This is a genomic window from Calidithermus chliarophilus DSM 9957 (assembly GCF_000430045.1).
Taxonomy (GTDB): Bacteria; Deinococcota; Deinococci; order Deinococcales; family Thermaceae; genus Calidithermus; species Calidithermus chliarophilus.
The window spans coordinates 69397-125468 of record NZ_KE387026.1 but is presented as its reverse complement, the minus strand read 5'-3'; the positions used below and the strand labels follow the sequence as shown (position 1 = coordinate 125468).

Below are 56072 nucleotides of genomic sequence, written 5' to 3'. Positions count from 1 at the left end.
CGCACCAGTACAGGGCGTGAAAAACCGGGGTCGCCATGCCCCGGTTCGCTCGTTGTGGCGGGGTTGCTCCCCGCTCAGGCCGTGGGCACCGGGATTCCGTGCGCCAGGGCCGCGTGCTCGTCAGCTTCCTGCTCGAGCACGCAGGCGCAGATCACCAAGTTGCCGCGAAAGGCGGTAGCCGACACAGCATAAGTCGTTGGGCTGAGGGTGGCTGTCTCTGAACCCTCGTCGTGCCTGCCAGCGGTTACGATTTAGATAGGCTTTAGAAGCCGCAAAGGAGCATAGGGAGATGATCAAGCGTGGATTGCTGTGCCTGATGGTCGTGCTGGGCACTGCTTTTGCCTTCGACCTGCAACAGATCAACCGCAGCCGGTCGGCGCTGGTAGGGGCGATCAACGGGGTGCTCGAGGGCGGCGAAGGGAGCTGGCAGTACGTCCCGGGCGTCGGGCTGGTGATCGCCTCGAGGAACACCGGCGACGCCCGCAAGGCCGACGCCCTGGTCCCGATCCTGCGGCAGGTGTTGTTGGGCCTGGGCACGACGGTGCAGGGCCTCGACCCCGAGGACTGGATCGTCCTGGCCTACCGCAACGACGCCCTCGAGCTCGTGATCCGGGTCAAGCCCGGCCGCGCCGACAGCCTCGAGGTCTTCATCGACGGAAAGAAGCAGTGAGGGCAGTTCCTACAAGCGCCCCGCACGGCCGCCCCGGGTAATACCCGATTCGGTTAGTTCGTCACCGAAGGGTGACGCCGCCCCGCCTTGGCGGGGCGGCCGACCGAAGTTATCCGCGTGGCGGAGGGCGGTAGCGCCCCTTGGAAGGGAGACGCTTTCTTCGCCGACCGTCAGGGAGGGGTGTGCTCTGGGGTTCAAAAAGATAGCCTCCGGGGCTCTTCGGATCGGATGACTATCTTTTTGAATCCGGTATAACCAGGGCGGTTGCTTTTGGGGGACTACTTGGGAAAGAACCGCTGGGTGCGGTTGGTCGCGGTCCGGATGGCCTCCTCCAGCGACACGTCCCCGTGGAAGGCGCGCTCGAGGTCCTCCGAGACCAACGTCTCGATGTCGGCCCAGGTCTCCATCAGGGGGACCGCCCGGATGTAGGGGATGGTGTCGAGGAAGACCCGGCTGTTGCGGGGCTTGTTGTTGGGGTCGAGGAAGGCGGGCGACTGGGCCACGCTCTTGAGCGAGGGGACGGTGCGACCGGACTGGGCCAGGATGGTCTGGCCCTCCCTCGAGTTGGCGAACTCGATGAAGGCCCAGGCCGCGGGCTTGTTGCGGCTGGCGGCGGCCATGAAGAAGGCGTCGGCGTGGAGGATGCCGGCCTGCTCCTTGCCCCGGGGCAGCGGGGCCACATCCCAGTCGAAGTCCTTGATGTCGCGGTAGGTGGGCACGCCGCGGCGGCTGTTGAGGAACATCGCCAGCGTGCCGTCGAGGAAGCGGTCCTCGCTGGGGCGGGCCTTTTCCAGCAGCTTGTTGGGCACCACCTTGTGCTTCACCTGCAGGTCCATGAACCACTGCAGGGCCTCCTTGGTGGCGGGGGCGTCGAGGGTGAGCCGCTTGGGGTTCTCGGGGTCGTCCACCAAGTCGCCCCGGTTCTGCCAGATGAAAGGGGCCACGCGGAAGATGCTGGCCTCGGTGCCCAGGCCGAACTGGTCGGGGGTGCCGTCGCCGTCGGTGTCCTTGGTGAGGGCCTTGGCGGTCTGGAGGAAGTCGTTCCAGGTCCAGCCCGGCTTGGGGTAGGGCACTTTGGCCTTGTCGAAGAGGTTCTTGTTGTAGTAGACCACCAGGCTCGAGAGGTTCTGCGGGATGCCCATCAACCGCTTGTTGTAGTAGAACGGCTGCACCGCCTCGGGGTAGAAGTCGGCGAGCTTGATCACCTTGCTCTGGGCCACGTAGGCGTCGAGGGGCTCGAGGACGCCCCGCGCGGCGAACTGGGCGTAGCGGCGGTAGTTGAGCAAGAACACGTCGGCGGGGGTGCCGGCGGCGAGGTCGGCGGCAAGGCGGGTGCGGTAGGAGGTCTGGCTGGGGATGTAGAGGACCTCGACCTTGACCTGGGGGTAGCGCTGGGAGAATGCGGCTATCAGCTTGTCGTAGGCTTCCTTCTCGGCGGGCTCGCCGAAGATCATGAAAGTGAAGCTCCCGCTGGGCGCGGCCTGCTGGGCGGTGGCCTGCCCCCCCACCCCCCGTACCAGCAACCCCCCCGCGACCAACACCAGGCCGATGTAGAGCAGTTTCCGCAGCATCGCTTTCCTCCTGATCAGTATGGGCCCTTGCTGCTCCCGCCCAGCCGTGCCGTCCAGTCACGGAAGAGCTGCCCGTCGAAGCCCAAAAAGCGCTGAAGGATCAAAAACAGCAACAGGACAGGCAACAGCATAACCACTGCCGCCGCCATCAGCAGCGACCAGTTGGTGGAGTCCATCTGCTGGAGCACCTGCAGGCCCACCGGGAGGGTGTAGTTGGCCTCCGAGCGCAGGTAGAGCAGGGGAGAGGTGAGGTCGCTCCAGTAGTAGCCGAAGGCCAGGACGGCCACGGTGAGGCTCGTGGGCCGCGCCAGCGGCATGGCCACGCGGGCCCAGAGGGTGAACGCCCCGGCCCCGTCGAGGCGGGCGGCCTCGAGCATCTCCCGCGGCAGGCGGCGGAAGGTCCAGAAGTACAGCAGCACGTAGAAGGAACTGGTCCCGGCCACGGCGGGCAGGATCAGGGCCCAGGGGGTGTCGATGAGGCCGAGGTTCTTGAACAGCAGGAAGCGCGTGAGCCACAGTGCGGTGGTGGGCACCATCATCAGCAGCACCGCCAGGATCACCAGCCGCCGCTGCAGGGGGGGCCTCGAGAGGGCCATGGCGAAGCCCGCCCAGGAGGCGGTGAGCACGGTCAGGGGCACCGCGAACAGCTCCACGAACAGCGAGTTGCGGAGCTGGTTGGCGAGGGGGACTGTCTCGAACAGCCGCGCGTAGTTGCGCCAGCCCTCGAGGTCGGGGAGCCACTCGAGGGTGGGGGAGGGCGGCAGCCCCAGGGGCCGCAGGGAGGCCACCAGCACCCACCACAACGGCAGCAGGAACAGCCCGGCCACCGCCAGCCGCAGCAGGAAGCGCAGCGCTCGAGCCAGCCCGCGCAAAGCCCGGTGCTGCTCACTGCTCATCGCTGTACCCCCAGCCCCGCACCACGCGGTAGACCAGCAGCAGCAACAGCCCCACGCCCAGCAGCAAAAGCAGCATCATCGCGGCGGCCGTGCCGAAGCGGAAGGAGTCGAAAGCTTCCTGGTACATGCGGAGGGGAAGAAAGAGCGTGGCGTAGTAGGGCCCGCCCCCCGTCATCAAGAACGCGGGCGTGAAGGTGTTCTGCGCGCTCAGGATGACGTCGCGCAGCGTCAGCAGCAGCAGCCAGGGGGCCAGCAGCGGGAGGGTGATGAAGCGGAACTGCTGCCAGCGCCGGGCGCCGTCCAGCGCCGCCGACTGGTAGTACTCCTCGGGCACGTTCTGCAGCCCGGCCAGCAGCACCACGAAGCCCTCGCCGATCTGGAAAGCCGCCATGATCACGATGGCGAGCAGCGCCGTGCTGCCCTCGGCCAGCCACGGCGAGACGGGCAGGCCCAAAGCCTCGAGCGCCAGGTTGAGCGGCCCGTAGACGGGGTTGAAGATCCACAGCCAGATCAGGGCGTAGGCTACGTCGGGGACGACGGTGGGAAAGAACACCGCCATGCGGAAGAGCCCGACCCCGCGCCCCGGCCTCTGCAGCAGCAGCGCCAGCGCGAGCGCCCCCAGGACGCGCAGGGGCACCGCCAGCAGCACGAACACCAGCGAGTTCCGCACCGCCGTCCAGAACAGCGAGTCCTCCCCCAGGGCCCGGAAGTTGTCCAGCCCCACCCACACCGGAGCCCCCAGCGCGTCGTAGCGGGTGAAGGCGATGACCAGCGACAGCAGCGCAGGCACCACCACGAGCACGGCGGTCCCGATCAGGTAGGGTGCGAGCATCACCAGCAGCGCGGCGCGGTCTTTGGCCCCCTGCCGCGCCAGCCAAGCGGCGCCCCGCCTGGGGTGGGGGAGGCTCGAGCGGGCCGGAGGTTCGCGCTCCATACCCTACTCAGCACCCCTGCAGAAGCCGAGGGCAACGCCGGGAAGACGGCAGGGCACTAGGCATGAATTGGCTCGCATTCGTTTTTCATACCGGATTTGTCTCCGGGTGAATGCCCGAGCGAGCACATTTGGGGTGTCGATGGTCGATAGCTGATAGCCAAACGCAAGACGCAAGACGCAAGACGCCAAACGCCAAACGCCAAACGCCAAACGCCATGTTCCCCTCCTTAGCAAGGGGGGTTAGGGGGGATAAACCCTCCCCACGGGAGGGGTTTCACCACGGGCCACGAGCTGATAGGTGACGGCTGAGGGCTGACAGCTTAAAGCTCATCGCTTTGCTACACTTGAGAACGTTGGCGGCCCTGCCGCTCCTTTTTCGCGGCCCCGGAATCCCTCCGGCAAGCCCCTGAGGTTTACATGATCAAGCGTGACTACCCTAGAGTACACATAATCACCTACGGATGCCAGATGAACGAGTACGACACCCATCTGGTCAAGTCGGAACTCGCTTCCATCGGGGCGCAGTTCGTGGATTCCATCCCCGAGGCCGACTTCGTGCTGGTCAACACCTGTGCGGTGCGCGGGAAGCCGGTCGAGAAGGTTCGTTCGCTGCTGGGTGAGCTTCGCAAGGAGAAGGAGAAGCGCGACCTGATGGTGGGCATGATGGGCTGTTTGGCGCAGCTCGAGGAGGGCCAGCAGATCGCGCGCAAGTTCGCCGTGGACGTGCTGCTCGGCCCGGGCGCGCTCACCGAGATCGGAAAGGCTATCGAGGCCAAGAACCGCTTCTGGGACCTCTCCTTCCGCGAAGAGCTCACCCACCACCTGCCTCCGGCGCCGCAGGGCCAGCTTTCGGCCTTTGTCAGCATCATCCGTGGGTGCAACCACCACTGCACCTACTGCATCGTGCCCACCACCCGCGGGCCCGAGGTCTCCCGCCACCCCGACCTGATCCTGCGCGAGATCGAGCAGCTCAAGGCGGCGGGCGTGCTCGAGGTGACCCTGCTGGGCCAGAACGTCAACTCCTACGGCAACGACCAGCCGGGCTTCCCCAAGTTCGGGGAGCTGCTGCGCCTGGTGGGCCAGATCGGCATTCCCCGCGTCAAGTTCACCACCTCCCACCCGGTCAACTTCACCGACGAGGTGATCGCCGCGATGGCCGAGACGCCGCAGGTGTGCAACTACATCCACCTGCCGGTGCAGTCGGGCTCCAACCGGGTGCTGCGCCGCATGGCCCGTGAGTACCGCCGCGAGTGGTACCTAGACCGCATCCGCGCCATCAAGGAGGCCATCCCCGACGTGGTGCTCTCCACCGACATCATCGTGGGCTTCCCCGGCGAGAGCGAGGAGGACTTCGAGCAGACCCTCACCCTCTACGACGAGGTGCAGTACGACTCGGCCTACATGTTCATCTACTCGCCGCGCCCCGGCACGCCGAGCTACAAGCACTTCCAGGACCTGCCCCGCGAGGTCAAGATCGAGCGCCTCCAGCGCCTGATCGAGAAGCAGAAGGAGTGGAGCTACAAGAAGAACCAGCAGTGGGTGGGCCGCACCGTCGAGGTGCTCGTGCGCGGCAGCGCCAAGGACGAGGGCTACGCCGAAGGCCACGACCGGGGCAACCACCCGGTGCTGATCCCCGCCGCCCAGGCCCCCCGGCCCGGGCTCTACCGGGTCGAGGTCAAGCAGGCCACGCCGCACATGCTCTTCGGGGAAGTGGTGGGGTCGCAGGAGGCCGCCACCATCCCGCTGATGATGGCGTAGGTCGAACACCAGACGCAAAACCTTGTAGGGGCAGGCCCCCGTGCCTGCCCTTTTCCCCCTAGCGCCTGCCCTTTTTCCCCTAGCCTTAGGGGCCTCCTGGCGGTATGTTGAACCCATGCAACCGCGTTTCCTCATCGCCGGGCTTGTTGGGGCGGCGATTTTCGCCATGAGCCTGGCCACCTTTCGCTGGAACCTCCCGAGTTTTACCGTCTCGAGCCTCCTCGCCCTCCTGGCGGGCTGGCTGACCCTGAGGTGGAACTTCCGGCTCGACCTCGGGGGCATGGGTCCCGCCGCGCGCGAGCGCGTGGCGATGCAGGTCGCCTGGCGCAAGGGGGGGAAGATCACCGCCGAGCAGCTTGCCCAGACGGTGGGGATGCCGCTGGAGCAAGCCCGGCAGACGCTCGAGCTCCTCGCCAGCCGCGACCTTTGCCGCAAGGAAGACGCCGTTTACGTCTTCTACCCTAAACAGGCCTGAGCCGTCGCAGCCGTGAGCCAGCCGGACGCCGGGATCGTGGTGTTGGGCGCGGGCATCGCGGGCCTGACCGCGGCCCGGCTCCTGCACGAGGCGGGGCACCGGGTGCGGGTGGTCAGCCGGGAGCTGGGCGACGCGAGCCGGGTGCCCGATCCCCTGCTCAACCCGGTGCGGGGCAAGCGCGGAGCGGTCGCCCCCGAGGCCGAGGAGGCCCTCGAGGCCCTCTGGGGCTTCTACCCCCGCTTCACTCCCGTGCGCCGGGGCATCCTGCGCCCGGTGCCTAGGCCCGACCGCGAGGCGTGGCAGGCGCGGCTCGAGGGGCGCGGCATCCCCCACAAGTGGCTCGAGGAGGGCCTGTACCTGCAGAGCGCGGGCTGGCTCGAGTCCACCCCGCTCCTGCACCGCCTGGCCGAGGGCCTGGACATCGTGTGGGCCAGCGTGGAGCGCCTCGAGGGGAGCACGCTGTGGCTCGAGGACGGGCGGAACCTCACGGGCGAGGTGCTGGTCTATGCCGGCGGGGCCAGCGGGGCCCACCTGGCCGGGCTCGGGGGGCGCTTCACGCCGGGCTCGGTGCTCATCACCCACGAGCACTTCAAGCAGGCCCGCTCCTACGGCGTCTACGTGGCCGGGCACAGCCTGGGCGGGAGCTACCTGCCGCACCAGGACCGCTATTCGCCCCACCAGATCCGGCCGCAGGAGGTCGAGTGGCTGCTCTCGGGCGCCGAGCAACTGCTGGGGTACCGGCCGGAGTGGCGCTCGAGCTGGAGCAGCGTTCGCTACCGCCTCGACCGGGACTACCTCAAGGAAATCCCCGGCGGCTACGCGCTCACCGGGTTCGGCTCGGCCGCCTATTTTTACGCGCCGCTGTACGCGCGGCGGCTGTTGGCGAAGTTTTAGCCCCCGTAGCGGTGCAGCAGCGCGAACCAGGCGATCAGGACCAGTGCCGTAATAACCACGAAAGCGATGACGCGACCCATGGCCCTGATTATCCCAGTTCTGGGGGGCTTGCTAAAGTAGCATTCGAATGCTACCATCTGTTCTTGCGTCTGCTAAGACGCCGGGAAAGTCGGGTTCCTGGAGGCAAAGGCCCAGGCTCTGCAGGCCTGGCTGGCGCCCCCGCGCTTCGCGGAGGGTGTACCGCCGAAAGCAGCCGGACGTACCGCCGCGCGATTAGCTCAGCGGCAGAGCGCGCCCGTGCAGGGCGAGGGCGTGGGTTCGAATCCCACATCGTGCACCACAGGATTAGCTCAGTGGCAGAGCACCGGAGCTCACTCCGGCAGTCGCGGGTTCGAATCCCGCATCCTGACCTTCCGACTCGTAATCGGAGTGGGTCAAACACCCTGAAAAGGTGTCTTTTGGGTAAAGGCGAAAGCCGAGAAGGTTCAAATCCTTCACCGCGCCGCGAGGCGCAGCACAAACCCTGCATGGGTCGCTCCCGGCTCCCGAAGGGCTCGCCCCTAGGGGGCAGCAGCGAACGACCCGGCGAGCGTGGGACAGCAGCGCCCGAGTGCGCGTCTTCCCCCGGCCAGATCCGCGCCTGGTTCGCCACGCGCGGTGCGGCCTGCGGGAACACCGCATCTGGGCGGAGGAGAGCCTCCGGGCCGAGCCTTCGGGCGAAGCTCGAGGCCGCCCCGAGCCCTTAATCCGGCCTGCTGCAAACGCTGCCAAGGACGAGCGCTCGTCCTTTCGCCCGCTCCGTAGCTGTGGGAGTCCCAGGCAGGGCCTTTTCTGCCCCAACCGGGAGCAATCCCGTGCGAATATCCTGCGTGCCTGCGACCTTGGGGAGGCACGCGCCCGAAGGAGGAGGTGAACTCCGATGTTCAAGAGCCTACGTATCAAGCAGCACGAGCGCGGCCTGCTCTCCCGCTGGGGCGACTTCCGCGCGGTGCTCATGCCCGGCCTGCACCGCCTGCTGGGCCAGGGCTGGAGCGTGCAGAAGTACGACCTGAGCGAGCCCGAGGCCACTATTCCCAACCTCGAGTTCCTCCTCAAGGCCCGCCCCGACGTGCTGGCCGAGCACTTCACCGTGGTCAAGACCGGCCCCGCCCAGGCGGCGCTGGTGCGGCTGGGCCAGGGCTGGATCACCGTCGGCCCCAACCAGCTCCGCGCCTTCTGGAAGGGCTTCGTGGAGGTCGAGGCGCAGGTGTTCGACCTCGAGGCCGGCTTCGAGCTCCCCGCCGAGCACGCCAAGCTGCTCAAGGACAAGAGCCTGGCGGGCCTGCAGATGGTGCAGGTCGCCGAGTCGCAGATCGGCCTGCTCTACGACCGCGGCAACTTCGTGCGCCCCCTCGAGCCCGGCACCTACGGCTTCTGGGTCTACGAGCGCAAGATCACCGTGCACACCTACGACCGCACCCAGCCCGTGCCCAACCTGCCCCTCGAGGACGTGCTGCTCGAGCGCCACCCCGGCTTCGTGGCCCAGTACTGCGAGTCGGTGCAGCTCGGCGCCGCCCAGGTGGCCCTGGTGCGCCACAAGGGCAAGGTGATCGCCGTGCTGCCCCCCGCTAGCCGCAAGCTGTTCTGGAAGGGCGTGGAGGTGGAGGTGCTCGACACCCTCGAGCACTTCAAGCTCAGCCCCGCGCTCGCCGCCGAGCTGGTGAGCGGCCTGCCCGAGGTGGCCCACCTCACCCTCAAGCACCTGCACGTGCGCGAGGTGCCCGCGCAGCACGTGGGCCTGCTCTACGTGGATGGCGCCTTCCGCGAGACCCTGGGCCCCGGCCTGCACGCCTGGTGGGTCTTCGGCCGCGCCCTCAAGACCGAGGTGCTCGACACCCGCCTGCAGACCCTCGAGGTCTCGGGCCAGGAGATCCTCACCAAGGACAAGGTGCCCCTGCGCCTCAACCTCACCGCCGGCTACAAGGTCACCGACGCCGTGGCCGCCAAGGCCAAGCTCGCCGACGTGGAGGGCTACCTCTACAAGGAGCTGCAGTTCGGCCTGCGCGCCGCCGTGGGCACCCGCACCCTCGACGAGCTGCTGGAGGACAAGGGCCTCATCGACCGCGAGGTGGCCGCCTACATCGCCCGCAAGACCGAGGGCTACGGCCTCGAGGTCGATAGCGTGGGCGTGAAGGACATCATCCTGCCCGGCGAGATCAAGGCCATCCTCTCGCGGGTGGTGGAGGCCGAGAAGGCCGCGCAGGCCAACGTGATCCGCCGCCGCGAGGAGACCGCCGCCACCCGCAGCATGCTCAACACCGCCAAGGTGATGGAGGACAACCCCATCGCCCTGCGCCTGAAGGAGCTGGAGGTGTTGGAGCGCATCTCGGAGAAGATCGAGCGCATCAACGTGGGCTCGCTGGACAGCATCCTGAGCGAGCTGGTGAGCATCAAGAAGTGACGTCGAGCCAAACGCAAAACGCAAGACGCAAGACGCTGTAGGGGCAGGTCTCGTGCCTGCCCCTACTCGCAAAGGCAAAGCCCCGGTTCAATACCGGGGCCGCTGTTTTTGTTCGGGAGACTTATACCCGATTCGGTTAGTTCGTCACCGAAGGGTGACGCTTGCTTCGCCGACCGTCAGGGAGGGGTGCGCTCTGGGGTCCAAAAAGATGGCCTCCGGGGCTCTTTGGTTCGGATGATTATCTTTTTGAATCCGGTATTACGCCCCTGCGCCGGGCTGGGTGCGGTTCTCGCCGGGCTGCACCACGGGCATCACGGGCTCGGGGAGCAGGAGGGTCTTGAGGACCTCGCTCACGTCCTCGGCCAGGGTGATCTCGAGGCCGCGGCGGATCTCGTCGGGGATGTCCTGGAGCTGGGCCTCGTTCTCCTTGGGCACGATGATCTTGCTGATGCCGGCCTGGTGGGCGGCCAGCAGCTTCTCCTTCACGCCGCCAATGGGGAGCACCTTGCCGCGCAGGGTGACCTCGCCGGTCATGGCGATGTCCATGCGGGCGGGGCGGCGGGAGAGGGCCGAGGCGAGGGCGGTGGTCATGGTGATGCCGGCGCTGGGGCCGTCCTTGGGCGTAGCGCCCTCGGGCACGTGGACGTGGATGTCGTACTTGGTGTGGAAGTCCTCGGGCAGGCCCCACTCCTGGGCGTGGGCGCGCAGGTAGGTGAAGGCGGCCTGGGCCGACTCCTTCATCACGTCGCCCAAAGAGCCGGTGAGCACGATCTTGCCCGTGCCGGGGACCGCGACGGCCTCGATGGTGAGCAGGGTGCCGCCCACGGGGGTCCAGGCCAGGCCCTGCGCGGTGCCCACGCTGGGCTCCTTCTCGGCCTTGTCGGGGCGGAACTTGGGGATGCCCAGGTAGGCCGGGACCTCGGGGGCGTCCACGACGCGCTGGCCCTCCCAGGGGGACTCGAGGAAGTTCTTGGCCCCCTTGCGGGCGATCTTGCCCAGCTCGCGCTCGAGGTTGCGCACGCCCGCCTCGCGGGTGTACTCGTTGATGACCCGGTCGATGGCGCCGTCGCTCACGGTGAGCTTGCCCTCCATCCCGGCTTCCTTGACCTGGCGCGGCAGCAGGTACTGCTTGGCGATGTTCTGCTTCTCGTAGTTGGTGTAGCCGGGGATCTCGATGACCTCCATGCGGTCGAGGAGGGGCCGCGGGATGGTCTGGAGGGTGTTGGCGGTGGTGATGAAGAAGACCTTGGAGAGGTCGTACTGCACGTCGAGGTAGTGGTCGGTGAAGGTGTTGTTCTGCTCGGGGTCGAGCACCTCGAGCATCGCGCTGGCGGGGTCACCGCGCCAGTCGGCGCTCATCTTGTCGATCTCGTCGAGGAGGATCACCGGGTTGATCACCCCGACCTGCTTCATGGCCTGGATGATCTTGCCGGGCAGCGCCCCGATGTAGGTGCGGCGGTGGCCGCGGATCTCGGCCTCGTCGCGCACGCCGCCCAGGGAGATGCGGTGGAACTGGCGGTTCATGCTGCGGGCGATGGAGCGGCCCAGGCTGGTCTTGCCCACGCCGGGAGGCCCGACGAGCACCAGGATGGGCGCCTTGTTGCGCACCTCGAGGCCCTGGGTCATCTGGCGAACGGCGAGGTACTCCAGGATGCGCTCCTTCACGTCCTGCAGGCCGTAGTGGTCCTCGTCGAGCACGGCGCGGGTCTTGGTGATGTCGAGGACCTCGTCGTCGGCCTTGCTCCAGGGCACGTCCACCAGCCAGTCGAGGTAGGTGCGGGCCACGGTGGCCTCGGGGCTGCCCTGCTGCATGCGCTCCAGGCGCTGCAGCTCCTTGAGGGCCTTCTGCTTGACGGCCTCGGGCATCCCGGCGGCCTCGATCTTGCCGCGCAGCTCCTCGAGGTCGTTGCCCCCGTCCTCGCCGCCGAGCTCCTTCTGGATGGCCTTCATCTGCTCGCGCAGGTAGTACTCGCGCTGGTTCTGGTCCATCTGCTCCTTGACCCGCGCCGAGACGCGCTTGTCCATCTCGAAGCGCTCGAGGTCGCGCGTGAGGAACTCGAGGACTTTCTTCAGCCGGGCCTCGAGGTCGAAGCTCTCGAGCACGGCCTGCTTCTCCTCCACGCTCCAGGTGGCGTGGTGGGTGATGGTGTCGGCCAGCACGCCGGGGTCGCTGGTGGCGCGCAGGTTGTCGAGCTGGTAGCGGTCGAGCCGCAGCGACTTGTGCCCGGCGACGTAGCGGTCGAAGGCGTCCTTGATCTCGTCGATCAGGACCCGGCCCAAAGTCTCGTCGCGCAGGGCGGTTTCGTTCTGTACCTCGCCGCGGGCCCGCAGGTAGGGCCCGGCGACGTAATCGATGAGCTGTACCCGGCTGCGGGCTTCGACCATGACCTGCATGGTGCCGTCCGGCAGCCGCATGGCTTGCTTGACTACGCCCAAAGTCCCAACGCCGTAGAGGTCGTCGGGGGACGGATCATCCACCTCGGGGTCGCGCTGCGCCACCAGGAAGATGAGCCGGTCGGCCCCCAAGGCCTCCTCGATTGCCCGCTTGGACTTCGCACGTCCCACTTCCACCGACGTGGTGGCGTGAGGCGGGATGACCGTCGAGCGCAAGGGAATGACCGGCAATTCAAGACGCATTCTCTTCCTCCATGTCCCGCCTACCAAACCGTCGCTCCACGGCGGGAAAGAACGACTTATTCGGATTCTACAACCCCCCTCCCCGTCAATAGGGTCAGAGGCCACACTTAGGGAACTTGAGCGTTGCTTTATCAAATATGGTGAACGCCCTCACGACGCACCGGCCGGAAAAGGGAGGGAGGGCTACCAGGATATACGCACCCGCCCCGTTCGCTGGATGGCCCCGGCCTTCAGCCCAGGCGTTCGACGCGGTGGACGTTGCCCAGGATGAGCTCGAGCCGCAGCCGCTCCCCGGCCTGCGGGGCGGGGGAGAGGAAGGTGTCCTGGAAGCGCACGCGCACGGCGCCCTCGCCGGTCTGGAGCACCACGTCGTAGAACACGGCCCCGTGGATGCTCACGGCCTGGGCCTGCAGCACGGCGCCCTCGAGGGTCTGGTACATCAGAACAGCACCACCTTGGCGACGAGGTTTTCGAAGCTCAGCGTGCCGCTGGTGAGGCCCAGGCTCTCCAGCTTGACCCCGATGTAGAGGGTCTGGTTGTTGACGCCGCTGGTCAGGTGAGCTCCCGACCACTTCAAGGGGGAGGTGCTGTTCTTGCTGAAGTCGAGCGTGCCCAGGTCGTCCATCGTGGCTGCGTCGAAGCTGCTGCAGCGGAAGAAGCCCCCGCTGCTGGCGCAGTTGGGCTCCTGGTCGGTCGCGTAGAAGTGCAGAACCCCCTGGCCGGTGAACTTCGCCGTCCCCTCGAGGCCGATCTCCTTGACCCCCACCGGCGGCTTCTGCACCTGCCCGGCTTTCTGGAAGTAGATGGCCCCGTCCGAGATCAGGCTGACGTTGACGGGCTCGGCGGTGATGGCGATGGACAGTGGTGCGCTGCTGCACGCGGCCAACAGGCCGCCCAGGGCGACGGAGAGAAGAAAACGCCTCATAGGCCGAACTATACCCGCCTTGCCTGAGAAAAGTTGAGACCTATGCACCCAGGGCACGTGAACTTCGGCGCAAAGTTATGCAGCGCCGCTCTTGACAGCCTTCGGCGCGAAGTAGAAGCATAGAGCCAAGGGTTAAATCAGCTCCCGCGAGGGCTCGAACCTTCTTGGTGATTATTCACACAGGAGGTCGTGTGGCGGTTTGCATGGGAGAGAGGCGCTGCGGCTCACAGGCCTTGGCGGCAGGGCGAGAAAACTTGCACCCGCGTGGGGGTTGGCTGCCCTCGCCCACGGTTTTTGGACACTTTGTCCATTGCGTGTGCCGCTCGAGAAGCCCTAGCCTTAGCACAAACCGAACCCTTTAGCTTTGCAGGATCTGGGGCCAACGGCCCCGCAGGAGGCCAGACGTGAACGATCGCCAGATTATCCGGCCTGAGGAGGTGTTGGCGGAGTACTACCCGCCGCTCACCGACCATGAAGCGGTGGTGGAGGCCAACCGCTGCCTCTACTGCTACGACGCGCCCTGTACCCACGCCTGCCCCACCCACATCGACATCCCCAAGTTCATCAAGAAGATCGCCACCGAGAACGTGGTGGGCTCGGCCCGCACCATCCTCGAGGCCAACCTCATGGGCGCGACGTGCGCCCGGGTGTGCCCGGTGCAGGAGCTGTGCGAAGGCGCGTGCGTGCTCAACGCCGAGGAGAAGCCCATCATGATCGGGCGCCTGCAGCGCTACGCCACCGACTACGTGTACAGCCGGGGCATCGACGTGTTCAAGGCAGGGCCCCCCACCGGCAAGAAGGTCGCGGTGATCGGCGCGGGCCCGGCGGGGCTCACCTGCGCGGGGGAGCTCGCCAAGCTGGGGCACAGCGTGACGGTCTTCGAGAAGCGCGAGCTGCCCGGGGGGCTCTCGACCTACGGCATCATCGTGCTGCGCGAGCCGGTGGAGGTGGCGCTGGCCGAGGTGGAGATGGTCAAGCGGCTGGGGGTGGAGGTGAAGACCGGCATGGAGCTGGGAGCCAACCTCTCCTTCGAGCAGATCCGCCGCGAGTACGACGCGGTCTTCCTGAGCGTGGGGCTGGGCGCGGTGCCTGCGCTGGGCATCCCCGGTGAGGAGCACATCGTCGACGGCCTGAGCTACATCGAGGCCAGCAAGATGAACCCGCAGGGCCTCGAGGTGGGCCGCAACGTGGCGGTGATCGGTGCGGGCAACACCGCCATCGACTGCGCCACCGTCGCCAAGCGGCTGGGCGCCGAGCGCGTGACCATGGTCTACCGCCGCACCGACGCCGAGATGACCGCCTATCCCCACGAGTACGAGTTCGCCAAGAAGGAGGGCATCGAGTTCCGCTTCCTCACCCAGCCGGTGCGCGTGATCGTCGAGGGCGGGAAGGTGACGGGGCTCGAGTGCGTGCGGATGGAGCTCGGCGCCCCGGACGCCTCGGGCCGCCCGGCGCCGCGGCCCGTCCCCGGCTCGGAGTTCGTGCTCCCCGCCGACCAGGTGGTCAAGGCCATCGGGCAGGAGAAACCCGCGCTGGCGCAGATGCTGGGGCTGCAGACCGAGAAGGGCTACATCAAGGTCAACGACGACTTCGAGACCAGCCTCTCCGGCGTGTACGCGGGCGGCGACTGCGTGCGGGCGAAGGGCTCGGCCTCGACGGTGATGGCGGTGGAGGACGGCAAGCTCGCGGCCTTCGCCATCCACCGCAAGCTGGTGCCGCTTCGCGCGGCGGCGGATGATTGAGGTGAAAAGGTCAAAAGGGTAAAGGGTGAAAAGTTAAAGACCTGGACTTTACTTTTGACCTTTTACCTTTTCCACTTTTCACCTTCCCTGAAAGGAGCATTTATGGCTGACCTTCGCATCAATTTCGCGGGAATCCGGTCCCCCAACCCCTTCTGGCTGGCCTCGGCGCCGCCGACGAACTCGGGGGCGCAGATCCACAAGGCCTTCGAGTACGGCTGGGGCGGGGCGGTGTGGAAGACCATCGGGGCGCCGGTGCTCAACGTGTCCAACCGCTACGGCGCGTGGCACTACGGCGGGCAGAAGATGCTCGCCATCAACAACGTCGAGCTCATCTCCGACCGGCCCTTGGAGGTCAACCTCCGGGAGATCCGCGACGTCAAGCGCCACTGGCCCGACCGCGCGGTGATCGTTTCGGCCATGGTGGAGTCCACGCCCGAGGCCTGGCGCGACATCGTCCTCAAGATCGAGGACACCGGCGCCGACGGCATCGAGCTCAACTACGGCTGCCCGCACGGCATGAGCGAGCGCGGCATGGGCAGCGCGGTAGGGCAGGTGCCGGAGTACTGCGAGCAGATCACGCGGTGGGTGATGGACGTGGCCAAGATCCCCGTGATCGTCAAGCTCACGCCCAACATCACCAACATCGTCTACCCGGCCCGCGCCGCCGTGAACGCCGGGGCCAACGCGCTCAGCCTCATCAATACCATCAACTCCATCGTGGCCGTGGACTTGGATACGCTCGAGATCACCCCCAACATCGGCGGAAAGGGCGGGCACGGGGGCTACGCGGGCCCGGCGGTCAAGCCCATCGCGCTCAACATGCTCTCGGCCCTGGGCACCGACGAGGTGGTGCGCCGCTCGGGGCTGCCCATCTCGGGCATGGGCGGCATCAGCACCTGGAAGGACGCCGCCGAGTTCTTGCTGCTGGGGGCCAGCAGCCTGCAGGTGTGCACCGCCGTGATGCACTACGGCTACCGCATCATCGAGGACCTCTGCGACGGGCTTTCCAACTGGATGGACTCCAAGGGCTTCAAGAGCGTGGACGAGGTGGTGGGCAAGAGCCTGCACCGCATCTCCGACTTCAAGGACTTCGACCTCGCCTTCCGCGCCGTCGCCCGCATCGACCCCGACAAGTGCATCAAGTGCAACCTCTGCTACGTGGCCTGCAACGACACCGCCCACCAGTGCATCGACCTGGTGGACGCGAACGGGAACCTGGTGCAGCCCTACAGCTACGACGTGCGCTCCAACGGCAAGCTCGAGGCCGTGGGCTCGCGCCCGCAGCCGGTGGTGCGCGAGGAGGACTGCGTGGGCTGCCGGCTGTGCCACAACGTCTGCCCGGTGGAAGGCTGCATCGAGATGGTCGAGGTGCCCTCGGGCCGCGCCAGCGTCACCTGGGACCAGCTCACCAAGGCCCGCCCGGAGGTGGGCTCGGACTGGGAGGCCATGGAGCGGTACCGCAAAGAGGTTGGGATCGACATTCACTAGGTGAAGAAGGTAAAAAGGTGAAAAGTCAAAAAGGGCAAAGGTGAAGAACGCAGGAAATGTCGAAGAAGGTTGAGCGATTCGAGGACTTATTCGTCTGGCAAAAGGCGAGGGAGCTGACCAGAGCCGTGTACGTAGCCACCAGGCAAGCAGCCTTTTCGAAAGACTACGCCCTGAGCGGCCAGGCTCAGCGAGCGGCCGTTTCGGTGATGTCCAATATCGCAGAGGGCTTCGAACGTGGGGGACGAGCCGAGCTTCATCGGTTTCTGAACGTCGCGAAGGCGTCCTGTGCCGAATTGAGGTCGCAACTCTACGTTGCACTCGACGTGGGCTACCTCGAGCCGCCTGCCTTCGACAAGCTGCTCAAACAGGCCGAGGAGGTTTCCAGGCTGATCAGCAGGCTTCAAACTTCGGTACGCGAGCAACGGGATGGCCATAGGGCAAAGGAATAGCATCGAAAGGAGGTCAAAGGTCGGAAGGTGACAGGGTAGCGAACGCGTGCTTTTTACCTTTTCACCTTTTCACCTTTTCACCCGTATGCCTCTACTCATCAAAAACGGCGAAATCGTCACCGCAGACTCACGCTACAAAGCCGACATCTACGTCGAGGACGAGACCATCACCCGCATCGGGCGGGGCCTCGAGGCCCCCCCCGGCACCGAGGTCATCGACGCGACGGGCAAGTACGTCTTTCCCGGCTTCATCGACCCCCACGTGCACATCTACCTGCCCTTCATGGCGACCTTCGCCAAGGACACCCACGAGACCGGCAGCATCGCCGCGCTGGTGGGGGGTACGACCACCTACATCGAGATGTGCTGCCCCTCGCGGGGTGACGACGCGCTCGAGGGCTACCACCTGTGGAAGAGCCGGGCCGAGGGCAACAGCGCCTGCGACTACACCTTCCACATGTCGGTGACGAAGTTCGACGACAAGACCGAGGCCCAGCTCCGCGAGATCGTGGCCGACGGGATCAACTCCTTCAAGATCTTCCTGTCGTACAAGAACTTCTTCGGCGTGGACGACGGGGAGATGTACCAGACGATGAGGCTGGCGAAGGAGCTGGGCGTCATCGTCACCGCGCACTGCGAGAACGCCGAACTGGTGGGGCGCTTGCAGCAGAGCCTGCTGGCCGAGGGCAAGACCGGCCCCGAGTGGCACGAGCCCAGCCGTCCCGAGTCCGTGGAGGCCGAGGGGACGAACCGTTTCGCCACCTTCCTCGAGGCCACCGGCGCCACCGGTTACGTGGTGCACCTCTCCTGCAAGCCCGCGCTCGAGGCGGCCATGGCGGCCAAGGCGCGCGGCGTGCCCATCTACATCGAGTCGGTGATCCCGCACTTCCTGTTGGACAAGACCTACGCCGAGCGGGGCGGGGTGGAGGCCATGAAGTACATCATGTCGCCGCCCCTGCGCGACAAGCGCAACCAGAAGGCCTTGTGGGACGCGCTGGCCCAGGGCTTCATCGACACCGTGGGCACCGACCACTGCCCCTTCGACACCGAGCAGAAGATGCTGGGCAAGGACGCCTTCACCGCCATCCCCAACGGCATCCCCGCCATCGAGGACCGGGTGAACCTGCTCTACACCTACGGCGTGAGCCGGGGCCACCTCGACCTCCACCGCTTCGTGGACGCCGCCAGCACCAAGGCCGCCAAACTCTTCGGGCTCTTCCCCCGCAAGGGCACCATCGCGGTGGGCTCCGACGCCGACCTGGTGGTCTACGACCCCAGCTACCGCGGCACCATCTCGGCCCGCACCCAGCACGTGAACAACGACTACAACGGCTTCGAGGGCTTCGAGATCGACGGGCGTCCCAGCGTGGTGACGGTGCGCGGCAAGGTGCAGGTGCGCGACGGGGCTTTCGTGGGCGAGAAGGGGCGCGGCAAACTCCTGCGGCGCGAGCCGATGTACTTCTGAGGCATATATGAAGCCGTCCCAGTTATTTTTCCTGGCAGGTCTAATCCTTATGGCGGTCGGTGCGATCTCGCTCAGCGACCAGCGGAGTTCCGGGGCGGCGTTCCTGGCCGTCGGGGCGGCATTTATGGCTATCGGGGCGGCCCGGGCCCGGAAAAGGTAGGCCTTGACCCAAAGGCAGGTGGCTATGAACACCCGAAGCATCCTCACTGACCGCAGCGGTGGCCGCGCGGTAGCGCAGGTGAGGTGATGGCGTGATCGCGCCCGAGAAGCTCGCCCTGTTCTTCGCCGCCAGCCTGGCTATCCTGCTGGTGCCCGGCCCGGCGGTGCTCTACATCGTGACCCGCAGCCTCTCGCAGGGGCGCTCAGCGGGCCTCGCCTCGGTGCTGGGCGTCAACCTGGCGGCCCTCACCTACACCCTGGCGGCGGCTTTGGGCCTCACCGCCCTGCTGTTGGCCAGCGCCCTGGCCTTCAACCTGGTGAAGTGGGCGGGGGCGGCCTATCTGGTGTACCTGGGGGTGCGGCAACTGACGTCCGGGGGCGAGGCGGGGGTGGTCGAGCCGAAGCGCGAGAGCTTGGGCCGCATCTTCGCGCAGGGCTACGTGGTCAACCTGCTCAACCCCAAGATGGCCTTTTTCACCTTCGCCTTCCTGCCGCAGTTCGTGGACCCTGCCCACGGCAGCGTGGCGGTGCAGATCCTGCTGTTGGGCGGCCTGTTCGCCTTGATGGCCGTGCTCTCCGACGGCTCATACGCCCTGCTGGCCGGCAGCCTGGGCTCCTGGTTCCGCCGCAACCCGCGCTTCGTGGCGAGGCAGAAGTACGTCACCGGCAGCGTGTACATCGGGTTAGGCGTGGCCGCGGCGCTGACCGGCGGGGGGGTAGAGTAAACGCCAAACCTCAGAGGTGCCTGTGACCCAATCCCAGACCAACCCCCACCCAACCCCCAGCGCCGCCAGTCTGGTGTCGGTGAAGGACGTCTCGATGGTGTTCCCCACCGGCACCGTGGCTCTGCAGAACGCGAGCCTCGAGATCGCCGCGGGCGAGTTCATCTCGCTCATCGGGCCCTCGGGCTGCGGCAAGACCACCCTGCTGCGCCTGCTGGCCGACCTGATCCAGCCCACCTCCGGCAGCATCCGCGTCGGCGGCAAGACCCCGGAGGAGGCGCGCAAGAGCCGGGCCTACGGCTACGTCTTCCAGGCCCCTACCCTCATGGAGTGGCGCACCGTGCTGCAGAACGTGATGCTGCCGCTGGAGGTGATGGGCGTGCCCAAGGCCGAGCACAAACCCCGCGCCGAGCGCATGCTGGCGCTGGTGGGGCTGGAGAAGTTCGCCCGCCACTACCCCTGGCAGCTCTCGGGCGGGATGCAGCAGCGGGTGAGCATCGCCCGCGCGCTGGCCTTCGACCCGCAGCTCCTGTTCATGGACGAGCCCTTCGGCGCGCTCGACGAGATCACGCGGGAGAACCTCAACCTCGAGCTCTTGCGGCTGTGGCGCGAGACCGGCAAGACCATCATCTTCGTCACCCACTCCATCCCCGAGGCGGTGTTCCTCTCCACGCGCATCGTGGTCATGACCCCGCGCCCCGGCAAGATCGAGACCGTGATCCCGGTGGACCTGCCGCAGCCGCGCAACTTCGAGACCCGCGAGACCACCCGCTTCTTCGAGATCGCCACCCAGGTGCGCGAGGCCTTGCGCAAGGGGCACGGCTTTGACGTGCAGGAGTAGGCATGGACCTCGTCATCAAGGACGCACGCCTCACCGGCCGCGAGGGGCTGGTGGACATCGGCCTCGAGGGCGGGCGCATCGCCGCGCTCGAGGCCGGCCTGCGCGGGGGGGAGGAGATCTCGGCCGAGGGCAACCTGGTGAGCCCCAGCTTCTACGAGATCCACATCCACCTCGACGCCATCCTCACCGAGGGCGACCCCCGGCCCAACCGCTCGGGCTCGCTGTGGGAGGGCATCGCCATCTGGGCCGAGCGGGTCAAGCGGCTCAGCCGCGAGGACGTGCGCGCGCGGGTGCTCAAGGCGCTGCCGTGGTTCGTGGCCCACGGCGTCACCCACATCCGCACCCACGTCGACGTGTGCGACCCCAGCCTCACCGCGCTCAAGGCCCTGCTCGAGATCAAGGCCGAGGTGGCCGGGCTCATCGACGTCCAGATCGTGGCCTTCCCGCAGTTGGGGATGTTCTCCTTCGAGGGCGGCGACGCGCTGGTGCGGCAGGCCCTCGAGCTCGGCGCCGACGTGATCGGGGGGATCCCGCACTACGAGATCACCCGCGAGTACGGCGTGCAGAACGTGAAGTTCGCGCTCTCGCTCGCCCACGAGACCGGCTTGCCCGTCGACATCCACTGCGACGAGACCGACGACGACCACTCCCGCTTCCTCGAGACCATGGCGGCCGAGACGCTGCGCCTGAGGCTGTCGGGCCGGGTGGCGGCCTCGCACACCACCGCCATGCACTCCTACAACAACGCCTACGCCGACAAGATCATCGGCAACGTGCGGCGGGCCGGGCTGCACGTCATCTGTAACCCGCCCGACAACGCCGTGCTGCAGGGGCGCTTCGACCACTACCCCATCCGGCGCGGCCTCACGCGGGTCAAGGAGCTGCTGGCCGCCGGGGTCAACGTGGCCGCCGGGCACGACTCGGTGATGGACCCCTGGTACCCCATGGGCAAGGGCGACCCCCTGCACACCGCCTTCGTGCTGCTGCACTACGGGCTGATGTCGGGGCGCGAGGACCGCGAGCAGCTTTTCCCCATGCTCACCTCTCGTCCCGCTGCCATCTGGCACAACCGGCTGGTGCGGGGCGGGGAGGGCCTGGAGGGGCACGCCGTCGCGGTGGGTAACCCCGCCGACCTGGTGGTCTGGCCGGTCCCCACCGAGGACGACGCGCTGCGCACCCTGCCCATGCGCCGCTACGTGCTCAAGCGCGGCAAGGTGGTGGCCGAGACCCGGCCCGAGGTCTCCTACGTGCAGGGCGAGGCGGTCCGGTTCCTGAGGTGAGGCATGGCCAGGGTCGTACATCCCCCCCGCAACGCTCCCCCTCTGTGGAAGAACGAGGGCGTGCGCTGGCTGGTGTTCGCCGTGGTGGCCCTGAGCCTGTGGGAAGTAGGGGCGCGGCTGTACAACTCGCCCTTCCTCCTGCCCGGGCCCTCGCGCATCCTCGAGGAGTTCCTCAAGACCCCGGCCCTGGTGCTCGCGCACGCCTGGATCACCACGCAGGAGATCGTGCTGGGCTTCCTGCTGGGCGCCCTGGTCGCGCACCTGGCCGCGCTGCTCTTGATCGTGCTGCCGGAGTGGCTCGAGGACTTCATCTTCCGCGCCGTCTCCACGCTCAACTCCATCCCCTTCGTGGCGCTGGCGAGCCTGGTGGTGGTGTGGCTAGGGGTGGGCGGCATCGGCTCGAAGGTGGCGATCGCGGCGCTGTACGCCTTCTTCGCGCTGGTCTACTTCGTGCACAAGGGGATGGTCTCCACCGACGCGACCAAGGAGGAGCTGCTCACCTCCTACAGCGCGAGCTTCGTGCAGCGGGTGCGCTACCTGAAGCTGCCCTTCGCGCTGCCCATCATCTTCACCAGCCTCAAGGGGGCGGCGATGGCGGCGGTGAACGGGGCCATCGTGGGCGAGCTGTTCGGGGCTTTTCAGGGTTTGGGGTTCATGATCCTCGACTCGCGCTACGTGGGCAACACCGCGCGGGTCTTCCTGGCAGCGGTGTTCTGCACGGTGGTGGGCTGGCTCTTGCTGGGGGTGCTCACGGCGCTCGAGCGGCGCTTCGTGGGATGGCACCTCGAGATGACCAGGAAGGGTTGAAGCAGCTTATGGGCTTATTTAGGAGGAGGTCGGCATGAGGAAGACGGCGGCATTCGCGGTGCTGGCATCGGGGCTACTGGCGGGGGGGCTTTTGGGCACGGCCCAGGGCAACCTGACCAAGGCCACCATCATCGAGTCGTGGTTCATCCACGCCGAGTCCATCGGCGACCCCGTGGCCGTGGACAAGGGCTTCTACAAGGAGGCGGGCCTGGACGTGACGGTGGTGCCGGGCGGCCCCGGGCTCTCGCCCATCGACCGGGTGATGGCCGAGGCCAAGGCGGGCAAGCTGGTGCTGGGCATCGACTACCCCTACAACCTGCTCGAGGCCCGCCAGAAGCAGAAGCTGCCGCTGGTGATCGTGGCCGCCGACTTCCAGGAGTCGGCCATGCGCATCCTCTCCTGGCAGCCCATCGCCAAGCCCGCCGACATCAAGGGCACCTTCGCGACCTGGATCGGCTACGACAAGCCCATCAAGGCCGTGGTGGGCAAGGGCTGGGAGAAGCAGTTGCAGGTCGTCAACCAGCAGGGCGACCCCGCCACGCTGGGCGGCTGGCTCGCCAAGCAGTACCCCTTCGCCTCAGCCATGATCTACAACGAGGTCATGGTGGCGCAGAAGCAGGCGAAGGAGAAGTACTACGTCTACAGCTACAAGGACTTCGGCGTGGACTGGCCGGAGAACGTGCTCTTCACCACCGAGGACGTGCTGAAGAAGTACCCGGGCGAGGTCAGGAAGTTCGTCCAGGCCCGCTACAAGGGTTTCCGCTACGCGCTGGACAACCCGCAGGAGGCCGGGAAGATCCTGGCGAAGTACAACCCCAACCTCGACATCCCCTTCGAGCTCGCGGGCCTCGAGCAGATCAGGAAGATCATGGTCACGCCCGACACCCAGAAGAACGGGCTCGGCTACGTCAACACCGCCAAGCTGCAGAAGATGGCCCAGCAGCTCCAGGCCGCCGGCCTGCTCGACAGCGCCTCGCTCGCCGGCTTCGTCAGCGCCATCCCCAGCGGGGTGAAATAAGGCCCTATGCTCTCCCGCCTGCGCTCGCCCAACCTCGTCCCCATGCTCGCAGTGGCCCTGGTCATCGCGGCGCTGTACTACCCGCTGATGCTCCTCGCCAACGTCCCGGTGGCCCAGCGGGCGCTCGACAGCGGCGCGGCGCTGCCGTGCGGCTCGGCGCTGGAGTGCGCCACCCAACTGCGCAGCCCCGTGCTGCCCTCGCCGCAGCAGCTGTGGACCGGCTTCGCCAACCTGCTCTTCCCGCTGGGCTCGCCCAACGCCATCCCGCGCAACGCGGCGGTGACGGCGCTCGAGACCCTGGTGGGGCTGGCCCTGGCGGCGGTGGTGGGGTTCTTCTTCGCCATCGGGATCGTGGCCTCGAGGGCCTTCGAGCGCTCGCTGCTGCCGTGGATCGTGGCCTCGCAGACCGTGCCCATCATCGCCATCGCGCCCATGCTGGTGGTGCTGTTGGGCCAGTACGGGGTGCAGGGCTGGATCCCCAAGGCCATCATCGCGGCCTACATCGCCTTTTTCCCCATCGCCATCGGCGTGGCTAAGGGCCTGCGCAGCCCCGACCCGCTCTCCCTCGACCTGATGAAGACCTACAACGCCAGCAGTTGGCAGACCTACCTCAAGCTGCGCTTCCCGGCCTCGCTGCCCTACCTCTTCACCGCCTTCAAGGTGGCGATGACCGCCGCCCTGATCGGGGCCATCGTGGCCGAGATCTCCACCATCAGCTTCCAGGGCATCGGCAAGATGCTCGCCGAGAACTCCCGCGCCTCCGACGTGGTGGCGACCTGGGTCATCATGATCGCCTCGGCGGTGCTGGGCATCTTGCTGGTGGCGCTGGTGGGGTGGCTCGAGAAGGTGGTGACGCCGTGGAAGCGCTGAAGGTGGGGCGCCCGTCGCCCGCGGCCCGCCCCCTGCCCTGGCTCGGCGTCGCGGCGGTGGGGCTGGGCTTCGCCCTGCTGGCGCTGTTCATCTGGAGCTGGTGGGACCGCAGCGACCTCGCGGGGACGGGCCAGAAGCTGCTGATCCTGGCGGGCTTCGCGGCGGCGGCTTACGGGGTGGCCCGGGTCGCCAACTTCCTCGCCGCCGTCCGCACCGGCCCGCTCGTCGGCTTCATCCCGGCCGGGCTCACCCTGGCCCTGGTGCTCCTGACGGTCGAGGCCCTGCTGCGGGCGTACCAGGTGCCCGCGGGCCTGATCCCCACGCCCACGCGGGTCTTCGCCACGCTGTGGGCCGTGCGCGACGTGCTGTTGCAGGACGCCTACCAGACGGTGGTGCTCGAGGCCTTCACCGGCTACCTCGTCGGCTGCGGCCTGGGCGTGGCGACCGCGCTGCTGGTGAGCCGCTTCGTGTTCCTCGAGCGCGGCTTCTTGCCCTACGCCACCGCCTTCTCGAGCATCCCCATCGTGGCGCTGGCCCCGGTGCTGGTGAAGATGATGGGGCTGGAGTGGCCCTCCAAGGCCGCCATCGTCGCCATCACGGTGTTCTTCCCGGTGGTGGTCAACACCTTCCGCGGCCTCACCGAGGTCAGCCCGCTCTCCCTCGACCTCATGCGCTCCTACGCGGCGGGCGAGGCCCAGCAGTACCGCTGGCTGCGCGTCCCCAACGCCCTGCCCTTCATCTTCAACGCCCTCAAGCTCGGCACCACCCTGGCCATGATCGGCTCCATCGTGGGCGAGTTCTTCGGTGCCAACGGGCAGGGGCTGGGCTTCCGCATCCAGATCGAGGCCGGGCGCTTCGGCTTCGACATCGTGTGGTCGGCCATCATCGTGGCCTCGGTCATCGGCATCGCCTGGTACGGCCTGGTGGCCTGGCTCGAGCGCCGGCTCACCGGCTGGCACGTCTCGTTCAGGGAGTAGCTCGTGGCCGCTAGCCGCTAGCCAATAGCGCGAGGGGTTTTTTAGCTATAAGCTATCGGCTGTAAGCCATCGGCAATCCAGGAGGTGAATCTCGGAGGAGCAGGTTATTTCGGGGTTTTTGAGGCCACTATCGTCGTGCAGTTCGTGCAGGAGGTCAGAGGATGAGGAAGTGGACGGTTGTATTGGCAGTGCTGGCAATGGCGACGGCGTCGCTGGGCACGGCCCAGCAGAACCTGATCAAGGTCAACCTGCAGCTCAAGTGGTTCCCCCAGGCGCAGTTCGCCGGCTTCTTCGTGGCGAAGGAGCGGGGTTTCTTCCGCGCCCAGGGCCTCGACGTGACCCTGTTGCCCGCGGGCGACCAGTCGCCCATCCAGGTCGTGCAGTCGGGCGCCGCCGACTTCGGCACCACCTGGATCGCCGACCTGCTCGTCGCGCGTGAGCGCGGCATCCCCGTGGTGCACCTGGCCCAGATCTTCCAGCGCTCGGGCTTCACGCTGGTGGCGCTGAAGTCCACGGGCATCAAGGACCTGTGCAAGGACCTCAAGGGCAAGAGCGTGGGCGTGTGGCCCTCGGGCAACGAGTACCCGGCGGTGGCGCTGTTCCGCAAGTGCGGCCTCACCTCCTCCCTCGACCCCCGCGCCGCCAACCCCGACGTCAAGGCGGTGAGCTACCCCTTCGACCCCTCGCTGGTCTTCCCGGACAAGGTGCAACTGGTCTCGGCCATGACCTACAACGAGGTCAACCAGATCGCGGGGCTGGGCTACGACGAGAGCAAGGTGGACGTGTTCAAGCTCGCCGACGAGGGCATCAACCTGCTCGAGGACCTCATCTTCACCACCGAGCGCGTGCTCAACGAGCGCAACTTCAAGGGCTCGGGGCTCACCGGCCGCCAGGTCGCCGCCCGGCTGATCCGCGCCTCGCTGCAGGGCTGGGACTGGGCGGTGAAGAACCAGGCCGAGACGGTGGAGAAGTACGTGCTGCCCTTCTGCGGCAACACCTGTAAGGGCTCGGGCTCCCGCGCCGACGCCAAGGGCCACCAGACCTGGCAGATGGCCGAGATCGCCAAGCTCTACAACGCCGGGGCCACCACCAAGGGCTGGGCCGGCTTCCTGGCCCCTGCCGACTTCCAGGCCTCGGTCAAGCTGCTGCGCGACCAGGGCATCCTCACCAAGGACCCGCCCCGCCAGGCCGTCGACTACGGCCCCTGGGAAGAGGCCACCGGCAAGAAGGCCGCCGACTACAAGTAAGCCAGCGGACGATCCCCAGGATCGTCCCTAGTCCAACCGCGAACGTAGGGGCGAACCTCGAGGTTCGCCCCCCTTTTTCGGAGGAGTGATGCTCGAGCCCGAACGCACCATCGCCGAACTCAAGGAACTCCGCGCGCTCACCGGCGACGAGAACGGGGCCCAGCGGGTGGCCTGGACCGACACCTGGCTCAAGGCCCGCGAGTGGTTCCGCTCCAAGCTCGAGGGATTGCCGGTGGAGTTCCACCAGGACGCCGCCGGCAACAACTGGGTCACGCTGCGCGGGGAGAGCGAGAAAGCCCTGCTGATGGGCGGGCACCTCGACAGCGTGCCGGGTGGCGGCTGGCTCGACGGCTGCCTCAACGTGATGGCGGGCCTCGAGGTGCTGCGCCGCATCGCCGCGGAGTACGGCGGCAGGCCCCCCGTCACCGTGCGCCTGGTGGACTGGGCCGACGAGGAGGGGGCCCGCTTCGGGCGCAGCCTGCTGGGCTCGTCGGCCTTCGCCGGCACCCACACCATCGAGGCCGACCGGGGCCGCACCGACAAGGGTGGGGTGCGGCTGGAGGACGCGCTGCGGCGCTGCGGCGTGGACATCGAGCGCTTCCCCGAGGCGGCGAAGGAGCAGCAGAACGCGGCGGCCTACCTCGAGCTGCACATCGAGCAGGGCCCGGTGCTGGAAAGGCTGGGGCTGCCGCTGGGCGTGGTGCTGGGCACCAAGGGCGTCGAGCGCCACCAGATCACCTTCCACGGCCAGGAGGCCCACTCCGGCTCCACCCCCATGACCGCGCGGCGCGACGCGCTGGCGGCGGCGGCCAAGCTGGCCCTCGAGATCCGCCCCATCGCCATGAAGCACCCCGACGCGGTGTGCACGATGGGCTCGGTCAAGACCTTCCCCGGCATCGTCACGGCGGTGGTGGGGCGCTGCGAGTGCACCCTCGACCAGCGCGACCTCGACGCGGGCGTGCTGGCCCAGATGTACCGCGAAGCCCGCGAGGCCAGCGAGCGCTTCGCCCGCGAGGAGAACTGCACCGTGGAGTGGAGCCGCATCTGGAACATCGAGCCCATCCCCTTCCACCCCACCCTCATCGAGTTCTGCGACGAGGCCATCCGCGAGGTGGCGGGCGTGTCCCACCGCCTGCCCAGCGGCCCCCTCCACGACGCGGCGGAGGTGGCCCGCGCCGGCATCCCCACCGTGATGATGTTCACCCAGTCCCTCTACGGCATCAGCCACAACAAGATCGAGGACACCAAGGAGGAGCACCTCGAGCTCGCCGTGCGGGCTTTCGACAGGCTCGCCAGCAAGACCCTGCGCTGGATTCTCGAGCAGGGCTAGCTTCCAGCTTCCCAAGCCGCTGCGCCGCCAGGGGTTGCGGGGCTCGGGATATGCTGCTATCGTAATACCTGTTACGTTTACTGCGTAAGCGAACAGGGGGTCGTCATGGTAAAAGCGCCCGACTCAGGCCTGCTCGAGGCCCTGCTGGACTCGTGGGACCGCAGCAACACCATCCTGCTCAACCTGCTCCACGCGCTGCCGGAGGGCGGGATGGACGCCCGGCCGATGGAGGGCAGCCCTTCCGTCGCGTTCACCTTCTCCCACCTCCACCAGGCCCGGCTCTTCTGGCTCTCCCATACCGCCCCCGAGTTCGCCCGAAGCCTGTCCTCGCTGTTCCGCCGGGAGGGGGAGGAGCGGCTGCCCGAGCGCGACCCCGGCCGCATCGAGGAGGCCCTGAAGCACAGCGCTAGAGCCGTCGGCGAAGCGGTGAAAGACCGCCTGCACAGCGGCCAGCCCATGAAAGGCGAGCACGCCAGTTACGACCATCCCCTCCTGCTCCTCCAGCACATGCTCTGGCACGAGGGTTATCACTTCGGCCAGATCAAGCTGGCGCTCAAGGCGATGGGCTACGTGATGAGCGAGGAGGAGGAGGAAAAGCTGGTCTGGGGCGTGTGGCGGCAGGAGGCGTGGTGAGGCCGGGGGGAGGGGGTGAGCCGGTGGGCCTGGAGTTCAGCGGCGAGATTTGGGAGTGGCGCGGCCCCGCCCCCTTCTACTTCGTCACCGTCCCCCAGGAGCAGAGCCAGGCCATCAAGGGCGCCGAGCGGTTTTTGACCTACGGCTGGGGCATGATCCCCGTGAACGTCCGCGTGGGAAAGACCGAGTGGAAGACCTCGTTGTGGCCTAAGGACGGCCGGTACGTCCTCCCGCTGAAAGACCGGGTTCGCAAGGCGGAGGGCCTCGAGGCGGGGCAGAGGGTCAGGGTGCGGCTCGAGGCCGGCCCCTGACGCCCCTGCGTCGGGGTATCGTAGCGCCATGCCTTCGCGCTGGCACGACCGAACCCGTTCCCTCACCCTGGCCCTGGTCCAGCAACCCAGCGTCACCGACACCCCGGGCGAGCGCGACTTCGCCCCTTTCCTGCGCGACCTGCTGGCGAAGCACCCCTACTTCCAGGCCAGCCCCCACGACCTCTGGCTCGAGCGCACCCAGGGCGACCCTCGCGAGCGCTACAACCTCTTCGCCCTGGTGCGCGGATCGGGCGCCCGGACGGTGGTGCTGGCCGGGCACTACGACGTGGTGAGCACCGCCAACTACACAGAGCTCGAGCCCTGGGCCTGCGACCCCGAGGCCCTGCTGCCGCGCCTGCGGGAGTGGCTGGCGGCCAACGCCCGCTCCGAGAGCGACCGCAAGGCGCTGGAGGACCTGAGCGGCGGCGAGTTCCTCCCCGGCCGGGGCGTGCTCGACATGAAGAGCGGGATCGCGGCGGGGTTGGCGGTGCTGCTCGAGCACGCCGAGGACCCCGGGCGCGTGGGCAACCTCCTGCTCGTCGCCACCCCGGACGAGGAGAACAGCTCCCACGGCATGCGCTCGGCGGCGGCGCGGCTGCGCGAGCTGGCGGAGGGGGGCCTGGAATTGGTGGCCGCCCTCAACCTCGACGCCACCAACGACGCGGGGGACGGCACCTTGGGCCGTGCGGCCTACCTGGGCAGCGTGGGAAAGCTGCTGCCCAGCGTGCTGGTGATCGGGCGCGAGACCCACGCCGCCTACCCGCTCGACGGGCTGGGCGCCGCCTACCTCGCCGCCGCCATCACCTACCGCCTCGAGGCCCACCCCGACCTGGCCGACGAGGCCGAAGGCGAGGTGGCCCCGCCCCCGGTGTGCCTGCAGCACCTCGACCTCAAGACCCACTACGACGTGACCACGCCGGGCCGGGCCTGGTGCGTCTACAACCAGCTCTCGGCCCGGCGCAGCCCGCTCGAGGTGCTCGAGCTGTGGCGGCGGCTGGTGCAGGAGGCCGTGGAGGGGGCGCTCGAGGAGTGGTCCCGGCGGCAGCGGGTCTTGCTCGAGCGGGCCGCCGCCCTGGGCCACCCGCTGCCTGCGGGGCCGGTCTGGCAGGTGGGGGTGTACACCTTCGCCGAGGTGCTGCAGGCGGCACGGGAACATAGCGGGGAAGGGGTCGTCGAACGCCTGGCCGCCCTCCGCGACGAGCTCTTCGCCCAGGGCGGCGCGACCCCCACCCAGATCAGCCGCCGGCTGTGCGAGTGGGCCTGGGACCACAGCGGCCTGACCGGCCCTGCGGTGGTGCTGGCCTTCGGCTCGCTGCACTACCCCATCGCCGCGCTCGAGCCCGCCGACCCCGCCCACCGGCTACTGCGGCGGGTGGTGGAGGAGGAGGCCGGGCGCATGGCGCGGGAGACCGGGCTGGGCTTCAGCGTGCGCCCCTTCTTCACCGGCATCTCCGACCTGAGCTTCCTCGCCAGCGCCGACAGCGCCGAGGGCGTGGCGGCCATGCAGGCCAACACCCCGGCCTTCGGGCCCGTCTGGCGCTTCGACTTCGCAGGTGCCCTGCGCCTTCCCGCCGTCAACATCGGCCCCTGGGGGCGCGACTTCCACCAGTTCACCGAGCGGCTGCACGCGCCCTACGCCTTCGAGCACCTGCCCGAGCTGCTGTGGCGGGTGAGCCGCCGCCTGCTGGCGGGGGGTTGAGCCCCCTTTGCCGTAGACTCGAGTGTCGCCCGACCATGAGCCTGCCCACCCTGCGCCAGATCCTCGAGCTGCCCGCCTTCGCCGGGGCCGAACTGCTCTCCGGCCACTCCCGCCTCGACCAGATCGTCACCTGGGTCCACGTCGCGGAGGTCATGGACGCCTGGCGCTTTTTGTCGGGGGGCGAGCTGATCCTGAGCACGGGCCTCGAGCTCGCCCGCGCCACGCCCGAGGCCCAGGTCGCCTACCTGCGCGCGCTGGCCCAGGCCGGGGCGCACGGGCTGGCCCTCGAGCTCGTCCAGTGGATGCAGGAGGTGCCCGCCGAGCTCTTGCAGACCGCGCGGCTGCTCGAGTTCCCCATCCTGGCCTTCCGCTCAGAGGTGCGCTTCGCCGACCTCACCCGCGCCGCCCACGAGCGCATCCTGCGCCCCCACGGCCCCAAGGCCGAGGAGCCCCTGCTCCAGGCCCTTCTCGACGCCCTGATCGAGACCGGCCGCAGCCAGGGCTTCCTCCAGCGCCAGCTCGGGCCCATCCTCTCCCTGCCCAGCCGCCCGCGCTCGACGCTGCTCTCCACGCTCGAAGCCCTGCTCGCCTCGCAGTTCAACATCGCCGAGGCCGCACGCCGGCTCGGGGTGCGGCGGCAGAGCATCTACTACCGCCTCGAGCAGCTCCAGGGCATGCTGGGCGACCTCGACAGCACCGAACGCCGGCTGGGGCTGTGGGTGGCGCTCGAGCTGCTCAAGCGGTAGGGGTAGCGTAATACCAGATTCGGTTAGTTCGTCACCGAACGGTGACGGACTAACCCGACCGAAGGGATACGCTTTCTTCGCCGACCGTCAGGGAGGGGTGTGCTCTAGGATTCAAAAAGATAGCCTCCGGGCTCTTCGGATCGGATGATTATCTTTTTGAATCCGGTATAAAACAAACCCGTGAGCAAGGAGCAGGTGCTCGAGCAGGCCCTGGACTTGGACTACAAAGACCGTGCTGACCTGGCCCGGTGGCTGCTTGACAGCTTGGAAGACCTCAGCCCCGAGGAGTACGAGCGGGCTTGGCTCGAGGTGGCGGTCCGCCGGGCTGAAGAACTTCGCAGCGGCAAGGCGAAGGGAATTCCGGTCGAGGAAGTCCTGCGCGATGCCGAGTCACGGCTCGGCTGAGGTTTTTCATCCTGAGGCTCGGCTCGAGTTCATCCAAGCCCCCGAACACTACCGGAACCTTTCGCCAGGACTGGGACAGAAGTTCGTCGCCGCTTTCCGGGAGCTTCTGGCGGGCATCCACCTGTCCCCGAAGCCGCGCCCGAGATCCACCCGGTGGGGATTCGGCGCGTGCAGATGAAGAAGTTTCCCTACAACGTGGTATATCTACCCGACCCCAATGCGGTATTCATCATCTGGCTTCGCCGGCGGGTTGAGCCAGGCCGGGAGTAGAAAGCTCAGCTTCGGCTAGCCCTGGCCGCCGCTGCCCGACTTCCACATCCACCGGCCCCACAAGCCCTGCATCGCCACCTCCTCGGGCAGCTTCAGGCCCGCCTGCTTGAGGGCCAGGGCGACGGAGCCCCGGTGGTGCGACTCGTGCGAGATGAGGTAGCCCATGAAGCGCACCGGGTTGCCCTCGAAGTTGCGCACCTTGGCCTCGCCCCCCAGGGCTTGCTCGAGGAAGGCCCGCACCTCTTCCCCCGACCGCGCTATGCCTTCCCGCACGTTCTCGGGCAGCTCGAGGGTGCGGCGGCTGGGGAACTTGCCCGTGCGGTGGTACTGCACCCAGCCCAGCCGCACCGAGACGGTGTGGTTGAACTGCTCGAGCACCGTGCGCCCCCGCGACTTCAGCGGCACGGCCTCGAAGCCGGCGGGGGAGATGGCGTCGAAGAGGGCGAGGTGGATGCCGTTGTGGACCTCCCAGGTCGTCAGGACGTGGCGGATCAGGGGCTCGCCGTTTTGCATGAGACATAATATGCCCTCCTAATTTCGCTGGGCAAGCACCCCGGCTTTTACACACTGTCCATTGCGTCCCCTCGCCTCCCGGGACTACCATTGGGGGAACAAAGGCACAGGAGGTCCTTATGGAACGTCCCTCGTCGGAAGTCATCCAGGAGAACCGCGACTACACCCTCTTCTCCTGGTCGGTGCAGAGCACCTCGAACCCCATCCACATGACGCACGCCCAGGGGGTTTGGTTCTGGGACGGCGACGGCAACAAGTGGCTCGACTTCAGCTCGCAGCTCATCAACATCAACGTGGGGCACCAGCACCCTAAGGTGCTCGAGGCCATCAAGAAGCAGGTCGATGAGCTCTGCTTCGCCGGGCCCTCCTTCGCCACCGAGCCGCGCGGGAAGCTCGGCAAGAAGCTGGCCGAGGTCACGGGCCTCGCCAAGAGCTTCTTCACGCTGGGCGGGGCCGAGGCCAACGAGAACGCCATGAAGATGGCCCGGCTCTTCACCGGGCGCGACAAGATCATCACCCGCTACCGCTCCTACCACGGCGCGACCATGGGCTCCATGACCGCCTCCGGCGACCCCCGCCGCTGGCCGGTGGAGCCGGGCATCCCCGGTATCGTGCGGGTCTTCGACCCCTACTGCTACCGCTGCCCCTTCGGCAAGACCCCCGACTCTTGCCGCCGCGAGTGCGTGAGCCACATCGAAGAGGTCATCCAGATGGAGGGCCCGCACACCATCGCGGCGATCCTGGTGGAGGGCATCACCGGCTCCAACGGGCTCTTGGTCCCCCCCGACGACTACTACCCCAAGCTGCGGGCGCTGTGCGACAAGTACGGCATCCTGCTCATCACCGACGAGGTGATGTCGGGCTTCGGGCGCACCGGCAAGTGGCTCTCCACCCAGCACTACGGCGTCAAGCCCGACATCGTGACCTGCGCCAAGGGCCTCACCAGCGGCTACATGCCTTTGGGCGCCGTGATCGTGAGCCAGGAAATCGCCGACTACTTCGAGAAGAACATGCTCTGGGGCGGCCTGACCTACAGCGGCCACCCGGTGAGCTGCGCCGCCGCCGTCGCCAACCTCTCGGTCTACGAGGAGGAGCACCTCTTCGAGAACACCGAGGTGCAGGGGCGCTACCTCGCCGAGCGCCTCGAGGCCATGAAGCGCAAGTACGCCTGCGTGGGCGACGTGCGCTACAAGGGGCTGTTTAGCGTGCTCGAGCTCGTGCGCGACAAGGCCACCAAGGAGCCCCTGGCCCCCTTCAACGGCACCAGCCCCGAGATGCAGAAGCTGGCGGGGCACGTCAAGTCCAAGCACGTCTACGCCTTCAGCCGCTTCAACATGCTGTGGGTCTGCCCGCCCCTGGTGATCAACCAGGAGGAGCTCGAGCACGGCCTCAGCGTCATCGAGGAGGGCCTGGCGCTCGTGGATCAGATGCTGGGGACGCCCGTAGCGGCCGATTGAGCGGCCGGACAACCCTCCAGGACGGCGTTATACCGGCTTCACAAAGATACTCTTCAAATCCGTCAGAGGTAAATCTTTGTGAAGCCCAGGGCACTCCCTTCGGTCGGGGTGGATAGCCTCCGATCGGAGGCTATCCACCCAAACCTGGTATTACCGGGGACATTCCTCCCCGGTATTTTCGTCACACTCGCCTCGTTGGAGCGTGACTATGGCGATCGAGTGGAACACGAGCTATGAAACCGGCGAACCCCGCATCGACGAGCAGCACCGCAACCTCGTCGGCTACGTCAACCGCCTCGAGCGCCTGCTCGAGTCCACCCCGCCCGGCAGCCCCGCGGACCGCGAAGAGGTGGACAACCTCTTGGTGTTCTTGGAGAGCTACGTCAACACCCACTTCGCCTACGAGGAGCTGTGCATGACGCTGCGGGGCTGCCCCATCGCCCGCAAGAACAAGGAGGCGCACGACCGCTTCCTGGCGCTCTACGCCGACTTCACCCAGCAGCACAAAGCGCGCGGAGGGGCCAGCGTCGAGATGCTGCGCGAACTGCACGGGACGCTGAAAAACTGGCTGGTGGGGCACATCTGCAACATCGACGTGCAATTGCGAGGCCGTACCCCCGTCGGCGCGGCCTGATACCGGATTCAAAAAGATCATCATCCGATCCGAAGAGCCCCGGAGGCTATCTTTTTGAATCCCAGAGCCCTCCCTTCGGCCCTTTCAGCCCGCCGCCGTTCGGGGACGAACTAACCGAATCGGGTATGAGGGCATCCAGTCCCGTGAGAAAGCGCCCGGCCGGCCGGCCGGGCGTTCGTCTAGACACATTGTCCATTGCACCGCCCCACCCCGGGTTCTACCATGAGGCAACTCGAGCACCCACCAACCCTACCTTCACCCACAAGCCTGAGCATCCAGGAGGTCGAAATGGCAGTCAGAGAACCTGAGGTCGGCATCAAGCGCGTGTCGCATTGGATCGGCGGGAAAGTCGTGGAGGGGAACTCCGGGCGCAGCGGGGTGGTGTGGAACCCGGCCACCGGGGCCCAGCAGGCCGCCGTGGACTTCGCCAGCGTGGAGGAGGTGGACCACGCCGTCGCCGTTGCCCGGGAGGCCTTCAAGAGCTGGCGGCAAACCCCCCTCTCGCGGCGCGCCGAGATCATGTTCAAGTTCCGCGAGCTCATCGACGCCAACCGCAAGAAGATCGCCGAGCTCATCACCCTCGAGCACGGCAAGACCCTCCCCGACGCCCTGGGCGAGGTGGCCCGCGGCCTGGAGAACGTCGAGTTCGCCTGCGGCATCCCCAACCTGCTCAAGGGCGGCTACTCCGAACAGGCTAGCCGCGGCATCGACGTGTACCAGATCCGCCAGCCCCTGGGCGTGGTGGCGGGCATCACCCCCTTCAACTTCCCCGCGATGGTGCCGATGTGGATGTTCGCCAACGCCATCGCCTGCGGCAACACCTTCGTGCTCAAGCCCTCCGAGAAGGACCCCTCGGCCAGCATGTACCTCGCCGAGTTGCTCAAGGAAGCGGGCCTGCCCGACGGCGTGTTCAACGTGGTGCACGGGGACAAAGTGGCCGTGGACCGGCTCCTGGAGCACCCCGACGTCAAGGCCGTGAGCTTCGTGGGCTCGACCCCCATCGCCAAGTACATCTACGAGACCGGCACCAAGAACGGCAAGCGCGTGCAGGCGCTGGGCGGGGCGAAGAACCACATGGTCGTGCTCCCCGACGCCGACGTCAACATGGCCGCCGACGCCGCCGTCTCGGCCGCCTACGGCTCGGCGGGCGAGCGCTGCATGGCGATCTCGGTCGTGGTGGCGGTGGGCGACGTGGCCGACCCCCTGATCGAGGCCATCAAGGAGCGCATGCCCAAGATCAAGGTGGGGCCGGGGCTCGAGGAGGGCAACGAGATGGGCCCCCTCATCTCCAAGGAGCACCGCGACAAGGTGGCCTCCTACGTGGAGAACGCCCCCAAGGAGGGCGCGACGGTGGTGGTGGACGGCCGCCAGGACGCGGTGAGCCAGCGTGAAGGCTTCTTCCTGGGCACCTCGCTCCTCGACAACGTGCAGCCGGGCATGAAGTGCTACGACGACGAGATCTTCGGCCCGGTGCTGGGCGTGGTGCGGGTCAAGACCTACGAGGAGGCCCTCAAGCTCGTCAACGAGCACCCCTACGGCAACGGCACCGCCATCTTCACCCGCGACGGCGGCGCGGCCCGCCAGTTCCAGTTCGACGTGGAGGCGGGCATGGTGGGCATCAACGTGCCCATCCCCGTCCCCGTGGCCTACTACAGCTTCGGCGGCTGGAAGGCCAGCCTCTTCGGCGACCTGCACATGTACGGCCCCGAGGGCGTGCAGTTCTACACCCGCGCCAAGGTGGTCACCAGCCGCTGGCCCGACCCCAGCACCTCCAAGGTGGACCTGGGCTTCCCGCAGGTGCGGTAGGGCTCGAGGCCCCGCCAGACCCTCCCTTCTTGGGGAGGGTCTATGTTATTGGTTTGAGTGAGGTACGACCCGGACGAACGTCATCGGCGCCCGATCGGGTTGCAACTACCTGCGAGCACGTCCTCAACAACCCCGCCAATTGGGAAACGGACGAGGAGAACCCCGGCAAGCCTCGACCGGTTTATCCCCGGGGACACCCTTCCTTATGACGGGAGCTTAAAATAGCCGCGTGGGCTCCCTCGACTATCTGTTCGAGAACAACCGCCGCTGGGCGGCGCAGATCCGGCAGCAGGACCCGGAGTTCTTCCTCAAGCTCTCGAGGCAACAAAACCCCGAGTACCTCTGGATCGGCTGCTCGGACAGCCGGGTCCCCGCCAACGAGATCGTCGGCCTGCTGCCCGGGGAGCTCTTCGTGCACCGCAACGTCGCCAACGTGGTGGTGTACAGCGACCTCAACTGCCTGTCGGTGATGCAGTACGCCGTGGACGTGCTCAAGGTGCGCCACATCATCGTGTGCGGGCACTACGGCTGCGGCGGGGTGCGGGCGGCGCTGCTGGGGATGCGCCTGGGCCTGGTCGATAACTGGCTGGGGCACGTGCAGGACGTATTCCAGAAGCACCGCGAGCTGGTGCTGGCGCTCCCGAGTGAGGCCGAGCAGGTCGACCGGTTGTGCGAGCTCAACGTGATCGAGCAGGTCGCGCACGTCTGCCGCACCACGATCATCCAGGACGCCTGGGCCCGGGACCAGCGGGTGACCGTGCACGGCTGGATCTACGGCCTCTCGGACGGGCACCTGCGCACCCTGCGCGTCGGGGTCAGCCACCCCGGCGACCTCGAGCCCACCTACCACCGGGCGATCGCCAACCTGGGCGTGCGGGCTTTGCCCAACGCCTGAGCCGAAGGGTATCCTGGCCGCGTGTATTCGCTGGTCAAACCCTTGCTCTTCCGGCAGGACCCCGAGGCCGTTCACGACCGGGTGATGCGGTGGCTGGCCTGGAGCGGCCAGCGCCCGGCGGCGCTCGGCCTGATCTCGGCCTGCTGCGCGGTGCGGGACCGGCGGCTCGAGGTCGAGTGCCTGGGCCTGAGGTTCCCCAACCCCGTCGGCCTGGCGGCCGGGCTCGACAAGAACGCCCGGGCCGTGCCCGTCTGGCCCGCGCTGGGCTTCGGCTTCGCGGAGATCGGCAGCGTGACCGCGCTGCCCCAGCCCGGCAACGACAAGCCCCGCCTCTTCCGCCTCCCCCAGGACCAGGCCCTCATCAACCGCATGGGGTTCAACAACGAGGGGGCCGAAGCGGTGGCGCAGCGGCTGGCGGCGCTGTCCCAGCAAGGGGGCTCGCTCAGGGCTCCGCTGGGGATCAACCTGGGCAAGTCCAAGGTGACGCCGCTCGAGCAGGCCCCCCAGGACTACCTGCAGAGCCTGGGCAAGCTCTGGCCCTACGGCGACTACTTCGTCATCAACGTCAGCTCGCCCAACACCCCGGGCCTGCGGGCGCTGCAAGAGGGCGAGCGGCTGGAGGAACTGCTGGCGGCGGTGGGGGGTTTCGCCAAGGCCCAGCCGCAGGCCAAGCCCGTCCTGCTCAAGATCGCCCCCGACCTCACCTGGGCCCAAATTGACGAGATTTTGGAACTGGTGGACCGCTACCCCGTCGCCGGGCTGATCGCCACCAACACCACCGTCGGCCGCGAGGGGCTCAGGTCGGCCACCCTCGAGAGCGGCGGGCTGTCGGGGAGGCCGCTGGCGGCCCGCTCGCTCGAGGTGCTCAAGTACCTGACCCAGGAGCTCAAGGTGCGCATCCCCGTGATCTCGGTCGGCGGCATCTTCACCGCCGAGGACGTGCTCGAGCGGCTGCGGGCCGGGGCCAGCCTGGTGCAGGTCTACACCGGCTTCATCTACGAGGGCCCGATGCTGCCGCGCCGGATCAACCGGGGGCTGCTGGCCTACCTCGAGCGGGAGGGGCTCGAGCGCGTCCAGGACCTCATCGTCAAGAGGTAGGGCACCCCCAGGGGTGCCCCTACCACCGGCGTCTCGCGTTTTGCGCCTGGCCTACGCCGCGTGGCTTCAAGTCCCCACGCCCAGGCGCTCGTGCGCCCAGGCCACGCGCCCTTCCACCAGCGTCATCACCGGCCAGCCCTGCAGCTTCCAGCCCGCCCAGGGGCTGAACTTGGCCTTGGAGGCGAACTCGGCGGGGTTTACCGCCCGCTCGCTGTGGGGGTCGAAGAGCATCAGGCTGGCCTCGGCGCCGGCCTCGAGGCGGACGGGGGGGAGGCTCAGCACGCGGCGGGCGCCGTCGGTGAAGCGCTCGAGCAGCGTGGGCAGCGGGAAGCCGCGCCCCAGCACCAGCTCGGTGTAGAGCAGCGGCCAGGCCACCTCGATGTTGGCGATGCCGAAGGGGGCGCGCAGCAGATCCTGCTCCTTCTCGGCCAGGGTATGGGGGGCGTGGTCGGTGCCGATGCAGTCAATGGTGCCCTCGAGCAGCCCCGCCATCAGCGCCTCGGCGTCACCCTGGGTGCGCAGCGGGGGCGCGACCTTGTAGACGGGATCGAGGCTTTCCAGGGCGGCGTCGGTGAGGGTGAGGTGGTGCGGCCCGACCTCGGTGGTCACGGGCAGCCCTTCGGCCTTGGCCTGGCGGATGAGCTCGAGGCCCCGCCGGGTCGAGAGGTGCTGGACGTGCAGAAGGGTCGAGGGCTGTTGGCCCTCCCTACGGGACATCACGTAGCGGACGATCTCGAGGTCCCGGGCGATGCGGGCGGCCTCCGCCGCCGCCGGGTTGCCGGGGAGGCCGAGCCGGTAGGAGAGGGGGCCCTCGTTCATCACCCCGCCCCGTCGCAACCCCGCGTCCTCGGCGTGGACCGAGACCACCAGGCCCCAGCTCGCCGCGTAGCTCAGGCCCAGCGCCAGCACGCCCGCGTCCTCGTTGGTGCGCCCGTCGTCGGTGAGCATGATGGCCCCGGCCTCCTTGAGCAGCCGGGCCTCGGTGAGGAGCTTGCCCTCCTGGCCCTGGGTGAGGGCTGCCGCCGGGTAGAGCCGGGCGTAGCCCAGGTTGCGGGCCTTCTCGACCAGCGCCATCACCGCCTCGGGGGTGTCCACCGGGGGCGTGGTGTTGGGCATGGACGCCACGTCGGTGTAGCCCCCGCGCAGCGCGGCCAGCAGGCCCGTCGCCAGCTCCTCCTTGACCTCCTGCCCCGGCTCGCGCAGGTGGGCGTGGGGGTCGCACAGCCCCGGCGTGAGCACCAGCCCGTCCGCCTCGAGCACGCGCTCCGCGTCGCCGCCCTCGAGCCCCAGGATCTTCCCCTCGCCGATCAGCACGTCGGCCTTGCCGTGTTCGCCCCGGCTGTCCAGCAGCCGGACATTCTTGATGAGCAGTTCACCTTTCATTAGCGCTCCTTCGTCGCGCGCGAATCGCTAATAGCCGATAGCACAGGGTTCTCCGGCTACTGGCGACGAGCTATCGGCCGTCAGCCCCTTCTCCCCACCAGAAGGTGGTAGAGCACCGCCATCCGCACCGCCTGCCCGTTGGCGACCTGCCGCTCGACCAGGCTGCGCTCGGACTCGGCCAGGGTGCCCTCGAGCTCGAGGTCGCGGTTCATGGGGCCGGGGTGCAGCAGGGGGGCGTCGGGTCTGGCCCAGCCCAGGCGCTCGCGGGTGATCTGGTAACCGGCGATGTACTCGGGCTCGCTCGGCAGCAGGCCCTTGTCCATGCGCTCCTTCTGCAGGCGCAGCGCCATCACCGCGTCGGCGTCCTGCAGGGCCTCGCGCAGGTCGGTGGTGAGGCGGGCCTTGGGCAACTCGCCCGGCAGCAGGGTCGCGGGGCCGCACAGCCAGACATCGGCGCCCAGCATGGGGAGCAGCTCGGCGTTGGAGCGGGCCACGCGGGAGTGCAGAATGTCGCCCACGATGGCGATTTTCTTGCCCTCGAGGGTTCCCAGGCGCTCGAGCAGGCTGAAGGCGTCGAGCAGGGCCTGGGTGGGGTGGGCCCGCCAGCCGTCGCCCGCGTTGATCACGGGCTTACCCAGCCACTTCACGGCCTGGTGGGGCACCCCGGCGGCGTCCACCCGGATCACGTAGGCGTCGATGCCCATGGCGTCGAGGGTCAGCAGGGTGTCCTTGTAGCTCTCGCCCTTGGCCATCGAGGAGGTCGCGCCGCTGAAGCTCAGCACGTCGGCCGACATGCGCCGCGCGGCGAGCTCGAAGGAGAGTCGGGTGCGGGTGGAGCTCTCGAAGAAGACGGTGGCGACGGTGAAGCCGGTGAGGGCCGGGACCTTCTTCACGGGGCGCTCGAGCACCTCCTGCATCATGCGGGCGGTCTCGAAGAGGCTTTCGACCTGCGCCCGGCTCCAGCCCTGGAAGTCGAGGAGGTGTTTGGGTTTTTCAGTGCTCTGCTCCATCGCGATCACTCCAGCTCCCATAGCTCGACCGCCTCCTCCCCGTCGGTTTCCTGCACCTTGACCTTGACCACCTCGCTCTTGGAGGTGGGCAGGTTCTTGCCCACGAAGTCGGCCCGGATGGGCAGCTCGCGGTGCCCCCGGTCCACCAGCACCGCCAGGTAGATGCGGCTGGGGCGGCCCAGGTCGATGAGCGCGTCGAGCGCGGCCCGCGCGGTGCGCCCGGTGAAGAGCACGTCGTCCACGAGCACCACCGCCTTGCCGGAGAGGTCGAAGGGGATGCGGGTCTCGCGCACCTTGGGCTGCAAGCCGATCTCGGTGAGGTCGTCGCGGTAGAGGGTGATGTCGAGGATGCCCATGGGCACCTCCACCCCCTCGAACTGCCGCACCAGCTCGCGCAGGCGCTCGGCCAGGGTGATGCCGCGGGTGTGGATGCCCACGAAGCAGAGCCTGTCGGTGCCCTTGTTCTTCTCCACCACCTCGTGGGCGATGCGGGTGAGGGCACGGCGGATCTCGTCGGCGCTGAGGATGCGGGACTTGAAGTTCAAGGCGACCTCCGGGCTACAAAAAAAACGCACCCCTGGGGTGCGTACGGCTTCGGGTTGTGACCTACTCGTTCCACCTTTTTCCTCCTTTCCAGCCTCACGGGACTGGCCTTAAAGGTCTGGTCCAGGGTACGCCGCCCCCCGTGCTCCCGTCAAGCGGCGGTTTTATTCCGGCTGCTCTTCAGATATGCTTTAGTCACGGCGTAGATTATGCTGCGGGTGCGTATAATTGCGCTGCCTCACGGCCTATGCGACTCCCCAGCCCCACTCGAGAGTTCCCCGCCTCCTCGCTGCTGCTCAACTACCGCCCGGTCCTGAGCGGGCGCATCGTGCTGCCGCGCATCGGCCGCCCGGTGGCCGAGATGATCCTGAAGGCCAGCCCCGCGGCCTCGAGGCCCGAGCCCGGCCAGCCGGTGGTGCTCGACCTCGAGTACGGCCCCGAGTTCTACATGAGCGTGCTCTCGGTGCTCGAGGACCAGGGCCTGTGGCGGCTGCGGCTGGTAGGGGGCACCGGCGGGCTCTCGCGCAACGTCGAGGCCAAGCACTACGGCCGGGCGCGCGCCGCCGAGGTCATCGAAGACCTGCTGGCCGAGGTGGGCGAGCGCGTGGGCAACGTGGAGAGCAGCGTGGTGCTGCCCAACTGGCTCCGCCAGGAGGGGCTGGCCTACCAGGCCCTCGAGGCGCTGATGGTCAACCTCAACAAGACCTGGCGCATGGACAACAAGGGCCTGGTGTGGGTGGGCGAGGAGACCTGGCCCGTCTACGCCGAGAAGGTCCCGCTGGCCGAGTACTACGTCCACCAGGCTAAAGTCCGGCTCGAGGGCCTCCAACCCTGCCTGACCCCCGGCGTCGAACTCTTCGCCCACGGCCTCGGCTTCGACGGCAAGGTGGGCCGGGTCGAACGGGTGATCCACCACTTCGGGCTCGAGTCGTATACGGAAGCGCTGTGTTGGTGAGGGGAAGCGGTAAGCCGTCAGCGGTCAGCCATCAGCCGTCAGTTCGTGGTAAACCCCACCCCTTCCCTCCCCGCACGCGGGGAGGGTTTATCCCCCCTGCCCCCCTTGCTAAGGGGGGTAAACAAAGGGCGTCTGGCGTCTTGCGTCTTGCGTTTTGCGTCTGGCGTTTGGCGTACGACGTAGGACGTACGACGTACAACCCGCGCCCAGCGTTCACCCCAAAAGCATCGCCCCCAGCTTTCTGCCCACGCCTGTATGGAGTAACCTAATACGGCAATGCGGATTCTGCACACCGCCGATTGGCACCTGGGCAAACTGCTCAAGGGCACCGAGCGCACGGCCGAGATCGCGGCGGCGCTCGAGGAGCTGCTCAGGCTCGTCCGTTCCGAGCGCATCGACTTGGTGTTGGTCTCGGGCGACCTCTTCGACCGGCCGCAGGTGACCACCGAGGCCGAGGGGGCCGCCTTCAGCTTTTTCTACCGCCTGCAGGAGATGAAGGTCCCGGCGCTGGTGATCGCCGGGAACCACGACTCGAGGGACCGCCTCGAGGCCCTCTCGCCCCTGCTCTCGCTCGCCGGGGCCACCGTGCGCGGCGAGGTCAAGCTGGCCGGGCGGGGCGGCGTGGTCGAGATGGCGGGGGGACGGGCGGCCATGCTGCCCTTCCTCTCCGAGCGGCGGCTGGTCAAGGCCCAGATGCTGCTCGAGGGCGACGGCACGCTGTGGAAGGGTGCTTACTCCGAGGGCATGAAGCGGGTCTTCGCCAATCTCTCCACCGAGCTCAACTCCGGCGTCAACCTCATGCTCGCCCACCTCACCGTCGAGGGCAGCCGCCTGGGCGGGGGTGAGTTCGAGTTCCACTGCACCAACAGCTACGCCGTCGAGAAGTCGGCCTTCCCCTCGCAGCTCTCTTACGTGGCGCTGGGCCACATCCACCGCCAGCAGCAGGTCGCGGAAGCCCCGGTGGCCTGGTACCCGGGCTCGCTGGTGCAGCTCGACTTCGGCGAGGGGGAGAACGCCCCGCGCGGGGCCCTGATCGTCGAGCTCGAGCCCGGCGTTCCGCCTAAGGTCACGCAGGTCAACGAGCGCTGGGGCAAGCCCCTGCGCAGCTTCAAGGTCAAGGTCGAAGACCTCGACCGCCGCCTCGAGGAGCTCGCCACCTTCCCCGGCTGGGCCAAGCTCGTCATCGAGGGCCGCGGCAACCCCCGCCTGCGCGAGGACCTCTTCCGCCGCTTCCCCCACCTGCTCGACGTGGTCTTCGAGCTCCCCGAGCTCGAGCGCCCCCGCAAAGCCCTGCCCGTGCAGGAGGAGTGGGACTGGCTCGAGGCCTACACCGAGTACTCCCGCGAAACCTACGCCGCCGAGCCCGAAGAGAGCCTGCTGCGGGCTTTCCAGCAGGTCTACGAGGAAGTCCACGCGGGGGAGGGGCTATGAGGGCCCTGCGTCGTACGCCAGACGCCAGACGCAAAACGCTAAACGCGAGACGCCTTGGCGTTCGGCGTTCGGCGTTCGGCGTTGAGCAGACCTCTTGGAGGTCCTCATGAGGCCCCTCAAGCTGCGCCTGCAGGGTTTCGGGCCCTACCTCGAGCCCCAGGAGATCCAGTTCGACGACGTGGAGCTCTTCGCCATCACCGGGCCCACCGGGGCGGGGAAGAGCACCCTGCTCGACGCGATCACCTTCGCGCTCTACCGCGAGACGCCCCGGGCGGGGGCCAAGGGCCACGACGCGCTGCGGCACCCGGCGGCCGAGCAGGCCAAGATCGAGCTCGAGTTCACCTCCCCCGACGCCTCGAGCCAGATCCAGACCTGGCGCGTGGTGCGGGTGATCGGCAAGGAGAACCAGAGCCGCCTGGAGTACCTCGAGCGCGGCGACTGGCGCATGCACGCCGCCTCCGAGAAGGTGGCCGCGCTCAACAGCCAGGTCACGAGCCTGCTGGGGGGGATGGACTTCACCACCTTCACCCGGGCCATCCTGCTGCCGCAGGGGCAGTTCGACCTCTTCCTGCGCGGCGTGCCCAAGGAGCGGCGCGAGCTGCTGATGAAGCTCTACGGCCTCGAGCGCCTGCGCGACATGCGCGAGCGGGTGGGCGAGCACCTCAAGGAGGCGCGGGAGAAGCTCAACCTCATCGACGGCGAGCTCCGGGGCCTCGCCGAGGCCGAGGAGGGCCGCCTGGAGGCCATGCGCGACGAGATCGGGCGGCTCGAGGCCGAGGAGGCGCGGCTCAGCCGGGAGGCCGAGCAGGCCCAGCGGGCTTTGGCCGAGGCCCACAAGCGCTACGAGCAGTTCAGCGAGCTCGAGGGGCTGCGCCGCCGCCAGCGCAACTGGGAGGGCCAGCAGGCCGAGATGGCGCGCCTACGCGAGCGGCTCGAGCGCGCCGACCAGGCCGAGCGGGTGTGGCCGCAGGTCGAGAGCGTGGAGGCCGCCCGCCGCGAGGCCGAGACCGCCCAGGGGGCCCTGGTGCGCCTGCAGCAGGGCCTCGAGCGCAGCCGGGCCGAGGTCGAGCGGCTGCGCGCGCAGTACGACGGCAACGTGCTCGAGCAGGTCAAGCTCGAGCTGGCCGGCCTCCCGCTGCTCAAGGACCAGTCCGAGCGGCTGCGGCGCTACGGCGGCGACCTGCGCCTGTCCCACCCCGACCCCCTCGACTTCGACGAGGCCCGCCTCGACGCCCTGCGCGAGGGCGAGCGCAGCCTGAGCGAGCGGGCGCGGCTGCAACGGCTGCTTGAGCAGGCCCAATCCCGCTTCGCCCAGGCCCAGTCGGCGCTGGAGGCCCAGACCAAGCAGGTCCGGGACCTCACCCTCGAGCTCGACTCCCTCAAGACGCTCGGCCAGGACGCGCGCGAGCTCTACGAGCAGGCCCGGCGGCGCCGCGAGGACGCCGAGCGGGCAGCGGGCATCCAAGCCCACCGCCACCTGCTGGCCGTGGGCGAGCCCTGCCCGCTGTGCGCGCAGGTGGTGGCGCAACTGCCCCCCGAGGTCGAGCTCAACCTGCAGGGCCTCCAGCAGGCCGAGCGCGAGGCCGAGGAGAACCTCCGGCGCCTGCGCGAGGACTTCCAGGGCAAGCAGGGCCAGCTCAAGACCCTGCGCGAACAGCTCCCCCAGGCCCAGCAAGCCCTCGCCCAGCAGGAGCAGGACCTCGACGACCTCCAGCGCCAGCTCGAGGCCCTCGTCCAGGCCACCGGCGGGCTCGAGGCCGCCGACATCCAGCAGGAGCGCCAGCGCCGCCTGGCCGGGCTCGCCGCCGCGATCCGCGCCGCCACGGGGGGCCTCGAGGTGACGGCCTACGCCGCCCGGCTGCAGGAGCGCCAGCGCCAGCTCGAGGCCCTCGCCGCCGAGCTGCAGCAGCGGGAGAGGGAGTGCTCCGACGCCGAGCGCCAGCTCACCGCCCAGACCCAGGTGGCCCAGGAGCGCCACCGCGCCCTCGAGCGCCTCGAGGCCAGCCTGCTCTCGCTCCTGGCCGAGGCCGCCTTCGCCGACCACCAGGCCGTGAAGGCCGCCCGCATGAGCCCCGCCGAGCGCCACGCCCTCGAGCAGCGCCACCAGGAGCACCAGCGCGAGGGCATCGCCATCGCCGAGGGCCTCAAGCGCCTGGAACACGAGCTCAAGGGGCTCGAGCCCGTGGACGAGGCCGCGCTGCGCCTCCAGCGCGAGACCCTGGAGACCCTGCGCCAGTCGGCCCGCGCCGCCCACGGCAAGGCCGAGGGGCTCAAGGCCGACCTCAAGCGCGCCGAGGCCCAGCTCCAGAAGCGGCGCGAGCTCGAGGGCCAGCAGGCCAAGCTGGTGCGCGAGGTGGACGTGTGGGAGCGGCTGGAGCGCGACCTGCGCGGCGACCGCTTCCAGGACTTCTTGCTCGAGCGCTACCAGTCGGGCCTGCTCCAGCGGGCCAGCGAGCTCATGAACGAGCTCTCGCAAGGCCGCTACGCCTTCCGCCTGGAGGACAGCGAGTACGCCGTGGAGGACCGCTGGACCGAGTCGGTGCGCACGGTGCGCACGCTCTCGGGCGGGGAGAGCTTCCTGGCCTCGCTCTCGCTGGCGCTCTCCCTCTCCGAACACCTCTCCAAAGGCCGCATGGGCGCGCTCTTCCTCGACGAGGGCTTCGGCACGCTCGACGTGGAGACCCTCGAGCAGGTTGCGGGCGTGCTCGAGGCCCTCCCCACCCAGGGCCGGCTGGTGGGGGTGGTCACCCACGTCGAAGCCCTCGCCGAGCGCCTGCCCGCGCGGCTGCGGGTGGAGAAGAGCCCGGCGGGCAGCAAGATCCGCTGGTCGGACAATTGAAGGCGGGCCGTAGCGCCAAAGTGCCCCGGAAGGCATACAATAGCCGCTTGGGTTGGTGCTACCTTGTCGAGCCGAATCCTGCGCAACGCCGCCATCACCATGCTGGGCACCTTCTCGAGCCGGGTGCTGGGCCTGGTGCGCCAGATCGTCATCAACAACCTCTTCCCGCCCCTGCTCACCGACGCCTTCAACATCGCCACCCGCGTCCCTAACCTCTTCCGCGAGCTGGTGGCCGAGGGGGCCGTCACCAACGCCTTGGTGCCCGTGCTCAGCGGCCTCCCCGCCGGCGAGGGGGAGGTCTTCAAGCGCCGCTTCGCCGCGCTGCTGCTGACGCTGAACCTGCTGCTGCTGGGCGCGGGGCTGCTGCTGGCCCCCGCCGTCGCGGGCTGGCTGGTGGACGCCTCGAGCCCCTACGCCCAGGGCCCCAACTTCGACCTCCTGGTCTACCAGATCCGGCTGGTGATGCCCTTCCTGCTGTTCATCTCGATGGCCGCGCTGTTCTCGGCCTTCCTGCAGTCGCAGGAGCGCTTCGGGGCGGTGGCCTTCGCGCCGCTGGCGCTCAACGTGGTGTCCATCGCGGTCATGCTGGTCTGGCCGGGGAGCGCCACCGCGCTGGCCCTGTCCTACACCCTGGGCGCTTTGGTCCAGGCGGCCGTGCTGCTGCCCTCGCTCCGCGGCTTCGGGGTGGAGTTCAGGAGCCACCCGGCCATCCGCGACGCCCTGTGGCGCATGGGGCCCTTCGCCTTCACCACCAGCCTGCGCCAGTTCCTCAACCTGGTGCTCACCAACGTCCTCACCCGCTACGCGGTGGGGGCCCAGACCGCCTTCATCAACGCCGAGGTGATCTTCCAGACCGCCCTGGGCATCCTGGCCGTCTCGCCCGCGATGGCCCTCTACCCCCGCCTGACCCAGATGGGCGCCGCCCAGGACTACGCGGGGATGCGGGGGCTGCTCGAGCGCTCCATCCCCCGCCTCGCCGTGCTGCTGGGCTTCGCCGGGGCCATGATGGTGGCCCTGGCCCCCTGGATCGTGGGCGCCATCTTCTCCTTCGGCGGCCTCGACCCCCGGGTGCGGGAGTTCACGGTGGCGGTGCTGCTGGCCTACGGCCTCGCGCTGCTGCCGTGGGGGGTCAACCAGCTCATGCTGCGGGCGTTCTACGCCGCCAACGAGATCCGGCGGGCCGTGCAGGTGTCGGTGGTCATCTTCGGCCTCAACACCCTGGGCTACTGGCTGTTGCGCGACGCGGGGCTGTTCTGGCTCAACCTCTCGACGGCGGCCGCGGGCCTGGTCGGGCTGCTGGCCTACGGGGTACGGCTCGAGCGGCTCTCGATCCTCTCGCTGCGCTGGCTGCTGGAACTCCTGCTGCGCGTCGCGGCGGCGGCGGCCCCGGCCGGGTTCCTGGCCTACGTGGCGGCCCGGCCCTTCGGCACGCCCGCCCTCTTCCTCGACAACTTGCCCCCCCTGGCGCTGGGGGGGCTGGTGGGGCTGACGGCCTTCGTGGTCTTCGCGCGGGTGCTGCGCCTGCCGCTGCGGCTGCGCTAGCTAGGCCGCGTGCTCGGCGGGCCGCGTCGGGACGTAGGCGTTGCCCTGGCAGTAGGTGCACACCCGGCCGCGGGCCTCTTCCTCCAGGCACCGGGGGCAGGGCTCGAGCGCCTCGCCGCTCTGCCGGTCCTCCACGCGCAGCAATCGCCAGCCCATCTGTTCGCACAGCTGTTCGGCACGGCACAACGCCCGGGAGAGCCGGGGCGCTTCCTTGGGGGAGAGCAGGATCTCGAAGGGTTGACCGGCATCCTCGAAGCAGATCACGAAGTTCACTTGGTCCGAAGCCATTGCTCCTCCGAAAGCGGTAGCTCGAGCGATCCGCGGAGCTACTCGACTAGAGCCTATAGCCCGGGCCTAAAATGAAACCAAAACCGCTCAGCCACGCAGCTCGCGCAGGGCTTCGGCCATGCAGCGCCGCGCTTTGGCCGCCATCTCCGGGTTGCCGAGGCGTTCGTAGGCCGCGATGAGCCCCTGCCAGGCGCGCTCGGAGTAGGGGTCGAGGGCGAGGGCGTGGCGGTAGGCCACCAGCGCCAGGGGCGAGTTCTCCTGCTCCTGCTGCTCGGCCACCAGGGTCCACAACTCGTGCTGGTAACGTTCGACCTCGGAGCGCTCCACGGGGAAGAGGTCGGCCAGGTCGGGGAGCCAGGGCTCGCTGTGCCGCTGGATGAAGTCCTCGAGCCCCGGCTCGGAGGTTTCCACGAAGGCTTTCGCCCGCTTGACGAACTCGCGGTAGTCGAGCACGACCGGGAAGTTGAGGGATAGCTGGCTCTTGCTCGAGCAGATGAGCTGGGGGAAGAGCAGTCCCCGCAGCTTGGAGACGGCATTCTGCAGCGAGTCGAGCGGGTTGTTGAGCTCGCCCCACAACTGCTCGGCCAGCACCTCCCGGTTCTGCGGCCGCTCGTGCAGGGCGAGGGCGAGCAGCAAGGCCGCGATCTTCTTGGTCGGGAAGTCGGCGAGGGTGAGCGTCTTGCCCAGGAAGGAGACCTTGAACCCCCCGAAGGTCTGGACCGTGACCGGGAAGGCGGCCCAGCACGACGGGTCGGCCTTGATCAAAGGCAGCCAGTGGTGGCTGTAGTAGGGGTGCCTCAGGAGCAGCCCGTAGCCGTTCTGCTGGCACAGGCTGAGGGCTTCCCGCAACGACTCCAGATCCCCTTTGAGCATGAGCAACTGCGCCACGTCGAACATCGCCCCCGCCTCGCGGGCCTCCTCGAGGGTGGGCTCGAGGGGGCTCAGCCCCTGGCGCACGGCCTCGGTCTTATAGCCGAAGGTGATGTTGGCGGCTCGAGCCAAGTGCTCTTTGGCGGCCTTGCGGTTCCCACGCCGGAATTCAACCTGACTCATTACTAAGTGAGCCTCTCCCCGTACGTTGGCTTCCGGAAAGGTTTCAATGACAGAGGCGGACAACTGGCGAGCCAGGATCAGATCGTTCTCAAGGTAGGCTACCTGAGCGCGGATTACGTCGGCATACTTCTCCATGCGGGAGTTGCCGATCTCTCGAGCCTTGTTCCTGGCGTTCAGGGTAATCTCCTTGGCTTTGTCGAGCTCCCCTAGCATCAGGTGAATTCTGCCGAGGTTGGCGTGGATGATCGAGCTCTGGTGAATAGGCCGCAATTGCTGGAATTCGCCTAACGCCCGTAGGGGGTAACCCGCAAAGACTTTTGCATTTATCAGGTTCTCGGTGCTGGAGGACTCCTCAGTGGAGTTTCCCAGCTCGCGGTATATCGAAATGGCATTTGCTAGGTACTCAGCACCGGCGCTGTAACGGTGGGTGTGTAGTAAGGCAATGCCAAGATTATGCAAGAGATGGCCCTGGAGCGGAGAACGGGTGGATTTACTCACCCCATCACTAAGAAGCTCGATCGATCTCGAGAAGTCACCCCGCATACCGTAGGCAACCCCCAAAGCGTTAATGACCCATAGCTGGAACTTGGGAGAGGCGGCCTCGAGCAGCTTTTCGAACTGCTCGATGGCAGGCTCTATATCGCCGGATGAGCGTTGTGCCAGGGCTACGAGGTATCGGAAGATTTCGTGATACCGATAGTTCGGGGGGACTCTGTTCAAGTGCTCCTGTAGGGCGTGTGGTCCCGTCCTCGGCATGTAGGTCTCGACGATCCGCTCGAGGTACGCCTCCCATAGCCCGTGTTCGCCGAGAATTTCCAGCGCGGGCTCGAGGTGCCTCGAGCTCAAAATCTGGGCCACCTCGAGCGCCCGCTCGGGCGACAGGGGGCGGAAAAGGAGCCGGCGCAGCAGGGCGGGCAGGCGGTAGCCCTGGTCGGCGGCGTAGAGGAGGCCCCGGTCGTAGAGTTCGGCGATGAGCTCGGCCTCGAGCTCGAGCAGGCCGTAGAGCTCGGGGACCAGGACGGGGCTCGAGGCCAGCCGGGTCAGGGCCTCGCGCGGGAGGTCCTGGGGGAGGAAGCGGCCCAGGTGGGCGCGGGTGAGGGGGTGCTCGAGGAGGCAGAAAACGTCGGGGCGCTTGGCGAGCTGGGCCGCGATCAGCAGGCCCTCGGGCCAGCCCTGGCTCAGGCGGTAGCTTTCCTCGGCGTAGCCTTCGCGGGCGGTGGCGAGAGCCCCTAGCCACTCGGCCTTGGTGTAGATGAGGTCGGTTTCGTGCAGGAACAGGGCCTCGCCGGGGCAGCCGGGGTGGACGGACTCCAGGTCACGGCGTCTTCGGGGGATGAAGAGGCAGGGTTCGCGGCTGAGGTCTGCCGGGGAGGTCACGATCCGGCGGTTGTTGCGGCGGGCCCACAGCGCCAGCACCTGCTGCCCGAACCCCACCCCGGCGGGAGCCACCACCAGCCGGGGAGCGGTTCGGAGGAGCCTTCGCAGACCGGGCCGCAGACCTAACACGGTGCCATTCTAACGAAGCGGTGCCGGGCTGGAGGGTTATGGGGTCAGGCGGTGGCGGTCGCGGGGGAAGGCCCGCGCGTAGCGCACGTTGGGAAGGCCCAGGAGCTTCTGCGTGATGCGCTCGGCGCCGATGGCGAAGCCGCCGTGCGGGGGCATGCCGTACTTGAAGACCTCGAGGTAGCCCGTGAAGTTCGCGGGGTCGTTGCCCTTCTTCTTCAGGGCCTCGACCAGCATGTCGTACTGGTGGATGCGCTGGCCGCCGCTGGTGATCTCGAGGCCGCGGAAGAGCAGGTCGAAGCCCCGGGTGGAGCCGTCGCCCTCGGGGTAGGCGTAGAAGGGGCGGGCGGCTTCGGGGTACTTGGTGACGAAGAGGAAGTCCACGCCCCACTTCTCCTTCGCCCACTGGCCCAGCGCCCGCTCGGCCTCCTCGTTGAAGTCGGCGCCCACGGGCATGCCCAGCTCCTCGCGCAGGATGCGGCGGGCTTCGGGGTGTTCCAGGCGCGGCATCTCGGCGGTGTTGGGCCACTCGACCTCGAGCATCCCCACCGCGTCGGCGGCGCCCTCGCGGGCTTCATCGAGCATGGCCCTCAGCAGGGCCTCCTCGAAGTCGATCACGTCGTGCTCGCTTTCGATAAAACCCATCTCCACGTCGAGGGAGAGGTACTCGTTGAGGTGGCGGCTGGTGGCGTGCTGCTCGGCGCGGAAGACCGGGGCCACCTCGTAGACCCGCTCGTACACCCCCACCATGATCTGCTTGTAGAGCTGGGGCGACTGCGCCAGGTAGGCCCGCTGCTCGAAGTAGTCGATGGCGAAGAGGTTGCTACCGCCCTCGGCGCCCGCCGAGACGATTTTGGGGGTGTAGATCTCGGTGAAGCCCTGGGCGTCGAGGAAGTTGCGGAAGCCCCGCACCAGCGCGGCCTGCACCTTGAGCGCGGCGCGGGCCTTCTCGCCCCGCAGGCTCACGTAACGATACTCGAGCAGCGTCTCCGGGTTGACGCGCCACTCCTCCTTGGGGATCTCGATGGGGGAGGGCTCGAGGGCAGGGGTGAGCACCTCGAGGCCGTTGGCCAGCACCTCGTAGCCGCCCGGGGCCTTGGTGTTTTGCACCACCTCGCCGCTGACGCGCAGGCAGGACTCGGCCAGGGGCAGGTCCACGCCCTTCTCCACCACCACCTGCACGATGCCGGTACGGTCGCGCAGCAGGACGAACTGGATGCCGCCGAGGTCGCGCTTCCAGTGCAACCAGCCCTGCAGGGTGACCTTCTCGCCGATCTTGTTGGGCACTTCCTTGACCAGTGTGCGTGACATCTGCCTCTCTCCTTCGCCGCCAGCGGGAACTGAAAAACCCCCCGGTACAACAGCAAGTACCGGGGGGCAATGTCGCTACCCCCGCTATGGATTGTCGTCCCGACGGCGCAACATCTTGCCGGATAGTCTAAGTGCGACTTCTCACCAGGTCAAGGTGGAGGGCTGAACGCCGTACGCCAAACGCCAAACGCCAAACGCCAAACGCAAGACGCAAAACGCAAGACGCAAGACGCAAGACGCAAGACGCAAGACGCCTTGTCACCCCCCTTAGCAAGGGGGGCTGGGGGGATATCCCCTCCCCGCCGCCGGGGAGGGGTTTACCACGGGCCACAGGCCACAAGCTGACCACTGACCGCTGACCGCTTATCGCTTCTCGCTTCCGGCCTTCCGGACGAGCGCCAGGATCTCATCGCCGTAGCGGTCGGCCTTGCGGGGGCCGAAGCCCTTGATCTGGGTGAGTTCCTCGAGGGTGGTGGGCAGGGCGTCGGCGATGGCGGCGAGTTGGGCGTCGTGGGCGATGATGTAGGGGGGGAGGTTTTCGGCGCGGGCTTTCTGGCTGCGCCAGTCGCGCAGGGCCTGGTAGAGCGCTTCGTTGGCGGCGGTGGGCCGTGGCCGGGCGGGCGCTTCGGGTTGGGGCTTCTCGAGGCCGGCGGCGGGCTGCGGCGGTTCGGCCTCGCCCTCGTAGAAGACCAGGACCGACCACACCGGGGCGGAGCCGGCCACGAGGGCGCTGGAAACCTGGATGGGTTGGACGCGCTCGAGGAAGTCGTTGAGCCGTTGGAGGTCGAGGCTCTGGCGCTCGTCGAGGCGGATGGTGAACGCCTGGCAACGCATGGAAGTATTCTAGCCCGCGGTAGGCGGTAGGCAACGAGCCTTCAAGCGGGGGTGAAGCCGAAGCAGCGCTGGGCGTTGGCGTCGGTGACGCGCTCCATCTCGGCGGCGCTCAGGCCGCGCACTTCGGCCAGCTTTTCCAGGGTGTGGCGCACGTAGGCGGGCTGGTTGCGCTTGCCCCGGTGGGGCTCGGGGGGGAGGAAGGGGGTATCGGTCTCGACCATCAGGCGCTCGAGGGGGAGTTGCCGGGCCGCTTCGCGCACCCGGGTGTTCTTCTTGTAGGTGAACGGCCCCGCGAAGCTGAAGTAGGCGCCGGCCTCGAGCCCCGCCTCCGCCAGCGCGGGGTGCCCGCCGAAGGCGTGCAGCACGACCTTAGGCGGCCGGTTGCGCCGGAGCCACTCGGCCACCTCGAGCTCGGCCCGGTCGTCGCCCTGGGCGCTGCGCACGTGCAGGACCAGGGGCAGGCCGAGCTCGGCGGCGAGTTCGGCCTGCCAGTCGAGGGCTTCGTACTGTTGGGGGCGGGTCTGGGGGGTCCAGTAAAAGTCCAGCCCGCTCTCCCCGACGGCCCGCACCCGCTCGTGGCGGGCGAGCTCGAGGGTTTCCTCCCGGTATTCGCGCCAGCGCTCGGCCTCGGTGGGGTGTATCCCCACGGCCGCCCAAACGTTGGGGGCAGAGCCGGCGATCTCCAGGTTGCGGCGGGACTTGGCGGGCTCGGTGCCGATGGTCAGCATCGCACGGAAGCCCCGGGCGGCCTCGAGGGCCCCCGCGAGCTCGGCGGGCTCGAGGTAGTCGAGGTGGCAGTGAGTATCGGTCACGCTCAATAGCCTAATGGTAGGTCGAGGGGCGATAGCGGATAGCCGGGCGCGGGTCGTGCGTCGTACGTCGTACGTCCTACGTCGTACGCCAAACGCCAAACGCAAGACGCAAAACGCAAGACGCAAAACGCCCTGGCCCTCGACCCTCGACGGCGGTGGGGAGGGTCCTTTCACCACGAGCCACACGCCTTTCGCCCTTGCTTTTGGCTATTGGCTATCAGCTATCAGCTATCGACTATCGACTATCGACTATCGACGGCATGAGCCTTCCGTCATCCCGGACCCGCAACCCGATGCCCGCTTCCCACTAGAATGGCCTCATGAAGCCCCTCTGCGCCGGGCTCGTGCTGCTGCTGGTCGCCTGTGTTCCGGTTTTGCAGGAGGTGGACCCGGCCCGCCCGCCGGAAGCGGGCAACTGGGGGCCTAACCCCGCGGCGGTGGAGTGGTGGTACGTGTCGGGCTATCTGCCCGACGACGGGATTGCCTTCCACTGGGCCATCTTCAAAGGGTACTTCACCCCCCGGCTGGGGCCGGCGTTCTTCGGCTTCCTGTACCCCGGGCCCTTCCACGCCTCGCACCTCGCCCTGACCGACCTGCGCGCCGACCGCAAGCTCCTCGACGAGCGCTTCGACTTCCGCCAGGACGTGCCCCGCGGCGATGCCGTCATCGAGTTCCCGCCGCTGCGCATCGAGCAGGGGGACTGGAAGCTGGTGCAGGAGGGGGCGAGCTACCGGCTCGTGGCGGGGCCGCTCGACCTGCGGCTCACCCCCAGAAAGCCCGCCGTGGTGCACCCGCCCGGCTACTCGGGCGCCGGGGAAGTGGGGCGCATGTACTACGTCTCCTACACCCGGCTGGGCCTCGAGGGGCGCATCAACGGCCGCGCGGTGCAGGGGGAGGCCTGGATGGACCACCAGTGGGGCGAGCAGCTTTCCGGGAGGGACGCCTTGTGGGACTGGTTCGGGCTGCACCTCTCCGACGGCAGCGACCTCATGCTCTACCGGGTCAAGAAGCCGCCGGGTGCCGGGCAGACCGACGGGGAGGTGGCGCAACTGGCGGGGAGCCGGACCGACCCCCAGGGGCGGATCGCCGGGCTCCGAAACCTGCGCATGACCCCGCTCGAGCGCTGGACCTCGCCCAGCGGGCGCAGCTACGCGCTGTCCTGGCGGGTCGAGGCCGAGGGGCTGGAGCTCGAGCTCGCCCCAGTGCGCCGGGACCAGGAATTGCTCACCACCTCCACGGGCGTAGCCTACTGGGAGGGCCCGGTGCGGGGGCGGGGCACCTGGCAGGGAAGCCCGGTCGAGGCCAGGGGGATGGGCGAGTTCGTGGCGGGCACCTACTCGCCGGTGGCGATGAACTTGGGCACGCTGCTGCCCGGGCGGTAGAAGGTCACGTTGGCCGAGAGCTTGCTGCCCCTGACCTGGAGGGTGTAGCTGCTCTCGGCGGCCACGGTGCCCAGCTCACAGCCCTGGCCGCGCCCCTGGGGGCGGCAGCGGGCGTCCTGGACGCTGAGGCCATCGCCCCCGACGAACAGGGCCACCTCTTCGGCCGCCGCCTTCCCGGCGAAGAAGATCACGCTGGCCTCGGTGGCGCTCGAGCGCACGATGCTCAGCCGCGCGCTCTCGTCGTTGAAGAGGCAGCCTGCCAGCAGCAGGGCCCCGGCCCAGCCCAACACCCAGCGTCTCCACATACGCAGCTCCTTCACATCAGCCCCGCGTCGCGCAGCGCGGTGTCGAGCTTCTCCTGCAGCTCGAGCCGCCGCTTGGCGGAGATCCGCAGGTTGCCGTCCTGGATCAAGCTTCCCAGCACGTCGACCAGGGCGGGCCGGACGGCGTTGAGCGCGGCCTGGGGGATGCCGCTGGGGAAGCGGGCGACTAGGAAGTCGAAGACGATGTTGAAGAATGTGTCCAGTAAATTCATGGGGCTCCTCTGGCGGCCGCGATGGGCGCGGCCCCGGTTATACGAACCGGGGCTATTGTAGGGGAGGCTGCTCGGCCGGGCGCCTCCGCCGCGTCTCCGCGGCGTCTTGGTTTCAGCCGCGCAGGCCCGCGCCGTAGAGGCCGGCCTGGGTGCGGGCCTGGATCATCAGCTTCTCGAGCTTGCCCGCCTTGCGCAGGCGCCCGATGAGGTTCTCGAGCACCTCGAGGTCGCTCGACTCCGCGAACTGCTCCTTGTGGTCGCGGGTCATGTACCACAGGGCCTGGGCCTCGGCGCCGGGCGGGAGGCCGCCGGTGCGGATGTCCCAGTGGATGAAGTAGCCGTTCACCAGCGCCCGCGCCAGGTTGTCCTTGATCACGTACTCGATGTTGCCGGCGTGGCCCATGCGGGGCAGGAGCCCCTGGGCCAGCGCCTCGGTGAGCTCGAGGCCGGCCGTCTTGGGCCGCAGCTCGCGCAGAGCCTGCTTCACCAGGCGGTGGTGGTGCTCGAGGAGGCCCTGCAGCCACACGCTGTCGGCGTCGCCGGCCGGGGCGGGGGCGGGGGCAGGGGGCTGCGCCGGGCGGGGGGCCGG

General features: G+C 68.1%; 51 protein-coding genes and 3 tRNA genes (1 of these 54 running past the window's edge). 36 read left to right on the top strand and 18 right to left on the bottom strand.

Annotated features, from left to right (window positions below; genetic code table 11):
- Nucleotides 1–7: transfer RNA gene (locus MEICH_RS0116850), tRNA-Arg, on the top strand; it begins 70 nt to the left of the window's first position.
- A 282-nt stretch (nt 8–289) separates the two neighbouring features.
- Nucleotides 290–670, top strand: a complete 381-nt coding sequence (locus MEICH_RS0116840) for a hypothetical protein (RefSeq protein WP_027893567.1) — start codon at nt 290–292, stop codon at nt 668–670.
- A 278-nt stretch (nt 671–948) separates the two neighbouring features.
- Here the strand turns inward: MEICH_RS0116840 and MEICH_RS0116835 are convergent, their stop codons facing one another.
- From MEICH_RS0116835 to MEICH_RS0116825, 3 genes are read right to left on the bottom strand one after another with little or no spacing between them, the layout of a single operon-like run.
- Nucleotides 949–2241, bottom strand: coding sequence for an ABC transporter substrate-binding protein (locus MEICH_RS0116835; protein ID WP_027893566.1), 1293 nt, complete (start codon nt 2239–2241; stop codon nt 949–951).
- 14 nt (nt 2242–2255) lie between these two features.
- The gene (locus MEICH_RS0116830; protein WP_027893565.1) at nt 2256–3137 is read right to left on the bottom strand and encodes a carbohydrate ABC transporter permease; all 882 of its coding nucleotides are present in this window, start codon (nt 3135–3137) and stop codon (nt 2256–2258) included.
- Entirely contained in the window at nt 3127–4071 is a 945-nt protein-coding gene (locus MEICH_RS0116825) for a carbohydrate ABC transporter permease (protein WP_051304295.1), read from the bottom strand. Before MEICH_RS0116825 ends, MEICH_RS0116830 begins: the two co-directional genes overlap by 11 nt.
- A 417-nt stretch (nt 4072–4488) precedes the next feature.
- Here MEICH_RS0116825 and miaB point away from each other — a divergent pair, with 417 nt between their 5' ends.
- The 6 genes from miaB to MEICH_RS0116790 all read left to right on the top strand — a co-directional run bounded on the left by miaB (nt 4489) and on the right by MEICH_RS0116790 (nt 9638).
- On the top strand, nt 4489–5829 hold the full coding sequence (miaB, locus tag MEICH_RS0116820; RefSeq protein ID WP_036219608.1) for a tRNA (N6-isopentenyl adenosine(37)-C2)-methylthiotransferase MiaB: 1341 nt from the start codon (nt 4489–4491) through the stop codon (nt 5827–5829).
- Nucleotides 5830–5944: 115 nt separating this feature from the next.
- Nucleotides 5945–6304: a hypothetical protein gene (locus MEICH_RS0116815; RefSeq protein WP_027893562.1), complete on the top strand. Its 360-nt coding sequence runs from the start codon at nt 5945–5947 to the stop codon at nt 6302–6304.
- 12 nt (nt 6305–6316) lie between these two features.
- Nucleotides 6317–7198 (top strand): FAD-dependent oxidoreductase, encoded by an 882-nt coding sequence (locus tag MEICH_RS0116810; protein ID WP_027893561.1) that lies wholly within the window; start codon nt 6317–6319, stop codon nt 7196–7198.
- A 267-nt stretch (nt 7199–7465) separates the two neighbouring features.
- A tRNA-Ala gene (locus MEICH_RS0116800) sits at nt 7466–7538 on the top strand.
- Nucleotides 7538–7608, top strand: a tRNA-OTHER gene (locus tag MEICH_RS0116795). Before MEICH_RS0116800 ends, MEICH_RS0116795 begins: the two co-directional genes overlap by 1 nt.
- A 509-nt stretch (nt 7609–8117) precedes the next feature.
- Nucleotides 8118–9638: a slipin family protein gene (locus MEICH_RS0116790; protein WP_027893560.1), complete on the top strand. Its 1521-nt coding sequence runs from the start codon at nt 8118–8120 to the stop codon at nt 9636–9638.
- Nucleotides 9639–9896: 258 nt separating this feature from the next.
- Here MEICH_RS0116790 and lon read toward each other — a convergent pair whose 3' ends face one another.
- The 3 genes from lon to MEICH_RS0116775 form a co-directional block, all read right to left on the bottom strand.
- Complete coding sequence (gene lon / locus MEICH_RS0116785; protein ID WP_027893559.1) at nt 9897–12275, bottom strand: endopeptidase La; 2379 nt, start codon at nt 12273–12275, stop codon at nt 9897–9899.
- Between the two features lie 230 nt (nt 12276–12505).
- Nucleotides 12506–12715, bottom strand: a complete 210-nt coding sequence (locus MEICH_RS0116780; protein WP_027893558.1) for a hypothetical protein — start codon at nt 12713–12715, stop codon at nt 12506–12508.
- Complete coding sequence (locus MEICH_RS0116775) at nt 12715–13200, bottom strand: hypothetical protein (protein WP_027893557.1); 486 nt, start codon at nt 13198–13200, stop codon at nt 12715–12717. The genes MEICH_RS0116780 and MEICH_RS0116775 overlap by 1 nt, the downstream gene beginning before the upstream one ends.
- A gap of 404 nt (nt 13201–13604) precedes the next feature.
- Here MEICH_RS0116775 and MEICH_RS0116770 point away from each other — a divergent pair, with 404 nt between their 5' ends.
- The 18 genes from MEICH_RS0116770 (at nt 13605) to MEICH_RS0116680 (ending at nt 31389) form a co-directional block, all read left to right on the top strand.
- Nucleotides 13605–14942 carry an NAD(P)-dependent oxidoreductase gene (locus MEICH_RS0116770; RefSeq protein ID WP_027893556.1) on the top strand — a complete coding sequence of 446 codons (1338 nt, stop codon included), beginning with the start codon at nt 13605–13607 and terminating at the stop codon, nt 14940–14942.
- Between the two features lie 102 nt (nt 14943–15044).
- The gene (preA, locus tag MEICH_RS0116765) at nt 15045–16430 is read left to right on the top strand and encodes an NAD-dependent dihydropyrimidine dehydrogenase subunit PreA (protein ID WP_027893555.1); all 1386 of its coding nucleotides are present in this window, start codon (nt 15045–15047) and stop codon (nt 16428–16430) included.
- 56 nt (nt 16431–16486) lie between these two features.
- The gene (locus MEICH_RS0116760; protein ID WP_027893554.1) at nt 16487–16879 is read left to right on the top strand and encodes a four helix bundle protein; all 393 of its coding nucleotides are present in this window, start codon (nt 16487–16489) and stop codon (nt 16877–16879) included.
- A gap of 85 nt (nt 16880–16964) precedes the next feature.
- Entirely contained in the window at nt 16965–18344 is a 1380-nt protein-coding gene (hydA, locus tag MEICH_RS0116755; RefSeq protein WP_027893553.1) for a dihydropyrimidinase, read from the top strand.
- A gap of 251 nt (nt 18345–18595) precedes the next feature.
- The gene (locus MEICH_RS0116745) at nt 18596–19228 is read left to right on the top strand and encodes a LysE family translocator (RefSeq protein WP_027893552.1); all 633 of its coding nucleotides are present in this window, start codon (nt 18596–18598) and stop codon (nt 19226–19228) included.
- Between the two features lie 16 nt (nt 19229–19244).
- The gene (locus MEICH_RS0116740) at nt 19245–20066 is read left to right on the top strand and encodes an ABC transporter ATP-binding protein (RefSeq protein WP_157202870.1); all 822 of its coding nucleotides are present in this window, start codon (nt 19245–19247) and stop codon (nt 20064–20066) included.
- Nucleotides 20067–20068: 2 nt separating this feature from the next.
- The gene (locus tag MEICH_RS0116735; protein WP_027893550.1) at nt 20069–21346 is read left to right on the top strand and encodes a cytosine deaminase; all 1278 of its coding nucleotides are present in this window, start codon (nt 20069–20071) and stop codon (nt 21344–21346) included.
- Between the two features lie 3 nt (nt 21347–21349).
- Complete coding sequence (locus MEICH_RS0116730) at nt 21350–22153, top strand: ABC transporter permease (protein ID WP_027893549.1); 804 nt, start codon at nt 21350–21352, stop codon at nt 22151–22153.
- 34 nt (nt 22154–22187) lie between these two features.
- Complete coding sequence (locus tag MEICH_RS0116725) at nt 22188–23171, top strand: ABC transporter substrate-binding protein (RefSeq protein ID WP_036219605.1); 984 nt, start codon at nt 22188–22190, stop codon at nt 23169–23171.
- Between the two features lie 6 nt (nt 23172–23177).
- A complete protein-coding gene (locus MEICH_RS0116720; protein ID WP_036219603.1) occupies nt 23178–24041 on the top strand; it encodes an ABC transporter permease in 864 nt (287 codons plus the stop codon).
- On the top strand, nt 24029–25018 hold the full coding sequence (locus tag MEICH_RS0116715; protein ID WP_027893546.1) for an ABC transporter permease: 990 nt from the start codon (nt 24029–24031) through the stop codon (nt 25016–25018). Before MEICH_RS0116720 ends, MEICH_RS0116715 begins: the two co-directional genes overlap by 13 nt.
- Nucleotides 25019–25179: 161 nt before the next feature.
- Complete coding sequence (locus MEICH_RS0116710; protein ID WP_027893545.1) at nt 25180–26265, top strand: ABC transporter substrate-binding protein; 1086 nt, start codon at nt 25180–25182, stop codon at nt 26263–26265.
- Nucleotides 26266–26353: 88 nt separating this feature from the next.
- Nucleotides 26354–27595, top strand: a complete 1242-nt coding sequence (locus tag MEICH_RS0116705) for a hydantoinase/carbamoylase family amidase (RefSeq protein WP_036219602.1) — start codon at nt 26354–26356, stop codon at nt 27593–27595.
- A 105-nt stretch (nt 27596–27700) separates the two neighbouring features.
- Nucleotides 27701–28228 (top strand): DinB family protein, encoded by a 528-nt coding sequence (locus MEICH_RS0116700; RefSeq protein WP_027893543.1) that lies wholly within the window; start codon nt 27701–27703, stop codon nt 28226–28228.
- A complete protein-coding gene (locus MEICH_RS0116695; RefSeq protein WP_245587698.1) occupies nt 28225–28539 on the top strand; it encodes a DUF1905 domain-containing protein in 315 nt (104 codons plus the stop codon). The genes MEICH_RS0116700 and MEICH_RS0116695 overlap by 4 nt, the downstream gene beginning before the upstream one ends.
- A gap of 28 nt (nt 28540–28567) precedes the next feature.
- Complete coding sequence (locus MEICH_RS0116690; protein ID WP_027893541.1) at nt 28568–30238, top strand: M20/M25/M40 family metallo-hydrolase; 1671 nt, start codon at nt 28568–28570, stop codon at nt 30236–30238.
- A gap of 35 nt (nt 30239–30273) precedes the next feature.
- Nucleotides 30274–30984, top strand: coding sequence for a PucR family transcriptional regulator (locus MEICH_RS0116685; RefSeq protein WP_027893540.1), 711 nt, complete (start codon nt 30274–30276; stop codon nt 30982–30984).
- Nucleotides 30985–31164: 180 nt separating this feature from the next.
- On the top strand, nt 31165–31389 hold the full coding sequence (locus MEICH_RS0116680) for an addiction module protein (RefSeq protein ID WP_027893539.1): 225 nt from the start codon (nt 31165–31167) through the stop codon (nt 31387–31389).
- 285 nt (nt 31390–31674) lie between these two features.
- On the opposite strand, the gene MEICH_RS0116675 is transcribed toward MEICH_RS0116680, so the two are convergent.
- The gene (locus MEICH_RS0116675; RefSeq protein WP_027893538.1) at nt 31675–32172 is read right to left on the bottom strand and encodes a DinB family protein; all 498 of its coding nucleotides are present in this window, start codon (nt 32170–32172) and stop codon (nt 31675–31677) included.
- 119 nt (nt 32173–32291) lie between these two features.
- Here MEICH_RS0116675 and MEICH_RS0116670 point away from each other — a divergent pair, with 119 nt between their 5' ends.
- From MEICH_RS0116670 to MEICH_RS0116650, 5 genes are all read left to right on the top strand, one after another.
- A complete protein-coding gene (locus tag MEICH_RS0116670; protein WP_027893537.1) occupies nt 32292–33629 on the top strand; it encodes an aminotransferase class III-fold pyridoxal phosphate-dependent enzyme in 1338 nt (445 codons plus the stop codon).
- Nucleotides 33630–33837: 208 nt separating this feature from the next.
- Nucleotides 33838–34263, top strand: a complete 426-nt coding sequence (locus MEICH_RS0116665; RefSeq protein WP_027893536.1) for a bacteriohemerythrin — start codon at nt 33838–33840, stop codon at nt 34261–34263.
- 288 nt (nt 34264–34551) lie between these two features.
- The gene (locus MEICH_RS0116660; protein ID WP_027893535.1) at nt 34552–36069 is read left to right on the top strand and encodes a CoA-acylating methylmalonate-semialdehyde dehydrogenase; all 1518 of its coding nucleotides are present in this window, start codon (nt 34552–34554) and stop codon (nt 36067–36069) included.
- A 229-nt stretch (nt 36070–36298) separates the two neighbouring features.
- Nucleotides 36299–36964 carry a carbonate dehydratase gene (gene can / locus MEICH_RS0116655; protein ID WP_027893534.1) on the top strand — a complete coding sequence of 222 codons (666 nt, stop codon included), beginning with the start codon at nt 36299–36301 and terminating at the stop codon, nt 36962–36964.
- A gap of 21 nt (nt 36965–36985) precedes the next feature.
- The gene (locus MEICH_RS0116650) at nt 36986–38062 is read left to right on the top strand and encodes a quinone-dependent dihydroorotate dehydrogenase (protein ID WP_027893533.1); all 1077 of its coding nucleotides are present in this window, start codon (nt 36986–36988) and stop codon (nt 38060–38062) included.
- A 66-nt stretch (nt 38063–38128) separates the two neighbouring features.
- On the opposite strand, the gene MEICH_RS0116645 is transcribed toward MEICH_RS0116650, so the two are convergent.
- The 3 genes from MEICH_RS0116645 to pyrR form a co-directional block, all read right to left on the bottom strand.
- Nucleotides 38129–39445, bottom strand: a complete 1317-nt coding sequence (locus tag MEICH_RS0116645) for a dihydroorotase (protein ID WP_027893532.1) — start codon at nt 39443–39445, stop codon at nt 38129–38131.
- A gap of 80 nt (nt 39446–39525) precedes the next feature.
- Nucleotides 39526–40476, bottom strand: coding sequence for an aspartate carbamoyltransferase catalytic subunit (locus MEICH_RS0116640; protein WP_245587697.1), 951 nt, complete (start codon nt 40474–40476; stop codon nt 39526–39528).
- Nucleotides 40461–41000 (bottom strand): bifunctional pyr operon transcriptional regulator/uracil phosphoribosyltransferase PyrR, encoded by a 540-nt coding sequence (pyrR, locus tag MEICH_RS0116635; RefSeq protein ID WP_027893530.1) that lies wholly within the window; start codon nt 40998–41000, stop codon nt 40461–40463. The genes MEICH_RS0116640 and pyrR overlap by 16 nt, the downstream gene beginning before the upstream one ends.
- A 245-nt stretch (nt 41001–41245) precedes the next feature.
- Between pyrR and MEICH_RS0116630 the strand changes: the two genes are divergently transcribed.
- The 4 genes from MEICH_RS0116630 to murJ all read left to right on the top strand — a co-directional run bounded on the left by MEICH_RS0116630 (nt 41246) and on the right by murJ (nt 47765).
- A complete protein-coding gene (locus tag MEICH_RS0116630; protein ID WP_027893529.1) occupies nt 41246–41953 on the top strand; it encodes a hypothetical protein in 708 nt (235 codons plus the stop codon).
- 276 nt (nt 41954–42229) lie between these two features.
- A complete protein-coding gene (locus MEICH_RS0116625) occupies nt 42230–43384 on the top strand; it encodes a metallophosphoesterase family protein (protein ID WP_027893528.1) in 1155 nt (384 codons plus the stop codon).
- Between the two features lie 106 nt (nt 43385–43490).
- Nucleotides 43491–46223 carry an AAA family ATPase gene (locus MEICH_RS0116620; RefSeq protein WP_027893527.1) on the top strand — a complete coding sequence of 911 codons (2733 nt, stop codon included), beginning with the start codon at nt 43491–43493 and terminating at the stop codon, nt 46221–46223.
- Between the two features lie 63 nt (nt 46224–46286).
- Nucleotides 46287–47765, top strand: a complete 1479-nt coding sequence (murJ, locus tag MEICH_RS0116615; protein WP_084542394.1) for a murein biosynthesis integral membrane protein MurJ — start codon at nt 46287–46289, stop codon at nt 47763–47765.
- On the opposite strand, the gene MEICH_RS0116610 is transcribed toward murJ, so the two are convergent.
- From MEICH_RS0116610 to MEICH_RS0116590, 5 genes are all read right to left on the bottom strand, one after another.
- Entirely contained in the window at nt 47766–48053 is a 288-nt protein-coding gene (locus MEICH_RS0116610) for a hypothetical protein (protein ID WP_027893525.1), read from the bottom strand.
- Nucleotides 48054–48140: 87 nt separating this feature from the next.
- On the bottom strand, nt 48141–50612 hold the full coding sequence (locus MEICH_RS0116605; protein WP_027893524.1) for an AfsR/SARP family transcriptional regulator: 2472 nt from the start codon (nt 50610–50612) through the stop codon (nt 48141–48143).
- A gap of 36 nt (nt 50613–50648) precedes the next feature.
- Nucleotides 50649–51920, bottom strand: a complete 1272-nt coding sequence (gene aspS, locus MEICH_RS0116600) for an aspartate--tRNA(Asn) ligase (protein WP_027893523.1) — start codon at nt 51918–51920, stop codon at nt 50649–50651.
- A gap of 363 nt (nt 51921–52283) precedes the next feature.
- Nucleotides 52284–52754 carry an HRDC domain-containing protein gene (locus tag MEICH_RS0116595; protein WP_027893522.1) on the bottom strand — a complete coding sequence of 157 codons (471 nt, stop codon included), beginning with the start codon at nt 52752–52754 and terminating at the stop codon, nt 52284–52286.
- Nucleotides 52755–52795: 41 nt separating this feature from the next.
- Nucleotides 52796–53566 (bottom strand): TatD family hydrolase, encoded by a 771-nt coding sequence (locus MEICH_RS0116590; RefSeq protein WP_027893521.1) that lies wholly within the window; start codon nt 53564–53566, stop codon nt 52796–52798.
- Nucleotides 53567–53886: 320 nt separating this feature from the next.
- On the opposite strand from MEICH_RS0116590, the gene MEICH_RS0116585 reads away from it, so the two are divergent.
- Nucleotides 53887–54948 (top strand): lipocalin family protein, encoded by a 1062-nt coding sequence (locus tag MEICH_RS0116585; protein WP_027893520.1) that lies wholly within the window; start codon nt 53887–53889, stop codon nt 54946–54948.
- Here the strand turns inward: MEICH_RS0116585 and MEICH_RS0116580 are convergent.
- The 3 genes from MEICH_RS0116580 to MEICH_RS0116570 form a co-directional block, all read right to left on the bottom strand.
- Entirely contained in the window at nt 54900–55253 is a 354-nt protein-coding gene (locus MEICH_RS0116580; protein WP_147372959.1) for a hypothetical protein, read from the bottom strand. The two genes, MEICH_RS0116585 and MEICH_RS0116580, sit on opposite strands and share 49 nt — an antisense overlap.
- A gap of 11 nt (nt 55254–55264) precedes the next feature.
- On the bottom strand, nt 55265–55483 hold the full coding sequence (locus MEICH_RS0116575; RefSeq protein WP_027893518.1) for a hypothetical protein: 219 nt from the start codon (nt 55481–55483) through the stop codon (nt 55265–55267).
- 112 nt (nt 55484–55595) lie between these two features.
- A partial coding sequence (locus MEICH_RS0116570; RefSeq protein WP_027893517.1) for a hypothetical protein occupies nt 55596–56072 on the bottom strand: 477 nt, incomplete at its 5' end.

Coding starts and splice junctions, on each gene's coding strand:
- MEICH_RS0116585 (WP_027893520.1), top strand. CDS start 53,887: ATGAAGCCCCTCTGCGCCGGGCTCGTGCTGCTGCTGGTCGCCTGTGTT.
- MEICH_RS0116825 (WP_051304295.1), bottom strand. CDS start 4,071: ATGGAGCGCGAACCTCCGGCCCGCTCGAGCCTCCCCCACCCCAGGCGG.
- MEICH_RS0116735 (WP_027893550.1), top strand. CDS start 20,069: ATGGACCTCGTCATCAAGGACGCACGCCTCACCGGCCGCGAGGGGCTG.
- MEICH_RS0116580 (WP_147372959.1), bottom strand. CDS start 55,253: ATGTGGAGACGCTGGGTGTTGGGCTGGGCCGGGGCCCTGCTGCTGGCA.
- aspS (WP_027893523.1), bottom strand. CDS start 51,920: ATGTCACGCACACTGGTCAAGGAAGTGCCCAACAAGATCGGCGAGAAG.
- MEICH_RS0116725 (WP_036219605.1), top strand. CDS start 22,188: ATGAGGAAGACGGCGGCATTCGCGGTGCTGGCATCGGGGCTACTGGCG.
- miaB (WP_036219608.1), top strand. CDS start 4,489: ATGATCAAGCGTGACTACCCTAGAGTACACATAATCACCTACGGATGC.
- MEICH_RS0116620 (WP_027893527.1), top strand. CDS start 43,491: ATGAGGCCCCTCAAGCTGCGCCTGCAGGGTTTCGGGCCCTACCTCGAG.
- MEICH_RS0116675 (WP_027893538.1), bottom strand. CDS start 32,172: ATGCAAAACGGCGAGCCCCTGATCCGCCACGTCCTGACGACCTGGGAG.
- hydA (WP_027893553.1), top strand. CDS start 16,965: ATGCCTCTACTCATCAAAAACGGCGAAATCGTCACCGCAGACTCACGC.
- preA (WP_027893555.1), top strand. CDS start 15,045: ATGGCTGACCTTCGCATCAATTTCGCGGGAATCCGGTCCCCCAACCCC.
- MEICH_RS0116690 (WP_027893541.1), top strand. CDS start 28,568: ATGCCTTCGCGCTGGCACGACCGAACCCGTTCCCTCACCCTGGCCCTG.
- MEICH_RS0116625 (WP_027893528.1), top strand. CDS start 42,230: ATGCGGATTCTGCACACCGCCGATTGGCACCTGGGCAAACTGCTCAAG.
- MEICH_RS0116595 (WP_027893522.1), bottom strand. CDS start 52,754: ATGCGTTGCCAGGCGTTCACCATCCGCCTCGACGAGCGCCAGAGCCTC.
- MEICH_RS0116710 (WP_027893545.1), top strand. CDS start 25,180: ATGAGGAAGTGGACGGTTGTATTGGCAGTGCTGGCAATGGCGACGGCG.
- MEICH_RS0116720 (WP_036219603.1), top strand. CDS start 23,178: ATGCTCTCCCGCCTGCGCTCGCCCAACCTCGTCCCCATGCTCGCAGTG.
- MEICH_RS0116780 (WP_027893558.1), bottom strand. CDS start 12,715: ATGTACCAGACCCTCGAGGGCGCCGTGCTGCAGGCCCAGGCCGTGAGC.
- MEICH_RS0116685 (WP_027893540.1), top strand. CDS start 30,274: ATGAGCCTGCCCACCCTGCGCCAGATCCTCGAGCTGCCCGCCTTCGCC.
- MEICH_RS0116700 (WP_027893543.1), top strand. CDS start 27,701: ATGGTAAAAGCGCCCGACTCAGGCCTGCTCGAGGCCCTGCTGGACTCG.
- MEICH_RS0116610 (WP_027893525.1), bottom strand. CDS start 48,053: ATGGCTTCGGACCAAGTGAACTTCGTGATCTGCTTCGAGGATGCCGGT.
- lon (WP_027893559.1), bottom strand. CDS start 12,275: ATGCGTCTTGAATTGCCGGTCATTCCCTTGCGCTCGACGGTCATCCCG.
- MEICH_RS0116730 (WP_027893549.1), top strand. CDS start 21,350: ATGGCCAGGGTCGTACATCCCCCCCGCAACGCTCCCCCTCTGTGGAAG.
- MEICH_RS0116575 (WP_027893518.1), bottom strand. CDS start 55,483: ATGAATTTACTGGACACATTCTTCAACATCGTCTTCGACTTCCTAGTC.
- MEICH_RS0116840 (WP_027893567.1), top strand. CDS start 290: ATGATCAAGCGTGGATTGCTGTGCCTGATGGTCGTGCTGGGCACTGCT.
- MEICH_RS0116760 (WP_027893554.1), top strand. CDS start 16,487: ATGTCGAAGAAGGTTGAGCGATTCGAGGACTTATTCGTCTGGCAAAAG.
- MEICH_RS0116835 (WP_027893566.1), bottom strand. CDS start 2,241: ATGCTGCGGAAACTGCTCTACATCGGCCTGGTGTTGGTCGCGGGGGGG.
- MEICH_RS0116660 (WP_027893535.1), top strand. CDS start 34,552: ATGGCAGTCAGAGAACCTGAGGTCGGCATCAAGCGCGTGTCGCATTGG.
- MEICH_RS0116815 (WP_027893562.1), top strand. CDS start 5,945: ATGCAACCGCGTTTCCTCATCGCCGGGCTTGTTGGGGCGGCGATTTTC.
- MEICH_RS0116630 (WP_027893529.1), top strand. CDS start 41,246: ATGCGACTCCCCAGCCCCACTCGAGAGTTCCCCGCCTCCTCGCTGCTG.
- MEICH_RS0116670 (WP_027893537.1), top strand. CDS start 32,292: ATGGAACGTCCCTCGTCGGAAGTCATCCAGGAGAACCGCGACTACACC.
- MEICH_RS0116775 (WP_027893557.1), bottom strand. CDS start 13,200: ATGAGGCGTTTTCTTCTCTCCGTCGCCCTGGGCGGCCTGTTGGCCGCG.
- MEICH_RS0116645 (WP_027893532.1), bottom strand. CDS start 39,445: ATGAAAGGTGAACTGCTCATCAAGAATGTCCGGCTGCTGGACAGCCGG.
- MEICH_RS0116790 (WP_027893560.1), top strand. CDS start 8,118: ATGTTCAAGAGCCTACGTATCAAGCAGCACGAGCGCGGCCTGCTCTCC.
- MEICH_RS0116640 (WP_245587697.1), bottom strand. CDS start 40,476: ATGGGAGCTGGAGTGATCGCGATGGAGCAGAGCACTGAAAAACCCAAA.
- MEICH_RS0116705 (WP_036219602.1), top strand. CDS start 26,354: ATGCTCGAGCCCGAACGCACCATCGCCGAACTCAAGGAACTCCGCGCG.
- MEICH_RS0116830 (WP_027893565.1), bottom strand. CDS start 3,137: ATGAGCAGTGAGCAGCACCGGGCTTTGCGCGGGCTGGCTCGAGCGCTG.
- MEICH_RS0116665 (WP_027893536.1), top strand. CDS start 33,838: ATGGCGATCGAGTGGAACACGAGCTATGAAACCGGCGAACCCCGCATC.